The following is a 55,377-nucleotide window of genomic DNA, read 5'->3' on the forward strand; positions in this document are numbered from 1 at the left end:
GCCGCCTCACGCGCCGCCGAGACCCCCACCCTCGGCGGCGCCGCCCCCACCGTCATGATCCACATCACCGCCGACGACCTCACCACCACAGACACCGACCCCACCGGCGACGGCGACGGCGTGCATGACACCGCGGCCCACGGCCCGGGTTCCGCGTTCGCCCGCCCGCGGCACGGCATCGCGCACCTCGACGGGGTCGACGCGCCCGTCCCCGCCACCGTGGCCCGCCGGATCGGATGCACCGGAGACATCCTCCGCGCCCTCTTCACCCCCGAAGGACGCATCCTCGAGCTGCGCAGCATCCAACGCTGCTTCACCCCCACCCAGCGCAAAGCGATCGTCGCCCGCGACGGAGGATGCATCATCCCCGGCTGCACCATCCCCGCCGCCTGGTGCGAAATCCACCACGTCCAAGACCACGCCCAAGGAGGCCCCACCGAAACCGACAACGGCGTCCTCCTCTGCTGGTGGCACCACCACCACCTCGACACCTCCGGCTGGAACATCCACATGCACCACGGCGTGCCCTACATCGCCGCCCCCAACTGGATCGACCGACACCACCGCCACCGACCAGCACCCACCTCCCGCACCAGACTCCACACCAAGCTCACCCAACACCTCAGATGCTGACAACCGCGGGATCCACAGTGAACCGCGCACCATGAGCGCTGCTCGACCGCGCGGCCATCTACTCGCAGAGCCACAGAGGCAGGCGCACCATGAAGAGCTCCGACAGTCGCGTCACCATTCGGCTGCCCGGATCGACCGTCTGGGCCGCGGACAGGTACGCCATCGCGAGCGGTCGCCGCCCGCCCGCCCAGTGCAACCAGGCGAGCACGCAGAAGATCGGCACATCGAACAGAGCCGGCGCCAATGCTGCGGTCATGCGCAGCACCTGAATGCCTCGGCGCACGCGAGCGATGTCGATGGTGCGCCGAGCCTCACCGCGGAGGAGCCTTGCGATTGGCGCGAACGTCGGCGGCGGCTGGGGCAGGACGACGTCGCCGTCAGCGTCGAGTCCCACTCGCTCGAGGCACGCCGTCAGCTCGGCGAAGCGCGGAACGTTCGCGTCCGCCATCGCCACGCCGAAGGCGACCTGCAGTGCAACCGCGAACGTGACGCCCGGAACGAGAGTGAGAAACAGCAGCTGCCCGTGTTGCTCTGGGCTGATCTCGGGGCCATCCTCATCGAGCATCGTCTCGACGAGCGCCACGAGAGCTGCGAAGACGCGCTCATTCGTCGGCGCGTCGAGCCGATCCTCCCGGATGTGCTTCTGCGCCACCGTGAGACAGAGGGTCGGAAGATCGTCGAACAGATCAGTGATCTCCGCGAGCACGACGTCGCGCTCCTCCTCGTCGACGTACGGAAGATGGAGGGGAGGTCGGTCGGGCAGGAACCCGGAGGTGCTGAGCGCGCTCATCCCCTCATCGTGAAGCGGCGAACGACCCCGTCACCGCGCCGAGGGACGGTCCGAGGACGACGCGCGGGCGGACGAGACCCTGTGCACGCGGCGAGAGGATGGTCTCATGAGCTACGAGGTCGACGAGACGGTCTTCGAGTACACGGCCCGCCGAATTCGACTCGCCGCGAACGCGCAGTTCGATGCGCTCGTCGACGCGTTCGAAGCCGCGGTGCCTTCCCTGTCCGAGGCGGATGCCCGTGCGCAGCTCTCCGGCGACTGGGCGGCATTCATCCGCGGCCTGCAGTGGGAGTCGCCGAGCGGCTTCGTGCGTCTTGCGACCTCTCGCCCGAGCGATCTCCTGCAGCACGCGGGAAGCACGACGCGGAGCGTCGTCTGGACGATCGCGCACCACGGCATCGCCGCGCGACTGCACCGCCTCGACCCCGGCGCGATCCTCTCCGCTCACGTGCGCGTCGAGGCGCACACGACCGCGCAGCCCGGCACCATCCTGACCTTCGATGTGCCGAGCGCGCGCCTGCGCTCCTTCGGGATCAACAAGGTGACGCAGGGCGGAGCCGAGCTCGACCGCGCGCTCGGCGACCTCATCGAGGATCTCGGCTTGCCGCGACCGGCGGCCCTGCGGCGCTGAGCGCTACTCGACCACTCGCGTGGTCGACGCGCGCGGCATGAGCGTCGGGAGGACCTTCCGGATCGTCGCCTCGCCGGGCGGGGCGAAGAGCAGATCGATGGCCCCGGCCGCGATCTGGTCGAACGGGACGTGCACGGTCGTGAGCGGCACCGGGAGGCGCGACGCCAGCGGGATGTCGTTGTAGCCGACGAGCGAGAGATCGTCGCCGACGACGCGTCCCGCGAGGTGGGCGGCCCTCATGACGCCGATCGCGAGGTTGTCGTTCGCGGCGAACACGGCGGTCGGCCGGGAGCTCGTGAACACGGCACGGCCTGCCTCGACGCCCTCGTCGATCCCGTAGCCGGCGTACACGACCCGCTCGGCGTCGAGCGCGAGTCCCGCTTCCGCGAGAGCCCGCCGCGCCCCCTCCACGCGGCCGTTCGCGCTCGATGCGAAGCGCGGGCCGGTCACGATGGCGATGTCGCGATGACCGAGATCGACGAGGTGGCGCACCGCGAGATACCCGCCCATATCGTCGTCACCCAGTGACGACGGGCTCACTCCGTCGGTCCGCAGCGCGAGGGAATGGCGGATGCCCCTAGCTCGCAGCGCTGCCGGCAGTTCGTCATCCAGGCGCGCGGTCGCGAGCACGAGACCGTCGACCCCGCGTTCGAGCAGGATCTCGGTCGAGCTGCGCTCGCTCTCGGGATCGTCGCCGCAGGTCGCCACGACGGCGAAGTAGCCGCGAGCTCTCGCGGCGCGCTCGAGCGCCTCGAACATCAGCGCCATCACGGTGTCCGTGAGGCGAGGGACGAGAACGCCGATGGTCCCGGTCTGGCCGCGGCGCAGCCCCGAAGCGTAGGCGTTGCGGCGGTATCCGAGTTCGTCAGCGACCTGGCGGACACGTACCGCGGTGGCCGACTGGGAGCGCGGAGCGCGCTCGTCGAGGACGCGACTGACCGTGGACACGCTCACCCCCGCGGCCTCCGCGACGTCGCGGAGCGTCACGCTTCCGCGATCCGCCATCGTGTCCACTCGCTCTCCTTCGTCCGCCCCGAGCCTATCCGTCGTCGCGCCACGTTCCGGAGATCGGGGGTTGACATCCGTTCCTGCCCTCACCATACTTGCAAACGTTCCTGCAAACGTTCCCGCGAACGATTGCACCGTGACTCGAAGAAGAGAAAGCGAGAGAGCCATGACGCTCGACCTCCGAGGCCTCAGCCCCGCCCCCGTCACCCCGTTCACCGAGGACGGCGACATCGACTTCGCCGCCATCCAGCGGCTCGGCTCCTGGCTCGGCTCGATCGACGGCGTGAAGAGCCTCGTCGTGCTCGGCCACGCCGGCGAAGGCACCTTCCTCACGATCGACGAGCAGCTCGACGTCATCCGCGCCTTCCGCGACTCCGTCGACGGAGCGATCCCGATCGTCGCCGGCATCACGGGCGAGGGCAACAAGGTCGCCGCCCTCGAGGCGAAGCGGGCCGTGGAGGCCGGAGCCTCGGCAGGGCTCGTCTACCCGTCGCACGGATGGCTGCGCTTCGGATATCAGAAGGGCGCGCCCCAGACCCGCTACCGCGACATCTACGAGACGAGCGGCCTTCCGCTCATCCTCTTCCAGTACCCGGACAACACCAAGGCCACGTACGACCTCGACACCCAGCTCGAGATCGCCGGTCAGGAGGGCGTCTTCGCGACGAAGAACGGCGTCCGCAACATGAAGCGCTGGTACACCGAGATCCCGGCACTGCGCGCCGCGCACCCCGATCTGCAGATCCTCTCCTGCCACGACGAGTACCTGCTCCCCACCATGTTCGATGTCGACGGCCTCCTCGTCGGGTACGGGAACGTCGCGCCGGAGCTCCTCGTCGAGCTCATCGAGGCCGGCAAGGCGCAGGACTACGCGCGTGCCCACGCGATCCACGAGCGCCTCCTGCCGGTGACCAAGAACGTCTACCACCGCGGGTCGCACATGGAGGGCACCGTCGCCCTCAAGTGGGGCCTCGTGAACCGCGGGATCCTCGATCACGCCACGGTCCGGACGCCGCTGCTCCCGCTCGCCGACGGCGCGGACACCGAGATCGCCGCCGCGTTCGCCTCCGCAGGGCTCGGCAAGGTCGCCGTCCCCGCGTGACGCCGGGAGCGGCGACCGGCCGGTCGCCGCTCCTCCCCCGGTGCTAGCGTGCACCCGCGCCACTCGACGGCGCACCAGTCAACGAAGACTCCGCGGCACGGACCGCACCCTCCGATGAAGGAGAACGACTCATGGCCGATCGCACCAGAGCCCGACACAGCGCACCGACCCCCGGAACCGGGTACGGTCGCATCTCGACAGAGACCATGAAGAGCATCGTCGACGCCCACCGCACCCGCCGCACGTTCTGGCAGCAGCTCGCGCTGATCGGTCCGGCGTTCGTCGCGGGCGCGTGGCAGTTCGGCCCGGGCAATCTGACCACCGCGGTCCAGGCAGGCAGCGGCTATCAGTACGGGCTGATCTGGGTGATCGTCGTCTCGACGATCCTCATGATCTTCCTGACCGACATGAGCGTGCGGCTCGGCATCCGCTCTCCCCTCTCGCTCATCTCCTCGATCAAAGAGCACCTGGGCGCCTGGGTCGGCGTGCTCGCGGGCATCGGGGTCTTCCTCATCACGCTGTGTTTCTCGGTCGGCAACGCCGTAGGCTCAGGGCTCGGGCTGTCGATGCTGTTCGGCGGGAGCCCGGTGATGTGGACGGTCATCTGCACCGTCGCCGTCGCGGCCCTTCTTCTCCTGCGGAACGTCTACCGCGTCATCGAGAAGGTGCTCGTCGCCATCGTCGCCCTGATGGCGATCGCCTTCGTCGCATCCGCCTTCATCTCGAACCCGGACTGGGCAGCGGCAGGCGCCGGACTCCTGCCGGCCGTGCCGGACGGCTCGTGGCTGCTCATCATCGCGCTGGTCGGCACGAACTTCTCGATCAACGCCGCGTTCTACACGTCCTACGGCACGAAGGAGCGTGGCCGCACGGAAGGCGACTACCGCGACGTCACCGTCGTCGACACCATCCCCGGCATCATCGCGCCGGGCGTCATGACGGCTCTGGTGATCGTCGTCGCCGCGGCTGTGCTCGGGAGGACGGGCGAGACGGCGCCGACGATCGTCGCACTCGCCGGAGTCTTCGAGCCGCTCGCCGGGCCCGTGGGGTCGACGGTGTTCGCTCTCGGGTTCTTCGGAGCGGCGTTCTCCTCGATGATCGCCAACGCGACCGCCGGCGGAACGATGCTCTCTGACGCGATCGGGCGCGGCGCATCCTCGAGCTCGCGGTCCGCGAAGATCATCAGCGGGAGCATCCTCGCCTTCGGGGTGCTCGTCGCCGTGATCTTCCCGTCCTCGCCGATCCAGCTCATCGTCATCGCGCAGGCGCTCACGATGTTCGTCGCTCCCGTGCTGGCCGCCCTGATCGTGATCATGGCCAACCGCACGGCCCTCATGGGCGCCCTGCGCAACACCTGGTGGCAGAACCTCTTCGGCGTCCTGGGACTCGTGGCGGTCGCCGCGCTCTCGGTGCGACTGTTCCTCACCCTGACCTGACCGTCGGACACGGACGGGCGGGCTGACCGCCGCCCCGGGATAGCCTGGGCGGCGATGTTCAACAGCCCGCTCTCCGCGTCGCCGTACGAGGCGCTCGGCGTTCTCCGCTCGGCCGACGACGAGGAGCTCCGCCGGGCGTATCGCCTGCAGCTGCGGCGCACCCATCCCGATACGGGCGGCGACGCCGCCGCGTTCATCCAGGTGCAGCGCGCGTGGGAGCTCGTCGGCACACCCGAGGCTCGCGCCGCGTACGACCGCGATGACGGCGCGCAGCTGCAGTGGGCGGGGCGACGCACAACGGGCCGACGGGACACGCGACCCCGGACACGCTCGCACGGAGCCGCGGGAGCCTGGCGGCGCAGGCGCTACCTCGCGATGGCGGCCGAGTGGGCCGGAGAGGTCGCCGACCCGTACGCGCCCGCCTTCGTCCGCTCGGCGCCGTGGGAGCTGCGGCGGATGCTCGCCGACGCCCTCGCCGAGGAGGACACCGCGGCGATGATCGATGAGCTCGGCATGGGCTTCACGGCCTGGCACGACGTCGCGACGACGGCGGACGCGGACGACAAGCTCGACCATGTCGTCCTCAGCCCGACCGGCCTCTATGGTCTGACGAGCGAGGACTTCGGCCGCCCGGTCGCGTTCCGCGGCGGCGAGATCATCGGCGAGGCGACCCCCGTCGCCGACCTGCTCTCACGCATCCGCTCGGTCTCGCGCGCCGCGCGCGTCCGCTTCGGCGGCGCCGTGTTCGTCCTCCCCGACGACGATCTCGCCGACCCGGTCGTCGTGCTGGGCTCCGTGAAGGGACTGCCTGTCGCCGCCGTCCGCCGCAGCGCGCTGCGTGCGGTGCTCCGCGCCGGCATCCCCGGCGCGCAGATCGTCGGGGGCAACGTGCTGTTCGACGTCCGCACGCGCCTCGAGAGCGCCATCCGGTTCGTCTGACCTCGAACCGCGGCGCCGCGCGCCCGGGCATGCTCAAGCGCGGATGGGCCGTCGCGCGCTCGGTACGATGGCGCTGTGTCCGGCGGATCGCGTTCGCGGAGGCTCCTCATCGAGCTCGACGTCGACCGTGCTCGGGCGCTGGACGCCCTCGCGGAGCTCTACCACGCGACGCCGGAGCGGATGATCGTCTCGTGGGCCGAGTACCACATCGACCGTCTGAGCGCGGGGCAGACGCCCGACAGCATCCCCTCCGGATGGCGGCCGGACGCCGGCACCTGACATGGCCGGCGAGGAGCGGCCGGCCGCTGATTCGCGGGAGGCGCGGCGACGGATCCGGGCTGCCCGACCTGACCGAGGACGACCTCGCCGACGACGTCAGACCCTCGGCCGAGCGGGGCTGACCTCGGACCGGAGGTCTCGCCTCAGTCGCCGCCGCCGAACTCGCTCACGGGCGCCATGTCGGCGAAGCGCGAGTAGTGGCCCTGGAACGCGACCTCGATGTTGGCGGTCGGGCCGTTGCGGTGCTTCGCGACGATGATCTCGGCGCCGCCCGGGTTGTCGTTCTTGTCGTACACCGACGGACGGTGCAGCAGCATCACCATGTCGGCGTCCTGCTCGATCGAGCCCGACTCGCGCAGGTCGCTCACCTGAGGCCGCTTGTCCTGACGCTGCTCGGGCCCTCGGTTCAGCTGCGACAGCGCGATGACCGGCACCTGGATCTCCTTCGCGAGCAGCTTGAGGGCACGCGAGAACTCCGACACCTCCTGCTGACGCGACTCGACCTTCTTGCCGCTCGTCATGAGCTGGAGGTAGTCGATGATGACCATCTTGAGCCCGGCACGCTGCTTGAGCCGCCGGCACTTCGCGCGGATCTCGACGAGCGTCATGTTCGGGCTGTCGTCGATGTACAGCGGCGCGTCGTTGATGCGTCCGCGCGTCGCGGCGACGGTCGTCCAGTCGCGCGAGTCGAGCGTGCCCTTTCGCATCGACTGCAGAGGGATGGCGCCTTCCGCGCTGAGCAGGCGCATCGCGATCTCGCTGCGCCCCATCTCGAGCGAGAAGAAGATCGTCGGCATGTCGTTCTTGATCGCCGCCGCGCGCGCGAAGTCGAGGGCGAGGGTCGACTTTCCCATCGCGGGTCGCGCCGCAATGATGATCATCTGCCCACCGTGGAGGCCGTTCGTGAGCTGATCGAGCTCGCTGAACCCGGTCGGGATGCCGGTCATCTGGCCGTCGCGACCGCGCGCGGCCTCGATCTCGTCGACGGCCGCGTCGACTGCAACCGTGAGCGGCACGTAGTCCTCGGTCTGCTCGGTGCCCGTGACGTTGTAGATCTCGGCCTGAGCCGCGTTGACGAGCTCGACGGCCTCGCCCTGGCCCTGATAGCCCATCTGCGCGATCTTCGTGCCCGCGTCGACGAGTCGGCGCAGCAGGGCGCGCTCCGACACGATGCCCGCGTAGTAGCCCGCGTTCGCGGCCGTCGGCACGATCGACGTCAGCGAGTGCAGGTAGTCGGCCCCGCCCGCGCGCTGGAGGTCGCCCGTCTTGATGAGCTCGTCGGTCACGGCAACGACATCGGTCGGCTCGCCGTGCGAGTAGAGCGAGAGGATGGCCTCGAAGATCACCTCGTGCTTCGGCACGTAGAAGTCGGGGCCGCGCAGGGTCTCGATGACATCGGCCACCGCGTCCTTCGACAGGAGCATGCCGCCCAGCGTGCTCTGCTCCGCGATGACGTCGTGCGGCGGGGTCCTGTCGCGTTCCCGAGGCCCCCCGAGACGGTCCTCCCCGATTTCAGCGATCGACACGCGCCCTCCTCTTCCGTTCCCCCGCGGGGGTGATCTGCTTCATGACACCAGCGACCACCGACACCGCCCTGACGAGGCTATGGGCAGCCATCGGCACCTTCAACGCGGCCTGTGGATAACTCTGTGGAGGGCCTGCGCAAAACGCCGTGGAGAGTGTGGAATCGCCCTGTGGAGAGAAGAGACTCGCCCGGGAGATCTCTCCACCGAAACGCCGCCTGACCTGGGTATCCCGTTTCACACACCCTGTGGATGGATGTGTGATTAAAGGAGCACTTGAAGGTTTGTGGTAGGCCGTTCGAACTGTGTACAGCGACGCCTCCGAGAGTCCGATATGACGGCCAGGAGACCCCGTCGCGAACACGACGAAGCGGCGCGGAGCCGATGGCTCCGCGCCGCTTCCGGCGTTCGCGAGAACTTACTTCTTGAGCGCGACGACCTGCAGCGAGATGACCGCGGTCACCTCGTCGTGCAGACGCACGAGCGCCTCGTGGTCGCCGACGGCCTTGATGGGCGACGGGACCGTGATGGTGCGCTTGTCCAGCTGGCCAAGACCGGCCTCCGCCACCGCGTTCGCGATGTCGGCCGGCTTGACCGAGCCGAACAGACGACCCTCGGCGCCGGCCTTGACCGACAGGCGCACGCGGGCGTTCTCGAGGGTGTTCTTCAGGGCGACGGCGTCGTCGTGCGTCGCGATGGCACGAGCCTCGCGGGCCGCGCGGATGTCCGCGACCTGCTTCTCGCCACCGCGGCTCCACGCCACCGCGAAGCCCTGGGGGATGAGGTAGTTACGGGCGTAGCCGTCCTTGACCTCGACCACGTCTCCGGCGCTGCCCAGGCCGTCGACCTCGTTCGTGAGAATCAGCTTCGACATGGGTGCTCCTTAGCGGCCAGCGCCTGCGTAGGGCAGGAGCGCCATCTCGCGCGCGTTCTTGATCGCACGGGCGATCAGACGCTGCTCCTGCACCGAGACACCGGTGATACGACGGGCGCGGATCTTGCCGCGCTCCGAGATGAACTTGCGAAGGGTCGCGACGTCCTTGTAGTCAATGACGCCGACCCGGATCGACTTCGCGGGAGCGGCGTTCTTCGCGCCCTTCCGCGGCTTGCGGCGGTCGCCGCTCGACTTTCCAGCCATGTTGGGTCCTTTGAAAGTGTGAGTTCTGAATCAGAACGGGGTGTCGTCCGAGAACGACCCCGGGGTGCTCCATGCATCGGCGCCGGACTGGCCGGGTGTCGCCCAGGGCTCCTCCGAGACCTGCTGCTGCGGGCGCTGCTGCTGGCCGTAGCCGCCGCCAGCGCTGCCGCCGCCGTAGTTCCCGCCGACGGCGTTGTTCCCGCCGCCGTAGTTGCCGCCGCCGCTCGATGCGGCGCGGGTCACCTGTGCCGTCGCGTAGCGCAGCGAGGGGCCGATCTCGTCGACCTCGAGCTCGATGGAGGTGCGGCGTTCGCCCTCCTTCGTCTCGTAGGAGCGCTGACGCAGACGGCCCTGCGCGATGACGCGCATGCCCTTCGTCAGCGATCCGGCGACGTGCTCGGCGAACTCGCGCCACACGCTGGCACGGAGGAACAGGGCTTCGCCGTCCTTCCACTCGCCGGACGCGCGATCGAAGTTGCGCGGCGTCGAGGCGATCGTGAAGTTCGCCACGGGCAGGCCGTTCTGCGTGTAGCGCAGCTCGGGGTCAGCCGTGAGGTTCCCCACGACGGTGATGACGGTTTCGCCAGCCATGGTGCGTTAGGCCTTCGCCGCCGTCTTGCGAGCCGCCTTCTCCTCGGCGCGCTTCGCCTCGGCAGCCACCAGGGCGATGGCCTCCTCGGCGCGCAGCACCTTGGTGCGCATGATCAGCTCGTTGAGCTTGAGCTGGCGGTCGAGCTCGACCGTCGCCTCGCTCGTCGCGGTGAAGTTGACGACGGCGTAGATGCCCTCGTTCTTCTTCTGGATCTCGTATGCCAGACGGCGCTTGCCCCAGATGTCGACGTTCTCGATCGATCCACCGCGCTCGGTGATGACCGACAGGAACTTGTCGAGGTGTGCGGGGACCTGGCGCTCGTCGACCTCAGGCTGGATGATCACCATGAGTTCGTACTGGTGCGTCACTTACCCACCTCCTTCGGACTTGAACGGATGCCGGGCATTTCCCGGCACCAGGAGGGTGTGTTGCACGTTGTGCGGACGTGATCGCAGACAGGGCTGCCGTCGCACAACCTTCATAGCGTACCCGATCCGAGGGCGAAGACCCAAGCCCCCTTCCTGCGCCGGCGCGCTCCCCGGGCACTTCCTCCCGCGAACTCCCGCCTCTTCGTCCCGGGGAAGGAGCTCGATACACCGCTGGATGCCACGGCATCCGTTGACGCCGCGCGCGGCCCGTCGCTAGACCGGAGGCAGAACGCCCGTCCGGGATCGTCTCGCTCGGGCCGACGAAGGGGGAGGTACAGACCATGGACTGGTCCGGAATCACCGCAGGGATCGGCGACATGCTCGCCGGTGTCGGGAGCTTCATCCTGCAGCTCATCGTTTTCCTCGTCATCCTGCTGATCGGATGGCTCATCGCGAAGAGCATCGCCAAGGCGCTCGAGTACCTCTTCAAGAGGATCGGATTCCAGCGGCTGCTCGACAAGGCCGGCATCACGAAGCTGCTCGCGCCGACGGGCATCGACCCGCTGACGCTCGTCGTCAAGCTCGTGTACTACTTCGTGCTCCTCATCGCGCTGCTGCTCGCGCTGGGCGCGTTCGGCCCTGACAACCCCGTGTCCGGGATCGTCACCGAGATCATCAGCTGGCTGCCTCGCGTGCTCGTCGCGGTCGTGATCGTCATCGTCGTCGCCGCGATCGCGAACTTCGTCGGCGACCTCATGCGGCCCGCGCTCGCGAGGTTCCGCTTCGGGTCGATCCTCACGAAGATCGTCGTCATCTCGATCATCGCCATGGGCGTCATCGCCGCGCTCAACCAGATCGGCATCGCCGTCACGGTGACCATGCCCATCCTCGTCGCCGTGCTCGCCGCCATCGTCGGCATCGCGATCGTCGGCATCGGCGGAGGGCTCATCGCCCCGATGCGCTCGCGCTGGGAGAAGTGGCTCGGCGCCGTCGAGGGCGAGCTGGGCAAGGCCGACACGACGGCCGCGACGTCGATGCCCGGACCGTCGAGCACCGCGCCGGCGACCCGTCGCGAGGCGACGACCCTTCCGCCCGAGCCGGGCACGCAGCTGCCGCCGCAGCCGCCCGCCGTCTGAGCGGACCCGCCGGCGCGCTCGGTCGCGTCGGCACGGATGCCGCGGCTCGATCATCGGGGGACGATCGGGTCGCGGCATCCGCATGCGAGCGAGACACCCGGCGCACGCACCGCGAGCAGCGGCGGTTCCGGCGCGCGCACCGCGCGCTCAGCAGCGGCGCCGGCGGATGGCCGCGGGCGGCTACGCGCGGAGGCGGCGGCGCAGCGCGGCGACGGTCTCGGGAGTGCCGCCCGCCGCGAGGAACCACGCCTCGGCGCCGCCTCGCGAGGCCAGGTCGTCGAGGAACCCCTCCATCGCCGCCGCCGGCGCCGACAGGATCTCCTTCGGGATGTCGAGCGCGAGCTGCGCGCCGGCGGTCCGCGCCGCGACCGTGCGCCGCGCGCGGGCGTGCACGTGCGGCATGTTCTCGGCCGTGCGGACGTAGTCCGCGACGATCTCGTCGTCCGGCACGCCGACGAGGGCGAGGGCGAGCGCGACCGTGACTCCCGTCCGGTCCTTCCCTGCCGTGCAGTGGACGAGCACGAGGCCATCCGCCCGGGCGATCTCCTCGATCGCGCGCACAAGGAGCACCGCGGCCTCGCCCTCGAGCATCGAGGCGTACATCCCGCCCAGCCCCGCGCGCAGGAACGCCGCGACGTCCTCCTCGTCGGCGTCCATGGTGGCGCGGCCGCCCAGGAGCGGCAGGTCCACGACCCGGCACACGCCGAGCAGCGGATGGTCCTCGCTCTTCTCGGCGTCGTCGCGGAGGTCGACGACGACGGCGGGGGGCCACTCCCCCACCTCGGGGGCGTCGTCGCCCGAGTGCGGGGCATCGCTGCGCAGAAGCACGCCCGGCCGCACGCGCGCGGTCGACGATGCGACGTCGCGGAGGTTCACCAGGCCTCGGGGGATCTCGCGGATGCTCATTCGTCCTCCTCGTGGGCGGCGTCGGCGGCCGGAGGGTCTGCGGCCATCCCCCGCCAGGCTACGCGGACGGCGTTCTCGCAGCGCGCGACGGCGGCGGGATCGTCGAAGTTCACACCCCGCACGACGAACTGATAGTAGAAGACGCCGTTGATGAGGTCGATGCACGCGTCGATGTCGAGATCGTCACGCAGCTCGCCCCGGCGGACGCCCTCCGCGAGGAGCGCGGCGACACCGCCGCGCCGTCGCGCGACGTGCGAGCGCCAGTACGCCTGCGCGAGCTTGCGGTCCGTCATCGCGAGCCGCAGCCGCAGCCGGAAGCGCTCCTCCGTGTAGCCCGGCCCCGCCGATCCGGTCGTGTACGCCGCGAGGAGCGCCGCGAGCAGGTCGTCGCCCAGCGGGATGCGCGGCGCCTCGCGCCCGACATCGAGGGCCGCCGCGAGCAGATCAGTCATGCTCGGCCACCGCCGGTAGAGCGCGGCGCGGCTGACGCCGCTCAGCTCGACGACCCTGCTGACGGTCACCTCCTCGCCGCGCTCGAGCAGCTCGACCGCGGCGGCGAGGATCCGCGCGTCGTGTCCCTCGGCACGCGGGCGTCCGGGCCGTCGAGCAGGCGTCCCGCCGCCCTCCGTCGAGATCCCGCTCCGCTCAGCACGACGAGCGGATGGCGCGGCGCCGGCCTGCACGGAGGCTGCGGTCGTGCTCATGCGGCGAGCGCGCGCTCGCGCAGACGGCCGATGAGCGCGTCGGTGAGGCCGGCAGCGCGGAGCGGAGCGAGCGGATCCCCGTGGCGCGTCGTGAGCGCGCCGAGCAGGCCGCGCATGGGCGCCGGCGAGAACTCGGCGCGAGCGGCCGCGCGGGCCGCGTCATCGAGATCGAGCCCGTATCGCGCCATGAGCGGCTGCATGATCGGCGCGATCCGCCGCATGATCGCTGCGGCGTTCTCGCCCGTGCGGGCGTAGTCCGCGACGATGTCGTCCGGCTCGGCGCCGAGCGTCAGCAGGATCGCCGCCGCGAGCACCCCCGTGCGGTCCTGCCCGGCGGCGCAGTGGAACGCGACCGTTCCGGGGGTGTACGCGATGATCGCGAGCGCCGTGACGATCTGCGCGGCGGCGCCCTCGAACATCCGCACGTACATGCCCGCGAACGACGACTGGTCGAGCTCGATGTCGTCGATGCCGTCGCCGATCGACGCGAGGAACGGCACGTGGTGGTAGGTCACGTCGGCGAGCGCTCCGAACGGCCCGCGGCCCGTGAGCGCCACCTCGTCGGACGAGCGCAGGTCGACCACCGCCCGCAGGCCGGCGGCGACGAGGCGGGCGGCGTCCTCCTCGGTGACGATCGAGAGGTCGTCGGCGCGGATCGCGAAGCCCTCGCGCACCGCTCCCCCGGCGACGGGGATGCCGCCGAGGTCGCGGAGGTTGACGGGCGCGGAGAGCGCAATGGCGGGGGCGTCGACGACGGTCATGTGATCTTCCTTCGGAGGACGGCGCTCGCCTGGTCGATGACCGTGACGAGCACGATGATGCAGATGACGATCGCGGAGAGGTGGCCGTAGTCGTACATCTTCATGGCGGTGGTGAGCTCGAGGCCGATGCCGCCCGCCCCGACCATGCCGAGGATCGTGGCGCCGCGGACGTTGCCCTCGAACAGGAGCAGCGTGTAGGAGACAAGGAGCGGGGCCGCCTGCGGCAGAACGCCGTACTGCACGACCTGGCGCGGAGAGGCGCCGACCGCCTGCATCGCGGTGACCGGTCCGCGGTCGACCGACTCCATGGCCTCCGCGAACACCTTGCCGATCGACCCGATCGAGCCGATCGTCATCGCGAGGATGCCCGCGAAGGGGCCGAGGCCGACGGCCGAGACGAACATGAGCGCGAACACGAGGTCGGGCAGCGATCGGATGACGTTCATGACCCAGCGCGTGGGGTAGTACAGCCAGCGCGGGGCGATGTTCGACGCGGCGCCGAACGCGACGACGAGCGACAGCACGGCGCCGAGCACGGTCCCGACGATCGCCATCTGCAGGGTCTCCACGAGGAGCTCCGCGATCGTGCCGAACTTGTCCCACGTGGGCGGGAAGAGGCGCGAGAGGAAGGCGCCCATGTTGACGGCGCCCTCGCCGAGCTTGCCGACGTCGAAGCCCGCACCCGTGAACGACCACACGAGGAGGAGGGCCGCAACGGGCAGCCCGAGCAGGAACCGGGCGCGCGGCACGCGGAAGGCCCGCTCCATCCGCTCCCGGTCCCGCGGGTCCAGCTGCGGGCTCCGCGGGGCGCGGTCGCGGGCGGCCCTCGCGGAGCCCGAGGCCCGCGCCGTGCGCTCAGGCGATGCCGTCGACATCCTGCTCCTCCTCGTCGTGCGCGTAGATCGGCTCGAGCGCGGTCGCGTCGAGCTGGGCGGTCGGCGCCGACACGAGCATCTCGCCGTGCCGGAGTCCGACGATGCGGTCGGAGTGCGCGAGCGCGAGCGGCATGACGTGCAGGCTCACGAGCACCGGGATGCCGTCCTCGCGGGCGATCTCATGCAGCAGCTCGAGCACCTGGTGCGACATGCGCGGGTCGAGGGATGCCACCGGCTCGTCGGCGAGGATGACCTTGGGCGCCTGCATGAGGGCGCGCGCGATCGCGACCCGCTGCTGCTGGCCGCCCGAGAGCGATCGCGCCTCGTCCTGCGCCTTGTGCGCGATGCCGACGCGGTCGAGCAGCTCGAGCGCGCGACGCCGGTGCGCGCTCGAGAAGCCGCCCACGAGGTTGAGCGGCCCGGCGTCGTGAAGCGCGCCGGTCAGGACGTTCGTGAGCACGCTGAGCCGGCCGACGAGGTTGAACTGCTGGAACACCTGGCCGACGGACGCGCGCACCTGCCGCAGCTGTCCGCGACGCAGGTTCGCCATGTCGTACCCGCCGACGCGCACCGCGCCATCCGTGATGGGCGCGAAGCCCGTGAGGCTCTTCATGAGCGTCGACTTGCCCGAGCCCGACGAGCCGAGCAGCGCGACCATCTCGCCGGGGAAGAGGTCGAGGTCGACGCCGTCGAGAACCAGCGGGCCGTCTCCGTAGGCGACCTTCAGCCCGCGCACCGAGACGAGCGGCAGCCGCTGGCGCAGCTCGGCCGTGGTCGGCTCGACGGCCGTGTCCGCGCGGCTCATCCGAGGTCCGAGATGTCGACGTCGGCGATCGCGGCGATGTCCACGAACGGCTCGAAGAGCTCGTCCTCGGGCTCGAGGATCGGCTCGGTGCCCTGCATCGCCTCGAACATCGCGCCGAGGGCCTCGGCGTTCTCCTCGACGAAGACCTTAGGAAGCGCCTCGAGCAGGAGCTCCCGCTTGTCGTCGGCGATGCCCTGGTCGGCGAGCACGGTCACCGCGACGGGCATCGAGTCGCTCTCGCCGATCGAGCGCGTCTCGCCCTCGGCGAACGGGAACATGTCGGTCCCCGTCATCGTGGGGAAGATCGTCGAGGTGCACGCCACGTCGACCTGGCCCTCCTTGAGGGCGATGAAGCTCATGTCGTGGCCGCCCGAGAACATCGCCGTGTAGTCGGCGTCCTTCTCGAGGTCGGCGGCGTCGAGCATCGCGACGGGCATGAAGTACCCCGAGCTCGATGCGGGGTCGGCGAACGCGACGACCGTCTCGGGCGTGATGTCCTCGAGCGACTGGAGGGGCGAGTCGTCGAGCACGAGGCACGTCGACACGGGTTCGTCGCTGCCCGGCCACGCGACGAGCGCGTCGACCTCGCCCGTGTTGACCGCGAGCGCCGACGGGAAGCCGCTCATGAACCCGATGTCGACGTGGTGGTTGCGGATCGCCTCGACGACGGCCGTGTAGTCGGGCACGTCGACGATCTCGACCGCGCGGCCGGTCTCCTCCTCGACGAGACCGGCGAACGCCTCGATGGGGTTCTCGGCGGTCGGGTCGTCGCCGAGGGGCGTCGTGGCGAAGGTGATGGGCGCGTCGGACGCGGCGGCCGCGGCATCGTCGGATGACGAGCTCGAGCACGCGGAGAGGGCGACGGCTCCGAGGGCGAGGAGGCCGAGGGCGGGGAGGGCGCGGGCGCGCATGTCGGGTGTCCTTTCGGGAGGAGATATCGCGACGGGCGATATCGAAAGGCAACCCGGTCGAGGTGACGCCGAATTACGAGACCGCCGTACCCGGAAGGGAATCCGAGGTGAACATCCCGTGACGGCGCGCCCGCCCCCTCACACCCCGTCGCGCTCGCTCGCGAGCCGCTGCGAGATCCACACGGGGATGAACGACAGCACGATGATGACCGTCGCGACGACGTTGACCACGCTCGCCTCGTTCGGCCGGGCCATCTGGTTCATGATCCACAGGGGCAGGGTGTCGACGCCGGCGGGCGCCGTGAAGATCGTGACGACGACCTCGTCGAAGCTGAGTGCGAACGCGAGGATGCCGCCCGCGGCGAACGCGCTGCGGAACTGCGGGAACGTGACCATGCGGAACGTCTGCCACGGCGTCGCACCGAGGTCGGCGGAGGCCTCCTCGACGTTGGGGCTCAGCCTCCGCAGTCGCGCGAGCACGTTGTTGAACACCATGACGATGCAGAAGGTGCCGTGCGCGATGATCATGCCGAAGTAGCCGACGTGGATGCCGATCGGCTCGAGCAGCTGGTTGTAGGTGTTGTTGAGCGCGACACCCGTGACGACGCCGGGAAGCGCGATCGGCAGCACGACGAGCAGGTTCACGGTCTGCTTGCCGAAGAAGGCGTGGCGCTGCAGCGCGAAGGCGACGAGGGTCCCCAGCACGAGGGCGATCGCGGTCGCGCCGAGCCCGACCGCGACCGAGTTGCCCACGGCGGCGCGCACCGGCTCGCTCGCGAGCGCGGCTCCCCACCACTGCAGCGAGAAGCCGCGGATGGGCCAGCTCGCGATGCGCGCCTCGTTGAACGAGTTGAGCACGACGAGCAGGAGCGGCACGTACATGAACGCGAGGACGCCTGCGACGATGGCGCCGAGCGCGATCCGCGCGCCGAGGGAGAGTCTGAGCATGACGGCCTCACATCCGCTGCAGCGCGCCGGTGCGCTGCACGCTGATCAGGTAGATGACGACGAAGGCGATCGGCACGACCGAGAAGGCCGCGGCGATCGGAGGGTTGAGGTTGATGTTCGAGGCGATGACGCTGCCGATCATCTGCGTGGACCCGCCGACGAACTTGGCCGCGATGTAGTCGCCGAGGCTCAGCGAGAACGTGAAGATCGAGCCGGCGATGATCGCGGGCTTCACGAGCGGGATCACGACCGTGCGGATGGTGCGGCCCGCGCCCGCGCCGAGGTCGGCGGACGCGTCGAAGAGATTCGGAGGCAGCTGGCGGATGGCCGTGTAGACGGGCACGGCCATGTACGGCAGCCACAGGTAGGTGAGCGTGAGCACGACCGTGATCACGCTGAACCCGGGCCCCGTGATCCCGAGCGGCGCCATCACGGCGTTGAAGAAGCCGTCCTCCGTGAACGTGATGCGCATCGCGAGGATCTTCACGAGGTAGCCCGCCCACAGCGGGAGCGTGATCGCGACCGCGAGCACGGCGCGCAGCCACGTCGGCGCGATCTTCGCCATGAAGATGCCCAGCGGCACCGAGATGAGGATGCAGAGCACGGTGACCGCGAGGGCGATCGCGAGGGTGCGCAGCGCGGTCGAGAGGTAGGCGGGATTCGCGACGAGCTGCTCGAAGTTGCGCAGGGTGAACCCGGGCTCGACCTTCGAGGTGAAGGGGTCGGTCACCCAGAACGCCGTCACGAGCAGCATGACGAGCGAGAAGATGTAGATGCCGATGAGCCAGGCCATCGGGAGCGCGAGCAGGCCCGCGAGCTGGAGTCGCCGTTTCATGGTCGTCCTGTCGTGAAGAGGAGACGGCGGGGCGGCTGGGGTCCGCCCCGCCGGGCTGGTCAGCTCTTGACGGAGAGCCAGGCGTCCGTCCACTGCTGGAAGTTCGTGCACGTCACATCCGTGCGGCCGTCGACGCACTGCTCGATCGGCGTGGTCCAGAACCACACCTTGTCGAAGTACTCCTCGTCGGTCGCGTGGTAGTACTCGCAGTGCTCCTTCGCCTCGTCGCTCGTCTCGCAGAAGGCGGCGTTGGCGGGCGCCATGCCGAAGTTCATCGCGATCGCGCCGTTCACCTCGGGCGACGAGGTGTAGTCCATCCACGCGTACGCGCAGTTGGGGTTCTCGGCCTCGGCCGCGAGCATCCAGGCGTCCGACCATCCGGTCGAGCCCTCCTCGGGCAGCACGCTCTTGAACTTCTCGTCCTCGGTGAGCTTGCGCAGCACCTCCCACGACGTGCCGAGCACGGTCGTGCCGCCGACGAAGGAGGTGATCTGCGCGGCCGGATCGGCCCAGTACTCCGACACGATCTCGTTCTGCTGCTGGAGCAGCTCGATCGCGGCGTCGAGCTGGGTCTGGTCGAGCGCGTACGGGTTGGTGATGCCGAGCTCGGGCTCGTGCGCCATGAGGTACACCGCCGCGTCGGCGATGTAGATGGGCGCGTCGTACGCGATCACCTTGCCGGCGTAGGGGCTGTCGGCCTCCCAGGCGACGTCCCAGCTCGTGGGCTCCTCGGTGACGACCTCGCTGTTGTACTGCAGGATGTTCGCGCCGCGCCCGATCGGCACGCCGTACGACTTCCCGTTGATGGTGTCGTAGACCTGCCCCTTCATGCCCTCGACGATGTCGTCTCCGAAGTTCGGGATGAGATCGAGGTTGAGGGGCGCCACGTCGCCGCCGGCGATGAGGCGCAGGCTCGCGTCGCCCGACGCCGACACGAGGTCGTAGTCGCCGCTGCGCATGAGCTGGACCATCTCATCGCTCGTGCCCGCCACGCGCCGGTTCACGACGCAGCCGGTCTCCTCCGTGAACGCGTCGCTCCATGCGGGCTCGACGAACCCGCTCCACGCGACGATGTTCACCTCGCCCTCGTAGTCGCCGAGCTCCTCCTGCATCGGCACATCGGGGACGTCGATCTGGAGCCCGCCGGCGGCCTCCTCGCCGCCCGCGGCCTCCGACGTGCTGCTGCAGCCGGTCACGGCCAGCAGCGAGACGGCGACGAGCGCCGCTCCGGTCATCATCCTGGATCGCATGTGATCGCTCCTCGTTCGGTTCTTCTGTGATGGGTGGACGGCGGATGGCCGCGGTCAGGGAAGACGCGCGGCGTGGTCGGCGAGCCAGCCGACGCGCACGGCAGCGCCGCGCTCGACGGCCTCGGCCGCGGACGGATGGTGGGCGTTGGGGCGCTCGGCGATGAGCTGCAGGCCGCCCTCGACGTCGACGAGGTACCGGGTCGACGGCCCGGTGTAGACGACCTCCGCCACGACGCCCGCGACCGTCACCTCACCGGGGCGCGCGTGCTCGTCCGGCCCGAGCACCCGCACGCGCTCGGGCCGGATGCTGAGCGCCTCGCGGCGGCCGGCGATGCGCTCGGCCGCGTCTGCGGGCAGCAGATTCGAGAGGCCGAGGAACCGCGCGACGAACTCGGTCTGCGGGTACTCGTACACCTCGCGCGGCGTGCCGATCTGCTCGATCCGACCGCCGTTGAAGACCGCCACGCGGTCGCTCAGGGTGAGCGCCTCCTCCTGGTCGTGCGTCACGAAGATGAACGTGATGCCGACCTCGCGCTGGATCTGCTTGAGCTCGATCTGCATCTGCTCGCGCAGCTGCTTGTCGAGCGCGCCGAGCGGCTCGTCGAGCAGGAGCACCTGCGGGCGCAGGATCAGCGCACGGGCGAGGGCGATGCGCTGACGCTGGCCGCCCGACAGCTGGTGCGGGAGGCGCTGCGCGACGTGGGCCAGCCGGACCTGCTCGAGTGCGGAGCCCACGCGCTCGCGGCGCGCGGCCCTCCCCTCGCCCCGCACTCGCAGGCCGTACCCCACGTTCTCCTCGATCGTGAGATGGGGGAACAGGGCGTAGTCCTGGAAGACCGTGTTGACCTGCCGTCGGTGCGGCGGCACCCGGGTCACGTCGACGCCGTTCAGCGAGATGGCGCCCGACGTCGCGTCCTCGAAGCCGGCGATCATGCGCAGGACGGTCGTCTTGCCGGAGCCGGACGGCCCGAGCATCGAGAGGAACTCGCCCGGGCGGACGTCGAGGTCGAGATCCTTCACGGCGTCGAACTCGCCGAACGTCTTCGTGACACCGCGGAGCGAGACAGCACCCACGTGCGGGTCGCCGGACTGCGGGCGGGCGGGTGCGGCAGCGGGCGATGAGCTCATCGCTCCTCCTCGGATCATCGTCGAACACGGAAGCTGAGGTTTAACATATGAACCCATAGTTCATATTTCAAGTCTCGAAGGCATAACGTTGGGACGACCGCTCTCGAGGGAGGACCGCTCATGGCCGCACAGGCGCCGCCGCACGCCGTCGCCTCCTCGGGTCCGCGCCGCCTGCAGGGCGCGCTGTTCCAGCCGATCGGCGACGAGGGGCGCGCCGCGCTCGTCGAGCGCCGCCTCGATGAGGCGATCACCGGCGGGCACCTGCGCGCGGGCGAGCGCCTGCCGAGCGAGACCGATCTCGCGAAGAGCTTCGGGGTCGCCCCGGTCACCGTCCGCGAAGCGCTCCTCTCGCTGCGCTCGCGCGGCCTCGTCGTGACGCGGCGCGGCCGCGGCGGCGGCAGCTTCGTCGCGGAGGATGCCGACCCGCTCGCCCACGCGCGCGACGCCGTCCGTCGCGCGACGCGGACCGCGCTGCGCGACATGGGCGTCCACTACGCCGCGATCACGGGCGCTGCCGTCCGTCTCGCCGCACGGCGCGCCGACCCCAGCGAGGCGCGCCTCGTCGCGCGCCACCTCGAGCGGCTCGATCCGGCCGACATCGAGGCCTGGCGCCGCATCCTCGACGACGCTCAGCTCGAGCTGGTCGCGCTCAGCCAGTCGGCGCGGCTGACCCGCGTGCAGATGCAGCTGCAGGCCGAGCTCTCCCCGTACCTGCGGCTCATCGACGCCGACGCGTCCGCGCGCGATGCCTACCGCGCTGGCCTCGAGCGCGTCGTCGCGGCGATCGAGGCCGGCGACGACGTCGGCGCCGGCCGCGAGGTCGAGGAGATGACGGCGGCCGTGATCGACACCCTCATCGAGCTGCGCTCGCGACCCGCCGCGAGCGCAGACGACGCCCCGTGAACCTCAAGGAGGAGGTCAGCATGCACCAGGACACCGACACCGCCGTCGACCGTGCCGCGTCGATCGTCGAGAGCTACTTCCGCGCGCCCGTGGACAGCCTCGTCGAGACCGCCGCCGCCGTCTCGCGGGATCTCGACGCCGTGCGCGCGGCAGCGCCGCTCACGGTGTCCGAGCTCGACGCTCTCGTCCAGCCGCACGCGATGACGCTGCTGGCACTGCCCGACCTCGCCGTGTACGGCGCGGGCTACGTGGCGGCGATCGACCTGCTCGACGATGCGCGCAGCCACCTCGCCTGGTGGCAGGGCAGCGACCGGTCGCGCCTCCTGCTCGCGGCGCAGTCGCTCGGCAAGGAGCGCATCGACTACAGCGAGATGGAGTGGTTCCGCGTACCGCACGCGACGGGCCGCCCGCACGTCGCCGGCCCCTACGTCGACTACCTCTGCAGCGACGAGTACACGGTCACCATCGCGGCGCCCGTCGCCTCCCGCGGCGCGTTCGCCGGCGTGGCCGCGCTCGACCTGCTCGTCGACTCGATCGAGCGCGACCTCACGCCGCGCCTCGAGGACGTGGGGCTCCCGGTGACCCTCGTCAACGGCGTCGGCCGGGTCGTCGTGTCGACCGACCATCGCTCGGGGGCCGGCGACTCGGTGCGCGGGAGCCGCCTCGCGACGCTGCCTCGCGTGTCCTGCGGCGAGGTCGCGCTCGACGTCATCGTGGGGTGATCCGCGCGCTCTTGTAGCGTGAAGGCCATGTCCGGAACGACGCAGCAGAGCGTGCCGTTCGACGCGCGCCCCCTCACCGAGCCCGTCGACCGCGCTGACGTGAAGCGGTTCTCCGACGAGCTCTCGCGACGCTTCCCGAGCGGCACCGGAGCCGGCGCGGTCGTCGCGGTGATCGTGATCGTCTTCGTCGGCGTCATGATCCTCGGGTTCGGCGGCCTCATCCTGTCGATCCTGCTCATGGTCGCGGACGCCGACGGCGCCTCGGGCGCCGGATTCTGGGTCTCGCTCGGCATCGCGGCCCTCGTCATCGGCGCGGCCGTCTGGGGCGTCCGGGCGTTCCAGGGGCAGCGCCGCGAGCGCCAGTACCGGCTCGACCGCTTCGCGCGCGCGAACGGCATGAGCTACCTCCCGTCACTCGGCGGCCCCGCCCTCCCCGGCATGATCTTCGGGCTCGGTCGCGCCCGCCGCTCGAACGACCTCGTGCGCGGCGAGGCGCCGCGGTTCGCGGAGTTCGCGAACTACCAGTACACGACCGGATCGGGGAAGAACCAGACCACGCATCGCTGGGGCTACGTGGCCATCCGACTCGACGCCCCGCTGCCCCACATCGTGCTCGATGCCGTGGGCAACAACACGATCTTCGGCTCGAACCTCCCGGTCGGCTTCGACAAGGACCAGCGGCTGTCGCTCGAGGGCGACTTCGACCGGCACTTCGCGCTCTACTGCCCGCAGGGCTACGAGGCCGACGCGCTCTACCTCTTCACGCCCGACATCATGGCGCGCTTCCTCGACCACGCCGGGCAGCTCGACGTCGAGATCGTCGACGACTGGCTGTTCCTCTACACGCGGCGCGAGGTCTCGACGCTCGATCCCGCGACCTGGGCGTGGCTCTTCTCGGTCGTCGCCGCCCTCATCCACAAGCTCGATCAGTGGGGGCGCTGGCGTGACGAGCGGCTCGCAGCGGGCACGGGGGTGCCGCGTCCGATCGCCTCGGGGCACCACGAGGCGCCCGCCTTCTCGGCGGCCGCGCCCCTCACGCCTCCGCCGCGCGGAGTGGCCGAGCCGGGTCGGCGCCTCAAGCGCCGGTTCTCGTGGTTCGGCATCGTCATCATCGCCTTCGTGATCCTGCAGTTCGTGCTGCAGGTGATGGGCGTGCTCGACTGAGCGGATCGGCCGCGCCGATCGCGACGCGGCGCCCGCTCTCGCGATACCAGCGGGCGCAGAGGAGCACGACGAGTCCGAGCTCGACGACCCCGCCCGCGTAGTACATCGTGAGCGCGCCGAGCCGCTCGTCGGCGACGGAGGTCGCACCCGGGGGATGCGCGTAGAGGAGCTTCGCGAGAACCGCGTGCGATGCCATCGCGAGGACGAGCACGATCGCGCGCGTCGTCCATCGGCTCGCGTGCGGGTTCGGGTCGACGCCGACCAGCGCGGCCGTGAAGAGATAGCCGGCCGCGACGGTGTGCGCGTGCACGACGAGGTGCACGAACGGGCTCGCCTGCATCGCCTCGTGCAGCGGCGTGAGATGGATGAGCCACAGGCCGCCCGAGGAGAGGAGCGCCGCGGTCACGGGGTGCGCGAGCACGCGCACGGGCGCGCTGCGCAGCAGGCGCGACAGCCGCCGCGCCGGCGTGACGGGGAGCGTGCGGAGAGCGAGGGTGACGGGGGCGGCGAGCACGAGCAGGATCGGCGCCAGCATGCCGCCAACGACATGGCCCCACGCGTGTCCGACGAAGCTGCCGTGAACGGTCGAGGCGAGCGGCTCGACGACCGGCGCGGTCGCGGCCGCGATGCCGACGCACCAGAGGACCATCCGGTGCACGGGCCACGGCCGCCCGCCGCGCCGCGAGGCGATCGCTCCTGCCGCGTACGACGCGACCGCGAGCGCGGCCACTGCGAGGACGACGACGTCGAGCGGGACTCCCGCTCCGTGGGCGTGCGCGTGGCCGTCGGGCGTCGGCGTCATCGCTCGACGTGCGCCCACGCGGCGGCCGTGCGCGTGCGGACGACGAGGACGAGGCCCGCCGCGAGCAGCAGCACGGCGATCGCGTTCCACGCGATGTCGTAGGGCAGGACGTCGTCCACGTACCGGATCTGGTGGAGCCCGAGCACCTTGTGCTGGATCGTGCCGTCGTACAGCTGGAAGGCGCCGGCGCCCAGCAGGGCTCCGCCGACCCAGCGCGGCGTCCAGAGCGCCCCGCGGCGCGCGACATCCGCGAGGAGGAACAGCCCGGCCACGGTGCCGAACCAGCTGAACGCGTGGAAGAGCCCATCCGACACGAGGCCGGCCGCGGGGGTGCCGCGGTCGTAGAAGTGGTGCCAGTGCAGGATCTGGTGGAACACGGCCTCGTCGACGAACGCGACGAGGCCCATGCCGAAGAGCGCACCGGCCCACGCGGTGCGCGTCGCGTACGTGCCGCGCGCGGCCCACAGGGTCCGGGGGTCAGGAGATCCGGCCATGCTCCGACGCTCTCGCGTGCGCCGTCGCCATCCAAGCCATGGACATCCGCCGACCCGTCGTGCTACGCGCTGCGTCGCACAGCGCCGAGCCATCCGCAACCCCCTCGCGCCATCCGAGCGCCCTGCGCAGACTCGACGCGACGAGGAGGACACATGAAGGCGCTGACGTACCGAGGTCCGTACAAGCTCCAGGTGACGGAGAAGCCCGACCCCCGCATCGAGCATCCGAACGATGCCATCGTCCGCGTGACGCGGGCCGCGATCTGCGGGTCGGACCTGCACCTGCTGCACGGGATGCTCCCGGACACGCGCATCGGGCACACGTTCGGCCACGAGTTCATCGGCGTCGTCGAGGGGGTCGGCGGCTCGGTGCAGCGCCTCGCGGTCGGCGACAAGGTCATGGTGCCGTTCAACATCTTCTGCGGGTCGTGCGCGTTCTGCCGGCAGGGCCTCTTCTCGAACTGCCACAGCGTGAACGCGAACGCGACCGCGGTGGGCGGCATCTACGGCTACTCGCACACGGCGGGCGGCTACGACGGCGGTCAGGCGGAGCGCGTGCGCGTGCCGTTCGCGGACGTCGGGCCCATGGTCATCCCCGAGTGGCTGAGCGACGAGGACGCGCTCATGCTCACCGACGCGTTCACGACCGGCTACTTCGGCGCCCGGCTCGGGCACATCGAGGAGGGCGACACCGTCGCGGTCTTCGGTGCGGGCCCGGTGGGGCTCGCCGCGGCGCGCTCGGCCTGGCTCATGGGCGCGGGCCGCGTGCTCGTGCTCGACCACCTCGACTACCGGCTGGAGAAGGCGCGCTCGTTCGCGTACGCCGAGACGCACGCGCTGTCGGAGATCGGCGATCCCGTGCTGCACCTCAAGCGCGAGACCGACCACCTCGGGGCCGACGTCGTGATCGACGCCGTGGGCGCCGAGGCCGACGGCGGATGGCTGCAGCACGTGACCGCCTCGAAGCTCAAGCTCCAGGGCGGCTCTCCGGTCGCGCTGAACTGGGCGATCGACGGTGTGCGCAAGGGCGGCAACGTCGCCGTGATCGGAGCGTACGGCCCGCTGCACAGCGCCGTCCGGTTCGGCGACGCGATGAACAAGGGGCTCACGATCCGCGCCAACCAGACGCCCGTGCGCGCGATGTGGCCCGCCCTGCTCGACCACGTGCGCGCCGGCCGGCTGGCGCCGCGCGAGCTCGTGACGCACCGGCTGCCGCTCGACGACATCGTCGACGGCTACCACATGGTCTCGGCGAAGCTCGACGACTGCATCAAGACCGTCGTCGAGGTCTCGGACGACTGAGGAGGATGGACATGACGCAGCCCGTCGACGCGCTCCGCCCGCGCATCCCCGGCTGGGGGATCGAGCTCGAGGACGGATGGCGCGAGGAGCACGAGCTCGATCCGCAGGATCTCGCCGCCCCCTGGGCGCTCGAGGAGCGGATGTCCGACCCCGCGCACGAGCACTCGATCGAGCATCCGCAGCTGCCGCCCGTGTTCGGCACCGCCCAGCCGCTGCACGGGCTCTCGGGCAGGATCCGCCGGATCGCCTACGCCCGGTACAGCGAGGGCAAGCTGCGGCACTGGCTGCTGCTCGTGCTCGGCGACCGCGTGGAGTCGATCGGCGCGCACGTGCGCTCGCTCGCGTCGCGCCATCCCGACAACCCGATCACGCAGACGGGCGTGCTGGGAGAGCGGAGCCGGCGCCCTGTCGGGTCGCGCATCGGCCGCGGCCGCATCGACCTCCGCCACGCGTGGATGGACCCGATCATCGTCGTCGGGCCGTGGGTGCTCGCGGGAGTCCTCGCGGTGCGCGCCCTCGGCTCCCTCACGCGGCGCCGGTAACGGCAGCCCAGATCTGCATGTCTCACTCGCCGTCGGTTCGGCGCCCCGATACCCGCCGTGAGCGAGACATGCAGGCAGGGGACGGCGTGAACAGGGACACGCTCCCAGCGTGCGGCTACGCCCGCGGCGTCAGGCCGAAGTGCTCCAGCTCGGGCTCCGTGAGCATGCGAGACCGGATGAGGAACCGCATGCCCGTGGGCGACTCGACGCTGAACCCTCCCCCGCGCCCCGGCACGACGTCGATCGTGAGGTGCGTGTACTTCCAGTACTCGAACTGCGACTCCGACATGTAGACCTCGATCGGGTCGTCGAGACCCGCGTCGATCGTCCCGAGCAGCACATCGCCCGTGCCGGTCAGGTACATCCCGACCGGATAGCACATGGGCGACGAGCCGTCGCAGCACCCGCCCGACTGGTGGAACATGAGCGGCCCGTGCTGGGCCGTGAGCGTGCGCAGAAGAGCAGCCGCCGCCTCGGTCACCGCGACCCTGCTGAGCTCCTCGGACATCCCTCCTCCTTCCCTGTGCACCCGCGACGTCGTCGTCGCGGGGATCCGACGCCCGGGCGGGGATTCGGGTCATCCCGCCCGGGCGGATCCGATCGGATCAGAAGAAGCCCATGGGCCCCTCCGCATAGGAGACGAGAAGGTTCTTCGTCTGCTGGTAGTGATCGAGCATACGCAGGTGGTTCTCCCGCCCGATACCCGACTGCTTGTAGCCGCCGAAGGCGGCGTGCGCCGGGTACTGGTGGTAGGTGTTCGTCCACACCCGCCCTGCTTCGATCGCGCGACCAGCACGGTAGCAGAGGTCGGCACTCCGACTCCATACCCCCGCGCCCAGACCGTAGAGGGTGTCGTTGGCGGTCGCGATGGCGTCGTCGTACGTGTCGAAGCCGGTGACCGAGACGACGGGGCCGAAGATCTCCTCCTGGAAGATCCGCATGCTGTTCTGCCCCTCGAACACGGTCGGAGCCACGTAGTACCCGTCCGTGAGGTCGCCGCCGAGGTCGACGCGCTCGCCGCCCGCGAGGACCTTCGCGCCCTCGTCCTTGCCGATCTGGATGTACGACAGGATCTTCTCGAGCTGGTCGTTCGACGCCTGCGCGCCGATCATCGTCTCGGGGTCGAGCGGGTTGCCCTGCCGGATCCTCGAGACGCGGTCGAGCCCATCCGACAGGAACGTGTCGTAGATCGACCGCTGGATGAGCGCGCGCGACGGACACGTGCAGACCTCGCCCTGGTTCAGGGCGAACATCGCGAAGCCCTCCTTCGCCTTCTCGTAGTACGCGTCCTGCGCCGACGCGACGTCCTCGAAGAAGATGTTCGGGCTCTTGCCTCCCAGCTCGAGCGTCACGGGGATGAGGTTCTGCGACGCGTACTGCATGATGAGGCGCCCGGTGGTCGTCTCGCCCGTGAACGCGACCTTGCGGATGCGCTTGTGCGACGCGAGCGGAGCGCCCGCCTCGATGCCGAAGCCGTTGACGATGTTCACGACGCCCGCCGGCAGGAGGTCGCCGATGAGGTCGAAGAGGAACAGGATCGACGCGGGCGTCTGCTCGGCGGGCTTGAGGACGACGCAGTTGCCCGCGGCGAGCGCGGGCGCGAGCTTCCACGTCGCCATGAGGATGGGGAAGTTCCACGGGATGATCTGGCCCACGACGCCGAGCGGCTCGTGGAAGTGGTACGCGACGGTGTTCTCGTCGAGCTGGCTGATCCCGCCCTCCTGCGCACGCAGCACGCCCGCGAAGTAGCGGAAGTGGTCGACCGCGAGCGGGATGTCGGCCGCGAGCGTCTCGCGCACGGGCTTGCCGTTCTCCCACGTCTCGGCGACGGCGATCGCCTCGAGGTTCTGCTCGATGCGGTCGGCGATCCGGTTGAGGATGACGCTGCGCTCGGCGGGGCTCGTGTGCCGCCACGACGCGAACGCCTTCCACGCCGTCTCGACGGCGCGGTCGATGTCCTCGGCGGTGCCGCGGCCGACTTCGCAGAACGGCTTGCCGTTGACGGGCGAGATGTCCTCGAAGTACTCGCCCTTGACCGGGGCGACGAACTCCCCGCCGATGTAGTGGCCGTAGCGAGCGCGGTACTGGGCGACGGAGCCCTTCTCGCCCGGGGCGGCGTAGACGCTCGAGACGCCCTCTTCCACGATGGTCATTGCTGTCTCCTTCGACTGCGCGACGTCGCGGGGATGCCCCCGCGTGGCTGTGCCGTCACGCTACGTCGCCGGAGGTTGCATCGGATTGCGCGCGGGAGGGCTACTCGAGCGCCACGAGCCGCGCGACGACGCCGGCGCGCCGCGGCGACCGGGCCGGGAGCATCCGCAGCACCTGCCGCAGCGCCTCGACGTCGTCGGCGCCCGCCGCGGTGTCGGTGTACGCGAGGAGCACGTCGACGCCGGCCTCCGCGAGGAGCGCCTCCCGCAGGGACGAGCGGATGGTCTCGCGCAGCTCCTCGACGCCCGGTGCGGCCGAGTCGGGCAGGACGTCGCCCCGGTAGGCCGCGAGCGCGACGCGGTGGGCGCCGCGGTCGAGGAGCGAGAGCACCTGCTGCGCGTCGGTCTCGATCTCGCCGGCCATCCGATACGGGCGGGACTCGGGGACGAGCGCCGGCGCCATCCGCTCGAGCAGCTTGCGCAGCCGCACCATCTCGGGCCGCAGCGTGCCGATCGCGGCGGGGTCGCCGTACACGAGCTCGGCGAGCCGCTCGGCCGTGAGCCCCTGACGATGGGTCGCGAGCATGAGCACGAGCTCGGCGTGGCGCATGCCGAGCTCGACGACGCGCTCGCCGCCGTCTCCGGCGAGGGTGAGCAGCGCGCGATCGCGGCCGAGCACGCTGAGCGTCGCCCGCTGCGCCGTCTCGACGCGTCGCCGCGGCTTCCGCGACGGCTCCCTCTCCGCGCGCAGCCGCGCGACCAGGAGCTCGCCCTCGACCGCGCGCGCCGTGGCGTCGACGAGCAGCTGCGCCTGCGGGGTCGCGGCCTCGTCGCCGCCGGTCACGTCGATGACCCCGATGAGGCGGCCGTTCTCGGGGTCTCTGACCGGGGCGGCCGTGCACGACCACGGCTGCACGAAGCGGTTGAAGTGCTCGGCGCCGCGCACCTGCACCGACCTCCCGAGGGCGAGCGCCGTGCCGGGTGCCGCGGTGCCGACCCGGTCCTCGGCCCAGTTCGCGCCCTCGACGAAGCCCATGTCTCCCGTGAGCGCGCGCACGCGGCGGTCGCCCTCGACCCAGAGGAGGCGGCCGGCGGCATCGCCGACCGCGACGACGACGCCCGCCTCGTCGGCCTCGCCGGGGAGGAGGAGCCCGCGGATGAGCGCGAGCGCGCCCGCGAGCGGATGGGCACGCCGGTACTCCTCGAGGGCGGCTCCGGTCAGCTCGAGAGCGGGCAGCGCCTCGGCTCCCACCGCGCTGCCGACGGACCTCCGCCACGACTCCCGCACGAGGGGCCGCACCTGCGCGAGGCGCGGATCCGCGCTGTTGCCGGCGAGGAGCTCATCGTGCGCGCGCTCGACGAGGAGCCGCGAGGCGCGGACGCCCTCGCTGCGCAGCCACGGCGACGACATGGGGCTCCTTCCTCGTCGAGGGAGCGGATGGCCACCAGTGTAGGTCGCCGCGCTGCTGTCGGGGAGGCCCGGTCAGCGCTCGGGCGTCTGCACCGTGAGGAACTCCGACGTGCGGCGCAGCGCGAACCCGAGCTTCTCGTAGGCGCGGATCGCGCCGACGTTGTCGGCCGCCGCATGCAGGAGGGCCCGGTCGCCGCGCTCGCGGATGTGGAAGGCGACATCGAGCACGAGCCGCGACGCGAGGCCCTGCCGGCGGTAGGCCTCGTCGGTCGACACGGCGCTGATCTCGGTCCAGCCGGCCGGGTGCAGGCGCTCCCCCGCCATCGCGACGAGGCGGCCATCCCGCCGCACGCCGACATAGCGGCCGAGCTCGTGCGTGCGGGGCAGGAACGGGCCGGGCTGGTTGCGCTCGACGAGCGCGAGCATGTCGGCGACGTCGCCCGCGCCGAGCTCGACGGCCTCGTCGAAGGGCACGGGCGCGAGCCGATCCGTCTCGACGAGCTGGACGCCCGAGCCGCGGCCGAGCTCGGCCCATCCGCTCGGGAGCTCGGGGTCGGCGTTCGAGATCGTGACGGGCGCGCCGGGCCCGAACACGTCGATGAGCGCGTCCCACACGTCGGGGTCGCTCCACGAGCGCACGCCGACGAACGGCGAGACGTCGGCCGGGTAGTGCTTCACAAGCTCGTTGCCGATCGCGAAGTGCGCGTGCGGGCCGGTGAGGGATGACCAGGCCGGGTTGTCGAGGACCGCGTCGTCGATCGCGGGGTCGGCGGGCAGCGGGATGGCCGAGGTCATGGGAGTCCTCCTGTCGAGCGGATGGCGGCACGAGCGGCAACGCGTGACGGCCGCGGACGCTTCCCGACACGCCCGCGGACGAGGCGGGGTGAATGCGCGGGCGAAAAGCGGGGCGAACCTGCAGATCCGCTGAGTGCGGACGGTGGCCGGGCAGAAGTCCCCATAGGGTCGAAGGCGGGGTTGGGGAATCTCGGCGTGCTCGCACGCCCATGCGATCGTTCGGTCTGGGGCCGACGGTCATCTCGGCTTGGCGCCGTGCGCTCTTGGAGCGCGCCGTGTCTCCTGCCCTCTCGAAAAAGAGGCTGTCTGGGGAGGCACCGGTGAAAACGGAGACACCGACGTTCGGCGTGCGCGGAAGGCGCCGTGACGGACGACGACGCAGGACGCGACGCGGCGCGATGGCCGTCATCACGACGCTCGTCGCAGGGCTTGTCGGAGCGACGGGCGCGCTCGTCGTCACGGAGCCCGCTGCGGCGACGTATGCGCAAGGCGGATCGGGCCGGCACATCGGCGCGATCGACTGGATCGAATGGGGCGCGAGCGGCGCTCCGATCACGAACGGGACGACCGCGACGAGCACGCGCGACATCGCGGGTCAGGAGCTCACGACGACGTGCACGATCACGGATGTCGTCGGCAGCGTCGCGGCGTACCGCTCGGGCGACTACAGCGGCGACTCGCTCGACGACCTGTACAACATCGGCGGCGCGGGCTCCGCGAACCAGATGGTGTACGGCCTCGTGAACCGCGACAACGGCGCGACGGTGAGCTTCCACTTCTCGTGCGAGACGCGCCTGAACGGCGCCCTCGTGCCGCTCGGCGGCCTCGTCGTCGCCGATGCGGAGTCGAGCAACCGGAGCCAGGGCGAGTACGTCCAGGCCAAGCCCGACGAGGCCGCCACGACCTGGCGCGTGATCGAGCGGGCGCGCAGCTGCGACACGAACGTGCTGGCGACCCTCGGATCAGACAAGACCCTGCGCCTGCACCCTGATGCCGAGCAGTGCTCCTCGCGACAGCGTGGCGGCAGCGGCCCGATGGCGATCGGCTACATGGACGGCGCGACCGGCGCCGCTGTGACGGTCAAGGGCGGCGGCAAGAGCGCCGTCGCGCTCGGCGTCGTCCTCGAGGCCGACTTCGGCGACGCCCCCGAGAGCTACGGCGCTGCCGGCGCCCTCTTCGAGCGCGCCTGGACCGGCGGCGAGGTGCCGGTGGGCGAGACGAACGTCTCCTCGTCGTCGTTCGCGCTGGCCACCCAGAGCCAGCCCCGCACGCGCCTCGGGGCGATCGTCGACTCGGACAACGGCCACCAGTTCAGCGCGGCCGCCGACGCGGACGACCGCACCGCCCAGGCCGATGAGGACGCGGTGGGCGCGATCGGATCGATCGACGTGACGCCCGGGGAGCGCTACGTGCTCGAGGACGTGGCCTGCACGGGGCCCGGGTTCGTCGCGGCCTGGATCGACTGGAACCGCAACGGCGCCTTCGACGACGGCGAGCGCTCGGGAGCGGTCGAGTGCGTCGGCTCGTCCGTCGACCTGGCATGGACCGTGCCGATGGACGCGCAGGACGGCGCGAGCTTCGCGCGCATCCGCATCGCCCAGACGGCGGATGGCGTCGCCTCGCCCGTGGGGATGACGACGACGGGCGAGGTCGAGGACCACGCGCTCTCGATCGCCCTGCCCCACCTCGCGATCGAGAAGATCTCGGACGCGACCGCGGACACGCGCCCCGGCGACACGGTCACCTACACGGTCCGCGCGCGGAACACGGGAGCCACCGCGTACACCGACGCGTACCCGGCCGTCGTCTTCGACGATCTCTCGGGCGTGCTGGACGACGCCGCGTACAGCGACGACGCGCGAGCCGACCGCGAGGGCGACCTCGCGTACGCCGAGCCGCTGCTGTCGTGGACCGGGCCCCTCGCCGCGGGAGACGCCGTCGAGATCACCTACACGACCATGGTGAAGGCCGGGGGAGACGGCACCGCGCGCAACGTCGCGTGGGAGCCGAACGACCCCGAGAACCCTGCGACCCCGAGCTGCGACCCCGCCGACGGCGGCGTCGACCCGACGACGGGCGAGCCCTGCGCGGAGGCCGTGCACCTGCTCCCGAAGCTGAAGGTCGTGAAGACCGCGGTCACCGAGGAGCTCCCCGCTGTCGGCGAGACCGCGACGTTCCGCATCGAGCTCACGAACGTGGGCCCCGGCGCCTTCACGGCCGAGGAGCCCGCGCGCGTCGAGGACGACCTCGTCGACGTGCTCGACGACGCGGTCTTCGGCGCCGCGACGTCCGATGTCGACCCGCAGCCGGTCTTCGACGGCGAGCGCTATCTCACGTGGCAGGGCGCTCTCGCGTCGGGCCAGACGGTGACGATCGAGTACACGGTCGACTTCCGAGGCACCGGTGACAACGTCCTGCGCAACACCGCGTGCGTGCCCGAGGCCGACACCGCGTCCGGCGCACCGAGCTGCGACTTCGCGCAGATCCCGGCGGCGAACCTCACGTGGTGGAAGACCGTCAAGACGGACGACGACCCCGTCGTCGCCGGCTCGACGCTCGAGTACACGCTGTGGTTCGCGAACGACGGCGAGGCCGATGCGACCGTCGACGCGGTCGACCACCTCGTGCACGTGCTCGACGACGCCGACGTCACCGTCGAGCCTTCGTCCGACACGCTCACGGTCGTCCGCGACGGCGACCGCATCGCCATCACGGGCACGGTCGCTCCCGGCGCCACGGTGCCCGTGCGGTACACCGTGACCGTGAAGCCGGATGGGCAGCGCGGCGACGACGTCGCGGCGAACTTCCTCCTGCCCGCGGGCGAGGAGCCGCCGACCGCGCCCGTGTGCGAGCCCGACGCCGCGCGCTTCCCCGACTGCACGACGACGCCCATCGCGGCCGTCGAGTACGCGAAGTCGGTGACCGCGTCGACCGATCCGGTCGCCGAGGGCACGGTGCTCACCTACGAGATCACCGTCACGGGCACGGGAGAGACGACGGCGCCCGTCGTCCGCGAGGACGACCTCTCGGGCGTTCTCGACGACGCGGACCTGACGACCCAGCCGTCGTCCGACACGGAGTCGGTCACGGTGACCGAGGTGCAGGACGGCCGCTTCGCGATCGGCGGCACGATCGGCGCGGGCAAGACCGCGACGATCACCTACACGGTCACCGTCAGGGCCGCAGCCGATCGCGGCGACCACCGCGCCGACAACTTCCTCGTGACGCCGGGTGAGACCCCGAGCACCTCGTGCGAGAGCGGCGACGACTGCACGTCGACCCCGATGCCCGCGATCTCGGCCGCCAAGTCGGCCGACCCGGCGACGGGCGAGACGGTCGTCGCGGGCCAGCGCGTGACCTACACGCTCGAATTCCGCAACGACGGCACGGCGGCCGGCGACGTCGAGTACGTCGACGACCTGTCCGGTGTGCTCGATGACGCGGCTCTCGTCGACGGCCCGTCCTCCGCCGTGCTCGACGCGGTGATCGACGGCGACGCTCTGCGCGTGTCGGGTACGCTCGAGCCGCGCCAGGTCACGACCGTCGCGTACACGGTCGAGGTCGGGCAGGATGGCGCGCGCGGCGACAACCGCCTCGCCAACGTCCTCGCGCCGAGCGACCTCGGGGAGCCGTCGTGCGACGACGCCCTCGTGTCGTGCACCGAGCACCCTGTGCCCGAGCTCGCCTCGTGGAAGTCGGTCGAGGCATCCGCGACGCCCGTCGCCGCGGGAACCGAGCTGACCTACACGCTCCACTTCGAGAACACGGGCGAGGCGCCCGCGAGCGTCGACGAGGTCGACCACCTCGTCCACGTGCTCGACGACGCCTTCGTGACCGTCGAGCCGACCGCGGGAGCCCTCACGGCCATCCGCGACGGCGACACGATCGCGATCACGGGCGAGGTGGCACCGCGCTCGGTCGAGACCGTGATGTACACGGTGACCGTGAAGGCCGACGGCGAGCGCGGCGACGACATCGCCGCGAACTTCCTGCTGCCGGCGGGCGAGGAGCCGCCGACCGAGCCGACGTGCCAGCCGGCCGACGGCGAGCGCCCCGACTGCACGGTGACGCCCATCGGGCGCCTGCTCACCGGCAAGGCCGTCGAGGCGTCGTCCGACCCGATCGTGACGGGCACGGAGCTCACCTACACCCTGACGTTCGACAACCAGGGCGAGGGCCCCGCGACCGTCGCGCACATCGACCGCCTGGCCGACGTGCTCGACGACGCCACGCTCAGCGAGGCCCCCGTGGCCTCCGACGACGCGCTGCAGGTGACCGAGGTGCTGAACGGCGCCTTCGCGATCACCGGCGAGCTCGCGGCCGGCCAGGTCGTGACCGTGCGGTACACGGTCGTCGTGAACGCCGAGGGCGAGCGCGGGAACGACGTCGCGGCGAACTTCCTCGTGCCCTCGGGCGAGGAGCCGCCCGCGACGTGCGACGGGCCCGACTGCACCGTGACGCCCATCGGCCGCATCACGGCCGAGAAGTCGGCCGACCCCGCGTCGGGCACGGCCGTCGACGCCGGCGACCGCGTGACGTACACGCTGTCGTTCGCGAACGACGGCCAGGCAGCGACCGCGGTCGACTGGACCGACTCGCTCGCCGACGTGCTGGACGACGCCGAGCTCGTCGAGGGCCCCACGGCGGATGGCCTCACGGCCGTCCTCGACGGAGACGTGCTGCACGTCACGGGAACGCTGGACACGGAGGCCACCGCCGCGGTGACCTACACGGTCGAGGTGCGCCCGTATGACGAGCAGGGCGATCACACGCTGGCGAACCACCTCACCCGGACGGGCGAGGAGCCGCCGACCGCGTGCGACCCCGACTCGCGCCTGTGCACGGAGCACCCGACGGTGACGCCGACGCCCGAGCCGACCCCGGAGCCCACTCCGACGGACCCGGCACCCGAGCCCACGCCCGAGCCGACCCCCACGGACCCGGCACCCGAGCCGACGCCCGAGCCGACGCCGACCGACCCGGCACCCGAGCCCACGCCCGAGCCGACCCCGACGGACCCGGCACCTCAGCCGACGCCGGAGCCGACGCCGACCGACCCCGCCCCCGAGCCGACGCCCGAGCCGAGCGAACCGGCGGAGCCCGAGCCGACGGACCCGGCGCCTCAGCCGAGCGAGCCCGCGGAGCCGGAGCCGAGCGAGCCCGCGGAGCCCGCGCCATCCGACCCCGCAGACCCCGCGCCGAGTGCGCCGGCGGACCCGACACCGGCCCCGCAGCCGGAGGACGACGGCTCGCTGTCGCCCACGGGCGTGTCGATCACGGTGGGTGCGCTTCTGGCGGCGCTCGTCGCCGCGGCGGGCGGTGCGGCCCTGATGGTCGTCCGCCGTCGTCGCGAGCGCGACGCGGCCTGACCCGATGAGAGACGGCCGGTCATCCGCAAGGATGGCCGGCCGTCTCTCTGTCTGCCACGGTGGCCCGCCCTCACTCCTGGGGCAGCGCCAGCCGCCACGCGGTCGCCGACACCCCCGGCTCAGCCGACACGGCGTAGTGCTCCCCCTCCGCGGGATACGCACGCAGGGTGACGGATGCGCGTCCCCGCGGGTGCACCTCGACGATCGACGCGTCGATGAGAATGCGCACGTCGTCGCCCCCGAGCTCGCCCCGCCACACGACCTGGTCGCCCAGACGCAGGTCGGCCAACCCGTCCCCCGAGAGCCGGATCTCCGCCTGATCCGGGAGCGCTGCGGGGTCGACCTCCTGGGCTCGGAGCGCGTCGAGCTCGCGTGCGGGTGCGAGATCGACGTCGTCGCTGCGCACCTGCAGCTCGCGCGGGAACGTGAGCAGCCCGGACCATCCCTGCGCGTCGCTGTCCTCCTGGGTGCGCGCACGGGCGCCGTCCTCCGCGACCTCCTGCGCCCATCCCCACAGGAGCACGCGGTCGCCGTGCTCATCCTGCACGGCTTGCGGCGCATAGAACGCCGCCCCCTCGTCGAGGATCCCCGAAGCGCGCCCGCGGAACGCGGGCAGGCCCGAGGCGGGATCGATGTCGAGCGCGCCGATGATGTAGCCGACACCGAGGTGCGGCCGGCCGTCGCGCCACAGCGACACGAGCACGACCCAGTCGTCGCCGCTGCGCACGAGCTGGGGGCACTCCCACCCTTCGCACGCCGGCAGCTGCGCCGCCACCTCGTCGTCCGAGGTGAGGAGGAAGCCGTGCTCCTCCCACGCGTCGAGGTCGTCAGCGGCATAGAGCAGCAGCGCGCCGCGATCCCCCGCGAGACCCGATCCCTGCAGGGCCCAGCGGCGGCCGCCGAGTTCGAAGAGGAACGGATCGCGCACCATCGTGATGGCGGGGTCGGCCGGCATCCGTGCCGCGACGCGTCCGGTCTGCTCCCACCTCTCGGCGTCGGCCGATCCGCGTGCGATCACGACTTCCGAGCGCCCGTCGAAGCCGACGACCCCCGAGTAGATCGCGGTCGGGACGCCGTCGTCGAGCGCGCCGACGCCGCTGAAGCAGCCGGCGGCGTCGGGCCCGCCCTCCTGCGGGCGCAGGGCGATCGGATGCTCCTCCCACCGCAGCAGGTCGGGCGAGCTCACGTGGCCCCAGCAGATGCGCTCGTGCCGCGCCGAATCGGGGTTGTACTGGAAGAACAGGTGCCACCGACCCTCCGTGAAGAGGATGCCGTTGGGGTCGTTCACCCAGCCGTATGCGGGACGGGGGTGAAGCCGCGGGAAGCTGCGATCGGGGTGGCCGACGGCCGGGGCGAGGATGTCCGACATGGGGTCCTTTCGTGAGGGGATGACGCGCGGCTGCCCGCAGGACGCGGGACGACCGTGCGGAGCTGCTACTTGCCCGCGCCGGCCGTGAGGCCCTCGCGAAGCGGCTTCTGGCCGAAGATGAACACGAGCAGCGCGGGGATCATCGAGAGCACGACGCCCGCGAGGACGGTCGCGATCGAGCCGGTGCCGAGGTTGCCCTGGAGCGTGACGAGCCCGAGCGGGAGCGTGAAGTTCTGCTCGCTGATCGTGAGGATGAGGGGGCGGAAGAACTCGTTCCAGTGGTAGTTGAACGCGAGGATCCCGACGATCGCGAGACCCGGTGCCGCGAGCGGCAGGTAGACCCCGAAGAAGACGCGCCACGGCCCCGCGCCGTCGATCTCGGCGGCCTCCGCGAGCTCGGGCGGGAGCCCCATGAAGTACTGCCGCATGAGGAACGTCCCGAATGCGGTCGGCAGCATCGGCACGATCAGCGCGAGGAGTGTGTCAGCCAGACCCATGCCGCGGATGAGCATGAACACGGGCACGATCGTGACCTGCATCGGCACCATCATCGTGGCGAGGATCAGCGCGAAGAGGAGCCTCTTGCCGCGGAACTCGAACCGCGCGAACACGTAGCCCGCCATCGCGGCGGTGAGCATCTGCCCGGCCGCGATGAGCAGCGTGACGAGCGCGCTGTTCCAGGTGTAGAGCCAGACGGGGATCTGCGCGAAGACGTCGGCGAAGGCGCCGAGGCCGAACTCGGTCTCGTTCGTCTCCGGGTTCGACGGCGTGAGCGCCGTGATGAGCGTCCAGACGACCGGGGCCAGCGTGAAGAACGCGGCGATGACGAGCACCGCGTACTTTCCGACCTGGGCGAGGGCCTGCCGCGGGGAGCGGGCTTCAACTGCGTGGATGGACATCGTCGTTCCTCATCCGTAGAAGACGTAGCGCTTGCTGAGCTGGAACTGCACGAGCGTCACCAGCATGATCAGGACGGTCAGCACGATGCCGATCGCGGAGGCGAGCCCGAACTCGAGCTGCTGGAAGGCGGATTCGTAGATCACCATGACTGCGGTGCGGGTCTCGTCGCCCGGTCCGCCGCGCGTGAGCACGTACGGCTGGTCGAAGATCTGCAGCGCGTTGATGATCGCCATGACCGAGGCGACGAGCATCGTCGGGCTCACGAGCGGAAGCGTGATCTGGCGGAACTGCGTCCACCCGGTCGCGCCGTCGAGCGAGGACGCCTCGTAGACCTCCTTCGGAATGGCCGAGACGCCGCCGAGGAAGAGCAGGAACGTGAAGCCGAAGTTCTGCCAGACGTAGACGAGCAGGACGACGATCTTCGCGCCGAATCCCGTCGTGAGCCATCCGATGTTGGCGACCCCGAACCATCCGAGCACCTGGTTCACGAGCCCGAACTCCTGGTTGAACAGGTAGGCCATGACGAGCGAGACGGACGCCGCGGAGAGGATGAGCGGGAAGAAGAGGGATGAGCGGAAGAACGTCCGCAGCCAGCTCGGCATCTTCGACTGGACGAGCACCGCGAGGAAGAGGGCGACCGCGAGCTGGAGCAGCACCGCGACGACGACGAAGCCGATCGTGTTGAGGAACGACACGCGCACGGTCGGGTCGGCGGCGAGCTCGACGAAGTTGTCCACGCCGACGAACTCGGGGGCCGTGATCACGTCCCAGCGGAAGAAGGCGAGAAGGAACGACCCGACGATCGGGATGAAGCTGAACAGGCCCAGGCCGATGACGGTGGGCGCGAGGAAGACCCAGATGAGCAGGCGACTGCCCTTCTTGGCCGTGGCCTCGGGGCGAACGCCCTTCACGCCCCGAGGGAGGACGGCCGCGCGCGTGCTCGGCGGCGGAGTGACGACGGTGGACATCAGCGTCCCTTCAGTGCGAGTTCGAGGTCGCGCTGCATCGTCTCGAGCCCGCGGCGCACGCCGCCGGGCCCGTTCGTGATCGTCGAGACGACGTTCTTGATGAGCGCGGATTCCACAGCGGCCTGCTGCGGCGGGGCGGGCATGGGCCCGGTGTCGGGATGGCGGTCGAGGGTGTCGTAGAACACCTCCCAGTGCTTCGGTCCGATCTCGCCGCCGTACAGCTCGGCGTTCAGGGTGCGGCGCGGCAGCGACGAGTCGGGCTTCTGGTGGGCGAGCGCCATGCCCTCGGTCGAGATGCAGTACTTGAGCCACTCCCACGCCTCGTCCTTGCGGGGCGAGGTCTGCATGATCGCGTAGCCGCCCGCGCCGAACTGGTGGCGCTGGCTCCGCATCCGGGGGAAGTACGTGACGTCGTACTCGTCGTTCGCGAAGCCCGCGTCATGCAGGCCCTGCACCCAGAACCCGCCGGCCGGCGTCATCCCGACCGAGCCGCGGGCGAAGAGCGAGACGAGCTCGTTGCCACCGCCCTGCGCGGGGTTCGCCGCGATGCCCTCGCCGACCATCCGCTGCAGCACCTCGAAGCTCTCGATCGTGCGCTCGTTAAGCGCGTCGGCGTTCTGCCACAGATAGCCGCCACCGCGCGGCGTCTCGCGGGGGTAGAACCGCGACCAGAGCCAGTCGCCGCCCGGCGCCTTCTCCTCGGTGAGGAAGCTCGCGTCGTTGACGTACAGCCACGGCACGACGCCGCCCCACAGGCGGTTGTTCCAGAAGTACGGGAGGAAGCTCCCCTCGGCGGAGTCCTTCATGGTGCGGGCGACGGTGAAGAAGTCGTCGACCGTCCAGTCGTCGCGGGGCCGGTCGAGGCCCGCCCGCTCGAACGCGGCCGTGTTGTAGTACACGTTCGCGGCGTTGAAGTTGTCGGGCAGCTGGAAGAGGCTCCCCTTGTACATGAACGACTCGATGAGCGAGGGATGGACGTCGTCGAAGTACTCCTGGAGGTCGGCGGCGTCACGCTGGACGTAGTCGTCGATCGGGTGGGCGAGCCGCTCGGCGAAGAGCTGCGTGCCTTCGGTCGCGACCGACACGACGTCGGGCGGGTTGCCCGCGGCGACCATCGTGAGGATCTTCGCGAAGAAGTTGCTCCAGTCCTGGCCCTGGACCGCGACGATGCGGACGGTGATGCCGGGATGGAGACGCTGGAAGCCCTCGACGAGCGACTGGCGGGCGGCCGCGTCCTGGGCGGTCCCGAAGAGGGCGACGGTGAGCGCGTCGTCGCCGCGACCGGGGATGTCGGCACCGGTCAGGCGCGGCCAGGAGATCGCCGTGCCGGCGATCCCGAGGCCGAGCAGGGCGAGCGCAGCCCTGCGACTCAGTTCAACCACGTTGTTGCTCCTGCGGATGGGGCCACGGCGGCTCGCGCGAGCCGATCGTGTGCCATGAAATGGAGTGCTGAATGCGTTCAGCAGATGCACCGTAGCATGGTCGGGAACCGTGTGCGAGGGATATGCTGAAACAATTCAGCAACCGGGCGTCGGTGAGGACGCAGCGAGGAGTGCCATGCCGAAGCAGAGCCGCCGCGCCACGCTCGCGGACGTCGCCGAGCGCGCGGGCATGTCGAAGGCCGCCGTGAGCATGATCCTCAACGACCGGCCGGGCTCGAGGCTCTCCGCCGCCGCGGCGGATCGCGTGCGGGCGGCCGCAGCCGAGCTCGATTACCGCCCGAATCCGGCTGCCCGCGTGCTCCGCCGCGGCAGGACCCAGACGATCGGATTCATCTCGGATCAGGTCACGCTGACGCGTCAGGCCTCGGGGCTCATCGGCGGAGCGCTCGAGGTCGCCAAGGCGCACGAGCACACCGTGCTCATCGCCGAGACCGGCGGCGGCGCCGGCGCCCTCGCCGACGCGTTCGAGACGATGATCGACCATCGCGTCGACGGCATCCTCATCGGGCTCATGGGTGCGCGCATGATCGACCTGCCGGAGACCTCGACGAACGTGCCCGTGGCGATCGTGAACGGGCGATCGTCCGCGGATCATCCGAGCGTTCTGCCCGATGAGCGCGCAGCGGGGTACGCCGTGGCGCGTCGCCTTGTGGACGCGGGGCACCGGAGGATCGGCCTCGTCGGCGACCTGCCGGATGAGATCGTGTCGGACCTCCGGCGAAGCGCGACCATCGCGCTGCGCTTCGACGGCATCCAGCGCGCGTTCGACGAGGCGGGGCTCGTCCCGACGCGCGTGGACATCGCCGACTGGCAGCCGGCGCTCGGCTACGACGCCGCGGCGGCGCTTCTCTCGCGGGAACCCGACCTCACGGCGATCGTCGCGTCGAACGACGCGGTCGCGCTCGGGGTCTACCAGGTGCTCCTCGAGCGCGGTCGCCGGATCCCCGATGACGTCTCGGTGATCTCGTTCGACGACGAGGTGCTCGCGGGCTACCAGCGACCCGGGCTCACCACCGCGCGGCTCCCCTACCCCGAGATCGGCGCCCTCGGCGCCTCGATGATCCTCGGCGAGCGCGAGCTCGGTCACGAGCTCGTGCCCATGCCGCTCATCGAGCGGGAGTCGGTGGGGCCGCCGCGGCCCTGAGGTCTCCCCTGCTACCGTCCCCTCATGTCGCGGACCGTGATCCTCGTCGAGGGCGAGAGCGATCGCGCCGCCCTACAGGCGGCGGCCGTGACCTTGCGGCGCCCGCTCTCGGCCGAGATCGCCGTCATGTACGGCATCACGAACCTCCTGCGCCACCTTGAGGAGCACGCGGCCGACCGCATCGTCGTCCTCTACGACGCGCCCGAGCACCACCGTGTGGAGCGCGCGCTCGCGCATTCGTCGGCGCAGCCATCCGCTCTCTTCGCGTGCGAGCGCGATCTCGAGGAGGAGCTGATCCGCGCGGCGGGAGCCGACCGCGTGCTCGACGTCATCGAGGCGGAGGGCGACCTGCCCGCGTGGCGCGCGCTGCGCGGTCAGCCCTTCCATCGCGAGTACCCCGTCGAGGAGGTGCTCCACCGCTTCATGGGATCGATCGGCGGGCGCAAGCTCCGCTACGCGTCCGCTCTCGTCGCGATCCTCCGCCCCGACGAGCTGCCCCGACCGCTCGTAGAGGTCATCCAGGCGGCGAGTGAATCACGGTGATTCAACCGCCGAGCGCGATCGTCTCGGAGTGCTCGGCACCGCCCTCGAACCACACGAACTCGACGCTCGCGACCGTCTCGCTGGGGCCGGAGGGGATGTCGCGGACGGCTCCGCGACGCAGCGTCTCCCATTCCTCCGCGGAGAGCGCTGCACCGTAGATGAGCGAGAGATGGAAGACCCACTGCTCCAGGGGCAGCTCGCCGACCCGACTGAAGTCCGTGGCGCCGAGGCGATCGGTGAGGCTCGAGTAGGCGTCGACGAGCGACGCGGTCCGGGCGAGCCGCGTGATGACGATCTGAAAGGGCGCAGGGAAGGCGTCGACGGCGTCCACCTGAAGCTCGATGGGAGGGATCCCCGCCGCCCAGGCCCGGATCTCATTGCGGAGCTCTCCGACACGGCGCGCTTCCGAGAAGCCGCGCAGCGTCACGTGCCCGACCGTCGGGAAGGGCGCCATCGGCACCGCCGCGCGCAGCTCCTCCTGCGTCGCGTCGAAGAACGCTGCCACCGGGCCCGTCGGGCAGAGCACGACGTACTGCTGGCCCTCGAGCGACCGCAGCTGCTCGGGGTCGGTCATGATCGCGCGCTTCACGGGCTTCTCCTTCGACGGGGACGAGGTGCCTGCGGGAGTCGAACCCGCCTGCGCGGCTTTGCAGGCCGCTGCCTCACCGCTCGGCCAAGGCACCGTGACCACCGACGATATCGGCGCACTGACCGGACAGGACCCTGTGTTTCCGAACGGCGGTCAGACCGCCCTTGCAGCAGGGGCGTTCGTCACAGATCGACGTTCAGCCGCCCGAGTGTGACGACGGGTCCAGGATCCAGCAGCCCTCGTCGTCGGAGAGCTGGAGACGCGGAGCGGCGATGCCCGCGACCTCGAGAAGGCAGGCATGGAGCACCGAGGGGATGACCTCCTCGGGGCGCACGGGGCGAGCGCGATCATCCGGTGCGGCTCGGACCATCCCGGCCGGCACGTCCCCTCGGGTGACGGTCACCGGTCGGTGCTCCCCCTCCGTGAGCATGCGCTGGAGGAGACCGTCGGCGCCATCCCGTTCTTGCAGAACCTCGACCTCCGGCCGGAGGACGTGCGCGAGTTCGCGAGCGGTCCTGCAGACGGCGGGGGCGGATCCGGCGCGCGATACCGTCCATCCGCTCGGCGACGCGCGGACGCTCAGGCGATGTCCGAGTGCGGACGCGATCCGCGCGACCACGCCGCGCGCGTGGGCGCGGGACAGCACGGCATCGGCCCACGATGCCTGCACTGTCCCGCACCCTCCGCACATCAGAGCATCACGTCTCCGCTGTTGGGCCCGAGCGTCTGGCCGACGTAGAGGTCTCCGAACGGCGAGGACGCGAGCATGACGGCCGTCGGCGCCACCTCGTCGACCTGCCCGAAGCGTCCGAGCGGCAGCTCGGCGCGCTTCGCGACCTTCCAGTCATCGCTGATCCCCGCAACGAGCGGCGTCTCGATCGGGCCCGGCGCGATGCAGTTCGCGAGCACGCCGTCGCGCGACACCTCGAGAGCGAGCGACTTCGTGAGAGCGATCACGCCGGCCTTGGCCGCCGCGTAGTGCGCCATGCCCGTTCCGCCCTTCTGCCCCAGCTGCGATGCGACGTTGATGATGCGACCGTGCCCGCGCGCACGCATCCCCGGGAGCACCTCGCGGCACAGCAGGAAGACGCTGGTCAGATCGATCGAGAGCGTCTCGTTCCACTGCGCGAGGCCCATGCTCTCGACCGGCGACTCGGTCAGGATCCCGTGCGAGGTGACCAGCACGTCGATGCGCCCCAGCGCGCGCTCCGCCTCCGCGACGACGGAGACGATGCTCGCCTCCTCCGCCGCGTCGAAGGTCAGGCCGACGTGCTCGACCGACCCGCCGCGCGAGATCTCGGCCGCTGCGTCTGCGACACGAGGGCTGCGGTCGGCGAGCGCGACGCGTGCCCCCGCGGCGGCGAGATGGATGGCCGTGGCCAGGCCGATCCCGCTCGCCGCGCCGGTGACCAGCGCGGTGCGGCCGGCGAGCACTCCGCCGTAGTCCGGAAGGGTCATCCTCAGCTCCTCATCGCGACGGTGAGCCCGCCGTCCACGGTGATCGACTGGCCGCTCACGTAGGCCGCGTCGCGCGAGAGCAGGAACGCCGCGACGCTCGCGACCTCCTCCACGCGACCGACGCGCCCCCAGGGGATGTAGTCGCCCGCGGCGCGCAGGCCGTCCGGACCCAGCGAGTTCGCCGCGTCGAGAGACTGCGGCGATTCGATGAGGCCGGGGATGATCGCGTTCGCGCGGATGCCGCGCGAAGCGAACTCGACCGCGATGCTCCGGACGAGTCCGAGGACGCCCGCCTTCGCCGTCGCGTAGTGCGCGTGCTCCTCCCAGCCGTACACGCCGCCCGCGATGGACGAGATGGCGACGATCGAGCTGCCTTCCGAGAGGTGCGGGATGGCCGCGCGCACGAGCCGCATGACGCCGTGCAGGTCGACCTGGAGCATGGCGTCCCAGGCCTCGTCGGTCATGTCCGCGAAGGCGGCCCGACGGAGGATGCCGGCGTTCGCGACGACGTGATCGATCCGCCCGAAGGCCGCGAGCGCCGCCTCGGCGAAGGCGTCGGTCGACGCGGTGCTCGCGACATCCAGGTCCACGACGATCCCCTCGCCGCCCGCGGACTCCACGCCGCGCAGGGTCTCGTGAGCGTCGTGCGGGTCGCCCGGGAAGCGCCCGATGACGACGCGGTGCCCGTCGCCCGCGAGACGCACGGCCGTCGCCCGGCCGATGCCGCTGGCGGCGCCCGAGATGATCGTCACCTGTGCGTCCGTCATGCGGGCACCTCCCCCACGCGAGGCTCGACGGCGCCCGCGCCCTTCTTGACGAAGAGCATGATGAGGCCGGAGAGGAACGTTCCGAGCGCGCCGACGATGAACGCCGCCATCGAGAAGGGCACGGCGGCCGCGACGAGGCCGGTGAGGATGAACCCCGCGATCACGGCGCCGGGCTGGCTCATCGCGCCGATGAAGGTCGAGCCCGTGGCCCGGCAGTCGGCGTCGTAGCACTCCGCCTGGAAGAACATGATCGCGGCGTACGGGCCGAGCAGGAAGAACAGGCCGAGCATGTACGTCACGAGTACGAACACGGGGTTGCTCGGCCCGAGCAGCATCGCGGCGAACATGACGCCGCCGAGCAGCCATCCGCCGACGATGACGTTGCGTCGGCCGAGCCGATCGCCGAGCCATCCGTGCGTGAGGTAGCCGAGCGCGCCGACGATGTTCGACAGGACGATCATGATGAGCGCGTTCGAGGCGTCGAAGCCCTTGCCGCTCTCGAGCACGGTCGTGCCGAGCACCGAGAAGGTCTGGATGCCGAACCAGTTGAACAGCCACGCGAGCGACAGCACGATCGTGCTCCGCAGGTGACGGCCCTGGAAGATGCGTCGGAACGGGGCGTGCTTCTGCACGTCGAGGCCGACGCTGCGGGCGAACTGCTCGGCGCCCTCGTGGTCGCCGGCCGCGCTGAGCTTCTTGATGTGGCGCATCGCCACGAACTGGGGGCTCTCCTTGAGCGTGAGGCACAGGAGGGCGACGATGATCGCCGGGACGGTCGCCACGAGGAACACGATGCGCCAGTTCTCGGGGCCGACGATCGCCGTCATGATCGCGACGAAGCCCGCAGCGAGCAGGGCGCCCAGCGGCCAGCCGGTCTGCACCATGGAGTACACGAAGCCCTGGTTGCGCTTGATCTTCTCGTCGTCGGTGACGCTGTAGAGCTCGTTGAGGTAGGTCGCGTTGACCGACTGCTCGGCGAGGCCGAGGCCGCTGATCGCGCGGACGCCGACGAGCGAGACGGCGCCCTGGGTGATCGCGGTCGCGGCAGACGAGGCGGCGGTTCCGCCGACCGAGATCACCATGCCCTTGCGGCGCCCGAGCCGGTCGACGAGCGGACCCACGAGGATCACGACGATGAACGTCCCGATGCTCACGAACGTCGAGACGAGGAGGGCGAAGCTCGGCTCCCAGCCGAATCCCTCCTCGATGCGCGGCAGCAGGGTGCCGAAGAGGATGAAGTCGTAGACCGCGATGGTCCAGGCGAAGAAGGCGATGCCGGTCGCCCGGCGGGTCTCTCTCACGCCGACTCTGCGCAGCGTGGGGGTGATGGTTGACATGTCGTGTCCTTCGGGTGCGCGTCAGTGCTGACGCGGAGAACGGGCGAGGAAGTCGGTCGCGATGCCGTCGAAGGTGCTCCAGCGCACGCCGTCGTGCGAGTTGATGTACTCGATGAGGCGCTCGAGCATGAGGAGCACCTGCGGGCGCCCCGAGACATCCGGGTGGATGGTCATGGTGAAGACCGCGTAGTCGTTCTCGCGGTGGATCCAGTCGAACTGGTCGCGCCACATCTGCTCGATGTCGCGGGGATTCACGAAGCCGTGGCTGTTCGGGCTCGACTTGATGAACATCATGGGAGGCAGGTCGTCGAGGTACCAGCTGGCGGGGATCTCGACGAGATCGGTCTCCTGACCGCGCACGAGCGGCTTCATCCACGTGCTCGCGGGCTTGTCGTAGTCGATCTTGTCCCAGGTGTCCCCGACGCGGACGTAGTACGGCTCGAAGTCGCGGTGCATGAGCGAGTGGTCGTAGCGGATGCCCTGCTCGATGAGGAGCTCGTTCGTGACGGGCGAGAACTCCCACCACGGCGCGACGTAGCCCGTGGGCCGCTTGCCCGCGCGCCGCTCGATGAGGTCGATGCAGTAGGTCAGGATCTCCGACTCCTGCTCGCGCGTCATGGCGATGGGGTTCTCATGGCTGTAGCCGTGGACCCCGATCTCGTGGCCCGCGGCGACGACCTGGTCGAACTGCTCGGGGAACGTCTCGATGGAATGCCCGGGCCAGAACCACGTGCTCGGCAGGTCGTACCGCTCGAACAGGCGGTTGAGCCGCGGCACGCCGACCTCGCCGGCGAAGAGGCCGCGCGAGATGTCGCCGGGCGAGTCTTCCCCGCCGTACGAGCCGAGCCATCCGCCGACGGCGTCGACGTCGACTCCGAAAGCCACGAAGATTTCCTTGGCCATGGTGGATCTCCTTTTCTCAGTGAGGACGGATGTCCTTCGTGTGGGTGGTCAGAGGACAGCGGATGGCGCAGACCGCGCGTCCGCATGCGTGCAGAGGCGCGCGAATCGGCTGCGCGCGGTCTCCGCGGCGTCGTCGTCCGCCGCGTCCTGGGCTTCCGCGAGGATCAGGGCGAGGAGGATGCGCGCCTGGGTCCCCGGCACCGCGCCGAGGGGCACCGCGCCGGCGTGGACGGCGTCGACCGCGCCGCCTCCCGCGTACAGCGGAACGACGGCGCCTGCCCCCGTCCGCGTTCCGAGCCCGACGACGACGCCCGCCCTCGAGGCGCGGGCGATCCCGTCGGTCAGGCGGGTCCCCGGGTTCCCGGCGCCGCCGCCGAGGACGATCACGCCCTGCGCGCCCGCGCGCAGCGCGGCGTCGAGCAGCCAGGAATCGGCGCCGGGGTAAGCGAGCACGAGGTCGACGCGGACCGCGTCGAAGGCGGCGCCCGGTCGGGCGAGGGGTGCGCGGGCGTCGGGGCGGAACGCGTACTCCGGTCGCTCGAGGACGCGCCCGATCGGCCCTCCGAAGACGTTCGCGAACGGCTGGGCCGCGAGCGTGTGCGCCTTGCGGAGCCCGAACGCGCTGAAGACCTCGCCCGCGAACACCACGAGCGCCCCGCGACCGCGGCTGTCGGGCGCGGCGGCCACGACCAGGGCGTCTCGCAGGTTGCGCGGGCCGTCGGTGTCCGGCGCGTCGGCGGAGCGCTGCGCGCCGGTCAGCACGACGGGCCGGGGATCGTCGTGGACGAGGTCGAGCAGAGCAGCCGTCTCCTCGAGCGTGTCCGTGCCGTGCGAGACGACGACGCCGTCGACGTCGTCTCGGGCGAGCGCGTGAGCCACCGCGTCGGAGATGGTGCGCAGGTCGCGCAGCTCGAGGTTGAACGAGTTGACCGCCAGCACGTCGTGCACCTCGACCGTGATGTCGCCGTCGAGATCCCCCGCGGCGGCGGCGAGCTCGGCCGCGGAGTCGGTCGCCTTCGACCCGCCGGAGGGCATGCGCCGCGAGGCGATGGTGCCTCCGGTACCGAGGAGCACGAGGTGGGGCATGAGCTTCTTCCGAGGGTCGAGCGAGCGGGTTGCCGTCCATACTGCTCCCACACAATCGTTGAACGCAATCGTTTGTGTGAAGATCGTGTTACAGGAGTTTGCGGCAAACCGACGCGACATCGCGTCGGCGGCGACGGCGCCGTGCGCCACAATGGACTCGTCCCACGAGGAGCACGCGTGACACCACCACCGGGCCGGCGCCCCATCACCCAGCGCGGCATCGCCGACCTCGCCGGCGTGAGCATCACGACCGTCTCCCGCGTCCTGGGCGCCCCCGGCGAGGAGGCCCTGCGCTGGGCCTCACCGGGCAAGGTCGCGGAGATCCGGCAGATCGCCGAGGAGCACGGCTACCGCCGCAACCCCCACGCGGCGAGCCTGCGCACGGCGCGATCGAACCAGATCGGCGTGATCGTCCCCCGACTCCAGGACTACGTGCTCGCCACGATCTACGAGGGCATCGACGAGGCCGCCGGAGAGCGCGGCATCTCGACGTTCGTGACGAACTCGCTCGACGACGTCGCGCAGCAGCGCATCCGCACCCAGCAGATGCTCGACCGCCGCGTCGACGGGATCATCTTCGGAGACGCCCACCTCGACGACCCGTTCCTCGACGACCTCGCGGAGCAGGGAGTGCCGTTCGTCGTGACCTCGCGACGACGCCCTCCGCACGTGGGGGTCACGTGCGACGACTATCTGGGAGGCCGCCTCGTCGGCGAGCACCTGCTCGAGATCGGCCGCACCGACGTCCTGATCCTCGCCGGCCTCGCGTTCGCCTCCACCGCCCGCGACCGCACGCGGGGGCTCATCGACAGCTTCCATGACGCGGGCGTGGACGTGCCGCCCGAGCGCATCGTCTATCGCGGATTCGACGCGGCCGCCGGGCAGGAGGCGACGATGGCGGCGCTCGACGCCGGGATCCGCCCTGACGCGGTCTTCGCGACCAACGACTTCGCCGCGATCGGAAGCCTCGGCGCCCTCATCACGCGGGGCATGTCGGTGCCAGACGACGTCGCCCTCGTCGGCTACAACGACACGCCGCTCGCGGCCTCCGTGGGCATCCCGCTCACGACCGTCCGCTCGCCGATGCACGAGATGGGGCGACGTGCTCTCGAGACCCTCCTGCGCGTCGTCGCCGGCGAGACACCCGAGTCATCGCTGCTGACGCCCGAGCTCCTCGTGCGAGCGTCGACCACCGTGTCCGAGTCACCGTGACTCACGCGACCACGGACATCCCGATCACCGCCGCGCCCAGCAGCGCGTCGAGAGCGCAGCAGAACTCGGCCATGGATGGCGCGACGACGCGTCGGGCGCGCAGGTGCCGCGCATCCCACACCGCGTGCCCGAGCAGCCCGAGCCCGACGAGCACTCCCGCCCACGGCTGACCGAGCGCCGCGACGACGAGCGCGATCCCGATGATCGCCGCCATCGCAGCGGCCTGCAGCGGAAGCCCCCACGGCGGCCGGATGGCCCCGCGCACGACGCCGACGACGGCGAGCGCGATCGCGAGGACGACCAGGGCCCAGAACGCGTTGAACCCGTCGACGAGGGCCCCAACGCCGATGAGCACGAAGGTGACGCCGAAGAGCGGCCACGCGAGGCTGGGCCGGCCGAGCGCCGCGGCGCCGAGGTAGACGAACCCGGCCGCCGTGAGCACCTGAGCGACCTCGGCGGAGTTCGAGAAGCCGCGCGCGAAGGCGAGGGCGAGCGCCCCTCCGAACACGATCCCGGCGAGGGCGGCCCAGCGGCGCAGCAGCCAGGGTGTCCTCCGCCCGGCGACGACGGTCATGACCACTCCTCGAGAGAGGGCACCGGATGGCCCGGCGGGGTGAATGCCGCGAGCGCGGTCGCGGCGATGGCGGAAGGCGCCTGCGCGGCCGCGAGACGACCGGCGTCGATGTCCTCGGCTGCGCCGTGCATGATGCGGTGGAGAGTGCTCACGAGCCAGGTGGTCGGGAGATCCGACCGGAAGGCGCCGGCCTCCTGTCCGCGCCGCACGAGAGCCTCGACGCGCGACACGGGGCGCGAGTGCAGTTCGAGCATCCGCTCCGGCGTCAGGGTGGCCGCCCCCGCGCTCATCAGCGCGCCGATCTGCACGATGGCCGACCAGCTCTGACGGACGAGGCGCACGAGAGCCGTCCGCGGGTCGCCACCGAGGTCGATCGCGGCGAGCGCTGCGTCGCCCTCGTCGATGGCGCGCGCGATGGCCGCGTCGATGAGCTCGGCGCGGTTCGCGAAGTGCCCGTACAGGGTCACGCGCCCCACCCCTGCCGCCTGGGCGATCTCGGCCACGCTCGCGGCGGCGTCCTTGCTGAGGCAGACGGCGGCCGCGTCGAGGATGGCCTGGATGTTCCGCTGCGCGTCGGCGCGCTTGGCGGTCGGCGCCGCTGTCACCGGATGACCCGGTAGTGCAGGTGCGTCGCAGTCGACGAGGGGATGACGTCCACTCGCTCGAGCTCATGCTGCCCACCCACGTGCTCGAAGAGCCGCACCCCTTCTCCGAGCAGGAGCGGTGCGAGATGGATCCAGATCTCGTCGAGGATGCCCGCGGCGAGGCACTGCTGCGTCGCGCTCGCCCCGTGCACGGCGACAGCCCGCTCCCCCGCGACCTCGCGAGCCTGCGCGACGGCGCTCCCGAGGCCATCCGTCACGAAAGTGAATACGTCACGTGCGCGCACGGTCTCCAGATCCGGGGCCTCGTGGGTCAGCACGAAGCAGGGCACCGCCCCGACCGGCCCGCCGTCACCCCACCCGCCGTCGCCCTCGGCGAGGTCGTACGACGTGCGGCCCATGAGAACCGCGCCCGCGGCGCCGGCCATCCGGTCGAGCAGCTCCACGTCGTGCTCGTCGGGCGCGTGCACCCATCGGTGCAGCGCCATCCCGCCTGTGCCGAGCTGCTGCTCGCGCGAGACGTCGGGACCGGTCACGAATCCGTCGAGCGACATCGAGATCGCCGCGATCACCTTCGACATGATGACTCCTCTCGAGAGCCCTCCCCGCTTCTCGAACAGCACTGTACGACTTAGCCGAACGGCTCACAAGGGCCCTGGCCCAACGTTGGGCCGCGGCCTGTCCGTACGATCGACCCATGGAACCGGACGAGCGCCTCTACCTCCGCGTCACCCTGCGCGACGTCGAGCCGGAGATCTGGCGCGAGTTCGAGATCGACGGCCAGATGACCATCCGCCAGCTGCATATGGCGATCCAGGTGATGCTGGGCTGGCGCGAGACCCACCGACACGAGACCTTCGAGGGCCTGCCCCTCACCGAGGACCTCACCCCGCGCCCGCCCCTGCGGTGGGGGCAGCCGTCGTCCGACGATCCGGAGATCCTCGATGAGGACGAGTGGACCATCCTCGGCGCCCTCGAGGAGTCACCGCTCGCCTACATCTACGACTTCGGCGACACGTGGCACCACCTCGTGGAGATCAACCACGAGATGACGCCCATCGCCGAGGCCCCGCCCGTGCTTCTGCGCGCGGGGCGCAACCGCGGGCCGTGGGAGGACTCGGGCGGCGCGGAGGGGTACCAGGAGAAGTGCGCGATCTGGGCCGACCCCGACCATCCCGAGCACGACGAGATCCGGCAGTGGGTCGCCGACACCGTCGGTCCCTGGGCGCCCGCGGACCCCACGTTCTTCGACCCGCCGTCGATCCAGGCCGAGCTCAACCTGCTGTTCAACCCCAGCGGCTCGGGCGTCCACCCGTACGACATGTCGGGCCTCGTCAAGGCGGACGAGCTGCGCCCGCCGGGCGATGTCGACCTCGAGTCGCCCATCGTCGCGTTCGCGGGGACGCTGCCTCCGGCCATCCGCTCTGAGCTCCGCCAGCATCTCTATCGCACCGGCGTGCTCGCGCCCACCGACCTCGACGATGCGACGGCCGAGCGGCTGATCCGCCCCTTCGCATGGCTCGTGGATGCCGTCGGCGCGGGCGGCATCGACCTCACCTCGGCGGGCTGGCTGCCGCCCGACGTCGTGCTCGACGGCATGACCGCGCTCGGCTGGATCGAGGACTGGATCGGCAAGGGCAACCGCGAGGACCTCACGCCGCCGATCGCGAACCTGCGCGAGACGGCGCAGCGCCTCGGGCTCGTGCGGGTGCAGAAGGGGCGCCTGCTGCTGGGCGCAGAGGCGAGGAAGGCGCTCGGCCACCCGCGGCGGCTGCTGCGACTCGTCGCGCGCGGGCTCTACCGCAAACTGCAGGACGCCGAGGTCGACGCGGCCGTGCTCCTGTTCCTCTCGCTCGCCGACGGCACCCCGGCGGATGAGCGGTGGCGCGCGATCGCCTTCGGGCTCACGATGGCGGGGTGGCAGCACCCGAGCGGCGAGTTCGACCGCGACGACATCGCGAGCGTCGCCGGGCGGACGGAGGACCTGCTCAGGGTGCTCTTCGGATGGCGCGAGCGGCTCACGCGCGAGGGAAGCGCCGACATCGCCCTCTTCGCGCGCGAGGCGCTGCGGTAGCACCCGACCGGATCGGTCCGGAACGGTCGGGCGCAGCAGCGGTCGTGCGAACGAGACTCGATGCGGAAGGAGGGGCCATGATCGCCGCACTCAACGACCTGATCGACGCCGTCGAGCGCACGCCCGACGACGAGATCGACGTGGCCGCCGTCGCGCACGCCCACGGCACGACGGAGCACCACCTGCGGCGGATGTTCTCGTCGCTCGCGGGCATGCCGGTCTCGGAATACGTCCGGAGGCGGCGCATGACCCTGGCCGCGGCGGATGTCGCGGAGTCGTCGGGCGACCTGCTCGCGATCGCGGTCCGGTACGGCTACGGATCGACCGAGGCGTTCGCGCGGGCGTTCCGCAGCGTGCACGGCGTCGGCCCGAGCGAGGCCCGTCGCGACGGCGGCCCCTTCCGCAGTCAACAGCAGCTCAGGTTCCGCCTGACCGTCGAAGGGAGCACCCCCATGCACGTCCGCCTCATCGAACACCCCGCACTCCGGCTGGTCGGCCACGCCACGCGCGTGCCGCTCATCCACGAGGGGGTCAACCCGCACATCCAGGAGCACATCGCCCGCATCCCGATGGAAGAGCACGTGCGTCTCAAGGCGCTCGGCGACACGGAGCCGGCGGGCATCCTCCAGGTGACCGACGACATCGAGCAGGACAGTGCCGAGGGCAGCGACCTGACCTACCTGCACGGTGTCGCGATCTCGGATGACGTCGACGCTCCCGACGACCTCGATGCGATCGCGGTGCCCGCCGGCAGCTGGGCCGTCTTCACGAGCGACGGCCCGCATCCGAAGGCCCTGCAGGACATGTGGGCCGCGACCGCCGCCGAGTGGTTCCCGTCGAACCCCTGGCGCCTGCGCCCGGGGCCCTCCATCGTGGCCGTTCTCGAGCACGACGCCGCGTTCACGCACGCCCGGTGCGAGCTCTGGCTCCCGGTCGAGCGCGCCTGACGGGCATCGGGCCATCCGCCGCTCGCGAGACGCGCGGCGGATGGCCGGCCGTCAGGCGGCCGGCGCGCGACCGACTTCCCGCAGCCATCCGAATCGATCCGGGACGGTGCCGAACTGCATGCCGGTCAGCTCGTCGCGCAGCCGGGCGGCGACCGGGCCGAAGCCCGCGGTCGGCGTCTCGATGACGCGCTCGGGCGAGACGAGGCGGGCGATCGGCGTCACGACGGCGGCGGTTCCCGTCGCGAACACCTCGGCGAGGGTTCCGTCCGCGGCCGCCCTGGCCCACTCGTCGACGCTCACGGGGCGCTCCTCGACCCGGTGGCCGAGGTCGGCCGCGAGCGCGAGCGCACTGTCGCGCGTGACGCCCTCGAGGATGGTCCCCTCGGCAGGGGGCGTGACGATCGACCCGTCGGCGAAGGCGAAGAAGATGTTCATGCTGCCGGCTTCCTCGACCCAGGTGTGCGTCTCGGCGTCGGTGAAGAGAACCTGCGCGCAGCCGTGCGCCTCGGCCTCGCGCTGGGCGGCGAGCGACGCCGCGTAGTTTCCTCCGCACTTCGCGGCTCCCGTGCCGCCGCGCCCCGCGCGCGAGAAGTCCGTCGAGAGCCAGAGCGAGACGCCCTCGCTCGCGCCCGAGAAATAGGCGCCCGCGGGCGAGGCGATCACTCCGAAGAGCGCCTGCTTCGCCGGCCGCACACCGAGGAACGCCTCCGACGCGATGACGAACGGACGCAGGTAGAGGCTCGCGCCGGGGCGCGCGGGAACCCATTCCGCGTCCTGCGCGAGGAGCGCGTCGACGGCCGAGAGGAACAGCGATTCCGGCGGGACCGGCAGGGCGAGCCGCTCCGCAGAGCGCGCCATCCGCCGCGCGTTCATCTCCGGACGGAACGTGACGAGCCGGCCATCCGGATGGCGGTAGACCTTGAGGCCTTCGAAGATCTCCTGCCCGTAGTGCAGGACGGCGCTTGCCGGATGGAGCGGAAGCGGCCCCATGGGCTCCACGCGCAGGTCGTGCCAGCCGCTGTCTGCGCTCCATTCCGCGATCGCCATATGGTCGGTGAAGCGCTGGCCGAACACCGGGTCCTCGAGGATGCGCTCGCGCTCGCCGACCGA

General features: G+C 71.0%; 56 protein-coding genes and 1 tRNA gene (1 of these 57 only partly in view). 18 read left to right on the top strand and 39 right to left on the bottom strand.

Annotation, left to right across the window (positions count from 1 at the left end; genetic code table 11):
• The coding region (locus tag PKE79_RS12760; RefSeq protein WP_271174081.1) for an HNH endonuclease at positions 1-633 on the top strand (633 nt) is incomplete at its 5' end.
• A gap of 58 nt (positions 634-691) precedes the next feature.
• On the opposite strand, the gene PKE79_RS12765 is transcribed toward PKE79_RS12760, so the two are convergent.
• Positions 692-1,339, bottom strand: a complete 648-nt coding sequence (locus tag PKE79_RS12765; protein WP_271174082.1) for a hypothetical protein — start codon at positions 1,337-1,339, stop codon at positions 692-694.
• A 190-nt stretch (positions 1,340-1,529) separates the two neighbouring features.
• On the opposite strand from PKE79_RS12765, the gene PKE79_RS12770 reads away from it, so the two are divergent.
• Positions 1,530-2,054 carry a hypothetical protein gene (locus PKE79_RS12770; protein ID WP_271174083.1) on the top strand — a complete coding sequence of 175 codons (525 nt, stop codon included), beginning with the start codon at positions 1,530-1,532 and terminating at the stop codon, positions 2,052-2,054.
• A 3-nt stretch (positions 2,055-2,057) separates the two neighbouring features.
• Here PKE79_RS12770 and PKE79_RS12775 read toward each other — a convergent pair whose 3' ends face one another.
• A complete protein-coding gene (locus PKE79_RS12775; RefSeq protein WP_271174193.1) occupies positions 2,058-3,059 on the bottom strand; it encodes a LacI family DNA-binding transcriptional regulator in 1,002 nt (333 codons plus the stop codon).
• A 169-nt stretch (positions 3,060-3,228) separates the two neighbouring features.
• Here PKE79_RS12775 and PKE79_RS12780 point away from each other — a divergent pair, with 169 nt between their 5' ends.
• The 4 genes from PKE79_RS12780 to PKE79_RS12795 all read left to right on the top strand — a co-directional run bounded on the left by PKE79_RS12780 (position 3,229) and on the right by PKE79_RS12795 (position 6,818).
• Positions 3,229-4,164 (top strand): dihydrodipicolinate synthase family protein, encoded by a 936-nt coding sequence (locus PKE79_RS12780; protein ID WP_271174084.1) that lies wholly within the window; start codon positions 3,229-3,231, stop codon positions 4,162-4,164.
• Between the two features lie 206 nt (positions 4,165-4,370).
• Positions 4,371-5,600: an Nramp family divalent metal transporter gene (locus PKE79_RS12785; RefSeq protein WP_271174085.1), complete on the top strand. Its 1,230-nt coding sequence runs from the start codon at positions 4,371-4,373 to the stop codon at positions 5,598-5,600.
• Between the two features lie 54 nt (positions 5,601-5,654).
• On the top strand, positions 5,655-6,539 hold the full coding sequence (locus PKE79_RS12790; protein WP_271174086.1) for a J domain-containing protein: 885 nt from the start codon (positions 5,655-5,657) through the stop codon (positions 6,537-6,539).
• Between the two features lie 75 nt (positions 6,540-6,614).
• Positions 6,615-6,818 (top strand): hypothetical protein, encoded by a 204-nt coding sequence (locus PKE79_RS12795; RefSeq protein WP_271174087.1) that lies wholly within the window; start codon positions 6,615-6,617, stop codon positions 6,816-6,818.
• Between the two features lie 143 nt (positions 6,819-6,961).
• On the opposite strand, the gene dnaB is transcribed toward PKE79_RS12795, so the two are convergent.
• From dnaB to rpsF, 5 genes are all read right to left on the bottom strand, one after another.
• A complete protein-coding gene (gene dnaB, locus PKE79_RS12800; RefSeq protein ID WP_271174088.1) occupies positions 6,962-8,344 on the bottom strand; it encodes a replicative DNA helicase in 1,383 nt (460 codons plus the stop codon).
• Positions 8,345-8,759: 415 nt separating this feature from the next.
• Positions 8,760-9,215 carry a 50S ribosomal protein L9 gene (gene rplI / locus PKE79_RS12805; RefSeq protein WP_271174089.1) on the bottom strand — a complete coding sequence of 152 codons (456 nt, stop codon included), beginning with the start codon at positions 9,213-9,215 and terminating at the stop codon, positions 8,760-8,762.
• A gap of 9 nt (positions 9,216-9,224) precedes the next feature.
• Positions 9,225-9,479, bottom strand: coding sequence for a 30S ribosomal protein S18 (rpsR, locus tag PKE79_RS12810; protein WP_029146075.1), 255 nt, complete (start codon positions 9,477-9,479; stop codon positions 9,225-9,227).
• Between the two features lie 30 nt (positions 9,480-9,509).
• Positions 9,510-10,070 (bottom strand): single-stranded DNA-binding protein, encoded by a 561-nt coding sequence (locus PKE79_RS12815; protein WP_271174090.1) that lies wholly within the window; start codon positions 10,068-10,070, stop codon positions 9,510-9,512.
• A 6-nt stretch (positions 10,071-10,076) separates the two neighbouring features.
• Positions 10,077-10,439 carry a 30S ribosomal protein S6 gene (rpsF, locus tag PKE79_RS12820; protein WP_271174091.1) on the bottom strand — a complete coding sequence of 121 codons (363 nt, stop codon included), beginning with the start codon at positions 10,437-10,439 and terminating at the stop codon, positions 10,077-10,079.
• Positions 10,440-10,780: 341 nt separating this feature from the next.
• On the opposite strand from rpsF, the gene PKE79_RS12825 reads away from it, so the two are divergent.
• Positions 10,781-11,575, top strand: a complete 795-nt coding sequence (locus PKE79_RS12825) for a mechanosensitive ion channel family protein (protein ID WP_271174092.1) — start codon at positions 10,781-10,783, stop codon at positions 11,573-11,575.
• A gap of 180 nt (positions 11,576-11,755) precedes the next feature.
• Here PKE79_RS12825 and PKE79_RS12830 read toward each other — a convergent pair whose 3' ends face one another.
• The 10 genes from PKE79_RS12830 to PKE79_RS12875 form a co-directional block, all read right to left on the bottom strand.
• Complete coding sequence (locus tag PKE79_RS12830) at positions 11,756-12,481, bottom strand: tyrosine-protein phosphatase (protein WP_271174093.1); 726 nt, start codon at positions 12,479-12,481, stop codon at positions 11,756-11,758.
• Entirely contained in the window at positions 12,478-13,185 is a 708-nt protein-coding gene (locus PKE79_RS12835) for a TetR/AcrR family transcriptional regulator (protein WP_271174094.1), read from the bottom strand. Before PKE79_RS12835 ends, PKE79_RS12830 begins: the two co-directional genes overlap by 4 nt.
• Positions 13,182-13,946: a tyrosine-protein phosphatase gene (locus PKE79_RS12840; RefSeq protein WP_271174095.1), complete on the bottom strand. Its 765-nt coding sequence runs from the start codon at positions 13,944-13,946 to the stop codon at positions 13,182-13,184. The genes PKE79_RS12835 and PKE79_RS12840 overlap by 4 nt, the downstream gene beginning before the upstream one ends.
• A complete protein-coding gene (phnE, locus tag PKE79_RS12845; protein WP_271174096.1) occupies positions 13,943-14,821 on the bottom strand; it encodes a phosphonate ABC transporter, permease protein PhnE in 879 nt (292 codons plus the stop codon). Before phnE ends, PKE79_RS12840 begins: the two co-directional genes overlap by 4 nt.
• A complete protein-coding gene (gene phnC / locus PKE79_RS12850) occupies positions 14,802-15,626 on the bottom strand; it encodes a phosphonate ABC transporter ATP-binding protein (protein ID WP_271174097.1) in 825 nt (274 codons plus the stop codon). Before phnC ends, phnE begins: the two co-directional genes overlap by 20 nt.
• The gene (gene phnD, locus PKE79_RS12855) at positions 15,623-16,537 is read right to left on the bottom strand and encodes a phosphate/phosphite/phosphonate ABC transporter substrate-binding protein (RefSeq protein ID WP_271174098.1); all 915 of its coding nucleotides are present in this window, start codon (positions 16,535-16,537) and stop codon (positions 15,623-15,625) included. Before phnD ends, phnC begins: the two co-directional genes overlap by 4 nt.
• Positions 16,538-16,675: 138 nt before the next feature.
• Positions 16,676-17,485, bottom strand: a complete 810-nt coding sequence (locus PKE79_RS12860) for an ABC transporter permease (protein ID WP_271174099.1) — start codon at positions 17,483-17,485, stop codon at positions 16,676-16,678.
• Positions 17,486-17,492: 7 nt separating this feature from the next.
• The gene (locus PKE79_RS12865; protein ID WP_271174100.1) at positions 17,493-18,320 is read right to left on the bottom strand and encodes an ABC transporter permease; all 828 of its coding nucleotides are present in this window, start codon (positions 18,318-18,320) and stop codon (positions 17,493-17,495) included.
• 59 nt (positions 18,321-18,379) lie between these two features.
• Positions 18,380-19,570: an extracellular solute-binding protein gene (locus PKE79_RS12870; RefSeq protein ID WP_271174101.1), complete on the bottom strand. Its 1,191-nt coding sequence runs from the start codon at positions 19,568-19,570 to the stop codon at positions 18,380-18,382.
• A gap of 54 nt (positions 19,571-19,624) precedes the next feature.
• Positions 19,625-20,698 carry an ABC transporter ATP-binding protein gene (locus PKE79_RS12875; RefSeq protein ID WP_271174102.1) on the bottom strand — a complete coding sequence of 358 codons (1,074 nt, stop codon included), beginning with the start codon at positions 20,696-20,698 and terminating at the stop codon, positions 19,625-19,627.
• A 120-nt stretch (positions 20,699-20,818) separates the two neighbouring features.
• Here PKE79_RS12875 and PKE79_RS12880 point away from each other — a divergent pair, with 120 nt between their 5' ends.
• From PKE79_RS12880 to PKE79_RS12890, 3 genes are read left to right on the top strand one after another with little or no spacing between them, the layout of a single operon-like run.
• Positions 20,819-21,601 (top strand): FadR/GntR family transcriptional regulator, encoded by a 783-nt coding sequence (locus tag PKE79_RS12880; RefSeq protein WP_271174103.1) that lies wholly within the window; start codon positions 20,819-20,821, stop codon positions 21,599-21,601.
• A 20-nt stretch (positions 21,602-21,621) separates the two neighbouring features.
• Positions 21,622-22,323 carry a cache domain-containing protein gene (locus PKE79_RS12885; RefSeq protein ID WP_271174104.1) on the top strand — a complete coding sequence of 234 codons (702 nt, stop codon included), beginning with the start codon at positions 21,622-21,624 and terminating at the stop codon, positions 22,321-22,323.
• A 27-nt stretch (positions 22,324-22,350) separates the two neighbouring features.
• The gene (locus PKE79_RS12890) at positions 22,351-23,487 is read left to right on the top strand and encodes a hypothetical protein (protein WP_271174105.1); all 1,137 of its coding nucleotides are present in this window, start codon (positions 22,351-22,353) and stop codon (positions 23,485-23,487) included.
• Here the strand turns inward: PKE79_RS12890 and PKE79_RS12895 are convergent.
• Together PKE79_RS12895 and PKE79_RS12900 are read right to left on the bottom strand one after the other, a co-directional pair.
• Positions 23,432-24,289: a cytochrome c oxidase assembly protein gene (locus PKE79_RS12895; RefSeq protein ID WP_271174106.1), complete on the bottom strand. Its 858-nt coding sequence runs from the start codon at positions 24,287-24,289 to the stop codon at positions 23,432-23,434. The genes PKE79_RS12890 and PKE79_RS12895 overlap by 56 nt on opposite strands.
• Positions 24,286-24,783, bottom strand: coding sequence for a DUF2243 domain-containing protein (locus PKE79_RS12900; protein WP_271174107.1), 498 nt, complete (start codon positions 24,781-24,783; stop codon positions 24,286-24,288). The genes PKE79_RS12895 and PKE79_RS12900 overlap by 4 nt, the downstream gene beginning before the upstream one ends.
• A 153-nt stretch (positions 24,784-24,936) precedes the next feature.
• On the opposite strand from PKE79_RS12900, the gene PKE79_RS12905 reads away from it, so the two are divergent.
• Positions 24,937-26,085, top strand: a complete 1,149-nt coding sequence (locus tag PKE79_RS12905) for a zinc-dependent alcohol dehydrogenase (protein ID WP_271174108.1) — start codon at positions 24,937-24,939, stop codon at positions 26,083-26,085.
• Between the two features lie 11 nt (positions 26,086-26,096).
• Positions 26,097-26,627 carry a hypothetical protein gene (locus PKE79_RS12910; RefSeq protein WP_271174109.1) on the top strand — a complete coding sequence of 177 codons (531 nt, stop codon included), beginning with the start codon at positions 26,097-26,099 and terminating at the stop codon, positions 26,625-26,627.
• A gap of 115 nt (positions 26,628-26,742) precedes the next feature.
• Here the strand turns inward: PKE79_RS12910 and PKE79_RS12915 are convergent, their stop codons facing one another.
• The 4 genes from PKE79_RS12915 to PKE79_RS12930 all read right to left on the bottom strand — a co-directional run bounded on the left by PKE79_RS12915 (position 26,743) and on the right by PKE79_RS12930 (position 30,983).
• Positions 26,743-27,135, bottom strand: coding sequence for a DUF779 domain-containing protein (locus tag PKE79_RS12915; protein ID WP_271174110.1), 393 nt, complete (start codon positions 27,133-27,135; stop codon positions 26,743-26,745).
• Positions 27,136-27,232: 97 nt separating this feature from the next.
• A complete protein-coding gene (gene exaC / locus PKE79_RS12920; RefSeq protein WP_271174111.1) occupies positions 27,233-28,780 on the bottom strand; it encodes an acetaldehyde dehydrogenase ExaC in 1,548 nt (515 codons plus the stop codon).
• Positions 28,781-28,880: 100 nt separating this feature from the next.
• Positions 28,881-30,188, bottom strand: a complete 1,308-nt coding sequence (locus PKE79_RS12925) for a GAF domain-containing protein (RefSeq protein ID WP_271174112.1) — start codon at positions 30,186-30,188, stop codon at positions 28,881-28,883.
• Positions 30,189-30,260: 72 nt separating this feature from the next.
• Complete coding sequence (locus PKE79_RS12930; RefSeq protein ID WP_271174113.1) at positions 30,261-30,983, bottom strand: GNAT family N-acetyltransferase; 723 nt, start codon at positions 30,981-30,983, stop codon at positions 30,261-30,263.
• A gap of 398 nt (positions 30,984-31,381) precedes the next feature.
• Between PKE79_RS12930 and PKE79_RS12935 the strand changes: the two genes are divergently transcribed.
• The gene (locus tag PKE79_RS12935; protein ID WP_271174114.1) at positions 31,382-36,352 is read left to right on the top strand and encodes a CshA/CshB family fibrillar adhesin-related protein; all 4,971 of its coding nucleotides are present in this window, start codon (positions 31,382-31,384) and stop codon (positions 36,350-36,352) included.
• A gap of 70 nt (positions 36,353-36,422) precedes the next feature.
• On the opposite strand, the gene PKE79_RS12940 is transcribed toward PKE79_RS12935, so the two are convergent.
• The 4 genes from PKE79_RS12940 to PKE79_RS12955 all read right to left on the bottom strand — a co-directional run bounded on the left by PKE79_RS12940 (position 36,423) and on the right by PKE79_RS12955 (position 40,971).
• On the bottom strand, positions 36,423-37,721 hold the full coding sequence (locus PKE79_RS12940) for a glycoside hydrolase family 32 protein (protein WP_271174115.1): 1,299 nt from the start codon (positions 37,719-37,721) through the stop codon (positions 36,423-36,425).
• 65 nt (positions 37,722-37,786) lie between these two features.
• Complete coding sequence (locus PKE79_RS12945) at positions 37,787-38,620, bottom strand: carbohydrate ABC transporter permease (protein WP_271174116.1); 834 nt, start codon at positions 38,618-38,620, stop codon at positions 37,787-37,789.
• 9 nt (positions 38,621-38,629) lie between these two features.
• Entirely contained in the window at positions 38,630-39,589 is a 960-nt protein-coding gene (locus PKE79_RS12950) for a carbohydrate ABC transporter permease (protein WP_271174117.1), read from the bottom strand.
• Positions 39,589-40,971 (bottom strand): ABC transporter substrate-binding protein, encoded by a 1,383-nt coding sequence (locus PKE79_RS12955; RefSeq protein WP_271174118.1) that lies wholly within the window; start codon positions 40,969-40,971, stop codon positions 39,589-39,591. The genes PKE79_RS12950 and PKE79_RS12955 overlap by 1 nt, the downstream gene beginning before the upstream one ends.
• A gap of 175 nt (positions 40,972-41,146) precedes the next feature.
• Here PKE79_RS12955 and PKE79_RS12960 point away from each other — a divergent pair, with 175 nt between their 5' ends.
• Complete coding sequence (locus tag PKE79_RS12960) at positions 41,147-42,175, top strand: LacI family DNA-binding transcriptional regulator (RefSeq protein ID WP_271174119.1); 1,029 nt, start codon at positions 41,147-41,149, stop codon at positions 42,173-42,175.
• Positions 42,176-42,199: 24 nt separating this feature from the next.
• On the top strand, positions 42,200-42,718 hold the full coding sequence (locus PKE79_RS12965) for an ATP-dependent endonuclease (RefSeq protein WP_271174120.1): 519 nt from the start codon (positions 42,200-42,202) through the stop codon (positions 42,716-42,718).
• Position 42,719: 1 nt separating this feature from the next.
• Here PKE79_RS12965 and PKE79_RS12970 read toward each other — a convergent pair whose 3' ends face one another.
• From PKE79_RS12970 to PKE79_RS13005, 8 genes are all read right to left on the bottom strand, one after another.
• A complete protein-coding gene (locus PKE79_RS12970) occupies positions 42,720-43,307 on the bottom strand; it encodes a 2'-5' RNA ligase family protein (protein ID WP_271174121.1) in 588 nt (195 codons plus the stop codon).
• Positions 43,308-43,330: 23 nt separating this feature from the next.
• Positions 43,331-43,401 (bottom strand) — tRNA-Cys (locus PKE79_RS12975).
• A gap of 102 nt (positions 43,402-43,503) precedes the next feature.
• The gene (locus PKE79_RS12980) at positions 43,504-43,710 is read right to left on the bottom strand and encodes a hypothetical protein (protein ID WP_271174122.1); all 207 of its coding nucleotides are present in this window, start codon (positions 43,708-43,710) and stop codon (positions 43,504-43,506) included.
• Positions 43,711-43,997: 287 nt separating this feature from the next.
• Positions 43,998-44,765, bottom strand: a complete 768-nt coding sequence (locus PKE79_RS12985) for an SDR family NAD(P)-dependent oxidoreductase (protein ID WP_271174123.1) — start codon at positions 44,763-44,765, stop codon at positions 43,998-44,000.
• Between the two features lie 2 nt (positions 44,766-44,767).
• A complete protein-coding gene (locus tag PKE79_RS12990; RefSeq protein ID WP_271174124.1) occupies positions 44,768-45,532 on the bottom strand; it encodes an SDR family NAD(P)-dependent oxidoreductase in 765 nt (254 codons plus the stop codon).
• Entirely contained in the window at positions 45,529-46,869 is a 1,341-nt protein-coding gene (locus PKE79_RS12995; RefSeq protein ID WP_271174125.1) for an MFS transporter, read from the bottom strand. The genes PKE79_RS12990 and PKE79_RS12995 overlap by 4 nt, the downstream gene beginning before the upstream one ends.
• A gap of 21 nt (positions 46,870-46,890) precedes the next feature.
• Entirely contained in the window at positions 46,891-47,772 is an 882-nt protein-coding gene (locus tag PKE79_RS13000; RefSeq protein WP_271174126.1) for a polysaccharide deacetylase family protein, read from the bottom strand.
• Positions 47,773-47,820: 48 nt separating this feature from the next.
• Positions 47,821-48,858 (bottom strand): asparaginase, encoded by a 1,038-nt coding sequence (locus PKE79_RS13005; RefSeq protein WP_271174127.1) that lies wholly within the window; start codon positions 48,856-48,858, stop codon positions 47,821-47,823.
• A 177-nt stretch (positions 48,859-49,035) separates the two neighbouring features.
• Here PKE79_RS13005 and PKE79_RS13010 point away from each other — a divergent pair, with 177 nt between their 5' ends.
• Positions 49,036-50,070, top strand: coding sequence for a LacI family DNA-binding transcriptional regulator (locus PKE79_RS13010; RefSeq protein WP_271174128.1), 1,035 nt, complete (start codon positions 49,036-49,038; stop codon positions 50,068-50,070).
• Between the two features lies 1 nt (position 50,071).
• Here the strand turns inward: PKE79_RS13010 and PKE79_RS13015 are convergent, their stop codons facing one another.
• The 3 genes from PKE79_RS13015 to PKE79_RS13025 are packed head-to-tail and all read right to left on the bottom strand — an operon-like array spanning position 50,072 to position 51,827.
• Positions 50,072-50,644, bottom strand: a complete 573-nt coding sequence (locus PKE79_RS13015; protein WP_271174129.1) for a hypothetical protein — start codon at positions 50,642-50,644, stop codon at positions 50,072-50,074.
• Entirely contained in the window at positions 50,641-51,249 is a 609-nt protein-coding gene (locus PKE79_RS13020) for a TetR/AcrR family transcriptional regulator (RefSeq protein WP_271174130.1), read from the bottom strand. The genes PKE79_RS13015 and PKE79_RS13020 overlap by 4 nt, the downstream gene beginning before the upstream one ends.
• Positions 51,246-51,827, bottom strand: coding sequence for a dihydrofolate reductase family protein (locus tag PKE79_RS13025; RefSeq protein WP_271174131.1), 582 nt, complete (start codon positions 51,825-51,827; stop codon positions 51,246-51,248). Before PKE79_RS13025 ends, PKE79_RS13020 begins: the two co-directional genes overlap by 4 nt.
• Positions 51,828-51,943: 116 nt before the next feature.
• Between PKE79_RS13025 and PKE79_RS13030 the strand changes: the two genes are divergently transcribed.
• Positions 51,944-53,320 (top strand): plasmid pRiA4b ORF-3 family protein, encoded by a 1,377-nt coding sequence (locus PKE79_RS13030; protein ID WP_271174132.1) that lies wholly within the window; start codon positions 51,944-51,946, stop codon positions 53,318-53,320.
• Positions 53,321-53,397: 77 nt separating this feature from the next.
• Positions 53,398-54,267, top strand: a complete 870-nt coding sequence (locus PKE79_RS13035) for an AraC family transcriptional regulator (RefSeq protein ID WP_271174133.1) — start codon at positions 53,398-53,400, stop codon at positions 54,265-54,267.
• A gap of 51 nt (positions 54,268-54,318) precedes the next feature.
• On the opposite strand, the gene PKE79_RS13040 is transcribed toward PKE79_RS13035, so the two are convergent.
• A protein-coding gene (locus PKE79_RS13040) for a branched-chain amino acid aminotransferase (protein WP_271174134.1) crosses the window boundary here: on the bottom strand, positions 54,319-55,377 show its 3' portion. It continues 66 nt past the right edge of the window; 1,059 of the gene's 1,125 nt are visible here — the last part of the coding sequence; its start codon lies off the right edge, out of view; the stop codon is at positions 54,319-54,321.

Source organism: Microbacterium barkeri, assembly GCF_027921765.1.
Lineage (GTDB): Bacteria > Actinomycetota > Actinomycetes > Actinomycetales > Microbacteriaceae > Microbacterium > Microbacterium barkeri.

Bases quoted from the DNA above. Each gene is read 5' to 3' on its own strand.
- PKE79_RS12995 (WP_271174125.1), bottom strand. From the start codon at position 46,869: ATGTCAACCATCACCCCCACGCTGCGCAGAGTCGGCGTGAGAGAGACC.
- PKE79_RS12890 (WP_271174105.1), top strand. From the start codon at position 22,351: ATGTCCGGAACGACGCAGCAGAGCGTGCCGTTCGACGCGCGCCCCCTC.
- PKE79_RS12860 (WP_271174099.1), bottom strand. From the start codon at position 17,485: ATGCTCAGACTCTCCCTCGGCGCGCGGATCGCGCTCGGCGCCATCGTC.
- PKE79_RS12835 (WP_271174094.1), bottom strand. From the start codon at position 13,185: ATGAGCACGACCGCAGCCTCCGTGCAGGCCGGCGCCGCGCCATCCGCT.
- PKE79_RS12775 (WP_271174193.1), bottom strand. From the start codon at position 3,059: ATGGCGGATCGCGGAAGCGTGACGCTCCGCGACGTCGCGGAGGCCGCG.
- PKE79_RS12830 (WP_271174093.1), bottom strand. From the start codon at position 12,481: ATGAGCATCCGCGAGATCCCCCGAGGCCTGGTGAACCTCCGCGACGTC.
- PKE79_RS12870 (WP_271174101.1), bottom strand. From the start codon at position 19,570: ATGCGATCCAGGATGATGACCGGAGCGGCGCTCGTCGCCGTCTCGCTG.
- PKE79_RS12885 (WP_271174104.1), top strand. From the start codon at position 21,622: ATGCACCAGGACACCGACACCGCCGTCGACCGTGCCGCGTCGATCGTC.
- phnE (WP_271174096.1), bottom strand. From the start codon at position 14,821: ATGTCGACGGCATCGCCTGAGCGCACGGCGCGGGCCTCGGGCTCCGCG.
- exaC (WP_271174111.1), bottom strand. From the start codon at position 28,780: ATGACCATCGTGGAAGAGGGCGTCTCGAGCGTCTACGCCGCCCCGGGC.
- PKE79_RS12990 (WP_271174124.1), bottom strand. From the start codon at position 45,532: ATGACGGACGCACAGGTGACGATCATCTCGGGCGCCGCCAGCGGCATC.
- PKE79_RS12770 (WP_271174083.1), top strand. From the start codon at position 1,530: ATGAGCTACGAGGTCGACGAGACGGTCTTCGAGTACACGGCCCGCCGA.
- PKE79_RS12785 (WP_271174085.1), top strand. From the start codon at position 4,371: ATGAAGAGCATCGTCGACGCCCACCGCACCCGCCGCACGTTCTGGCAG.
- PKE79_RS12925 (WP_271174112.1), bottom strand. From the start codon at position 30,188: ATGTCGTCGCCGTGGCTGCGCAGCGAGGGCGTCCGCGCCTCGCGGCTC.
- rplI (WP_271174089.1), bottom strand. From the start codon at position 9,215: ATGTCGAAGCTGATTCTCACGAACGAGGTCGACGGCCTGGGCAGCGCC.
- PKE79_RS13000 (WP_271174126.1), bottom strand. From the start codon at position 47,772: ATGGCCAAGGAAATCTTCGTGGCTTTCGGAGTCGACGTCGACGCCGTC.
- PKE79_RS12965 (WP_271174120.1), top strand. From the start codon at position 42,200: ATGTCGCGGACCGTGATCCTCGTCGAGGGCGAGAGCGATCGCGCCGCC.
- PKE79_RS12930 (WP_271174113.1), bottom strand. From the start codon at position 30,983: ATGACCTCGGCCATCCCGCTGCCCGCCGACCCCGCGATCGACGACGCG.
- PKE79_RS12910 (WP_271174109.1), top strand. From the start codon at position 26,097: ATGACGCAGCCCGTCGACGCGCTCCGCCCGCGCATCCCCGGCTGGGGG.
- PKE79_RS12780 (WP_271174084.1), top strand. From the start codon at position 3,229: ATGACGCTCGACCTCCGAGGCCTCAGCCCCGCCCCCGTCACCCCGTTC.
- phnD (WP_271174098.1), bottom strand. From the start codon at position 16,537: ATGCGCGCCCGCGCCCTCCCCGCCCTCGGCCTCCTCGCCCTCGGAGCC.
- PKE79_RS12840 (WP_271174095.1), bottom strand. From the start codon at position 13,946: ATGACCGTCGTCGACGCCCCCGCCATTGCGCTCTCCGCGCCCGTCAAC.
- PKE79_RS12960 (WP_271174119.1), top strand. From the start codon at position 41,147: ATGCCGAAGCAGAGCCGCCGCGCCACGCTCGCGGACGTCGCCGAGCGC.
- phnC (WP_271174097.1), bottom strand. From the start codon at position 15,626: ATGAGCCGCGCGGACACGGCCGTCGAGCCGACCACGGCCGAGCTGCGC.
- PKE79_RS12900 (WP_271174107.1), bottom strand. From the start codon at position 24,783: ATGGCCGGATCTCCTGACCCCCGGACCCTGTGGGCCGCGCGCGGCACG.
- PKE79_RS13035 (WP_271174133.1), top strand. From the start codon at position 53,398: ATGATCGCCGCACTCAACGACCTGATCGACGCCGTCGAGCGCACGCCC.
- PKE79_RS12905 (WP_271174108.1), top strand. From the start codon at position 24,937: ATGAAGGCGCTGACGTACCGAGGTCCGTACAAGCTCCAGGTGACGGAG.
- PKE79_RS12950 (WP_271174117.1), bottom strand. From the start codon at position 39,589: ATGTCCACCGTCGTCACTCCGCCGCCGAGCACGCGCGCGGCCGTCCTC.
- PKE79_RS13005 (WP_271174127.1), bottom strand. From the start codon at position 48,858: ATGCCCCACCTCGTGCTCCTCGGTACCGGAGGCACCATCGCCTCGCGG.
- PKE79_RS12790 (WP_271174086.1), top strand. From the start codon at position 5,655: ATGTTCAACAGCCCGCTCTCCGCGTCGCCGTACGAGGCGCTCGGCGTT.
- PKE79_RS12865 (WP_271174100.1), bottom strand. From the start codon at position 18,320: ATGAAACGGCGACTCCAGCTCGCGGGCCTGCTCGCGCTCCCGATGGCC.
- PKE79_RS13025 (WP_271174131.1), bottom strand. From the start codon at position 51,827: ATGTCGAAGGTGATCGCGGCGATCTCGATGTCGCTCGACGGATTCGTG.
- PKE79_RS12875 (WP_271174102.1), bottom strand. From the start codon at position 20,698: ATGAGCTCATCGCCCGCTGCCGCACCCGCCCGCCCGCAGTCCGGCGAC.
- PKE79_RS12825 (WP_271174092.1), top strand. From the start codon at position 10,781: ATGGACTGGTCCGGAATCACCGCAGGGATCGGCGACATGCTCGCCGGT.
- rpsR (WP_029146075.1), bottom strand. From the start codon at position 9,479: ATGGCTGGAAAGTCGAGCGGCGACCGCCGCAAGCCGCGGAAGGGCGCG.
- PKE79_RS13015 (WP_271174129.1), bottom strand. From the start codon at position 50,644: ATGACCGTCGTCGCCGGGCGGAGGACACCCTGGCTGCTGCGCCGCTGG.
- PKE79_RS12880 (WP_271174103.1), top strand. From the start codon at position 20,819: ATGGCCGCACAGGCGCCGCCGCACGCCGTCGCCTCCTCGGGTCCGCGC.
- PKE79_RS12985 (WP_271174123.1), bottom strand. From the start codon at position 44,765: ATGACCCTTCCGGACTACGGCGGAGTGCTCGCCGGCCGCACCGCGCTG.
- PKE79_RS12895 (WP_271174106.1), bottom strand. From the start codon at position 24,289: ATGACGCCGACGCCCGACGGCCACGCGCACGCCCACGGAGCGGGAGTC.
- PKE79_RS12815 (WP_271174090.1), bottom strand. From the start codon at position 10,070: ATGGCTGGCGAAACCGTCATCACCGTCGTGGGGAACCTCACGGCTGAC.
- PKE79_RS12945 (WP_271174116.1), bottom strand. From the start codon at position 38,620: ATGTCCATCCACGCAGTTGAAGCCCGCTCCCCGCGGCAGGCCCTCGCC.
- PKE79_RS12940 (WP_271174115.1), bottom strand. From the start codon at position 37,721: ATGTCGGACATCCTCGCCCCGGCCGTCGGCCACCCCGATCGCAGCTTC.
- PKE79_RS13030 (WP_271174132.1), top strand. From the start codon at position 51,944: ATGGAACCGGACGAGCGCCTCTACCTCCGCGTCACCCTGCGCGACGTC.
- PKE79_RS12915 (WP_271174110.1), bottom strand. From the start codon at position 27,135: ATGTCCGAGGAGCTCAGCAGGGTCGCGGTGACCGAGGCGGCGGCTGCT.
- PKE79_RS12935 (WP_271174114.1), top strand. From the start codon at position 31,382: ATGGCCGTCATCACGACGCTCGTCGCAGGGCTTGTCGGAGCGACGGGC.